Below are 57237 nucleotides of genomic sequence, written 5' to 3'. Positions count from 1 at the left end.
GTCGCACGACCCCCCGCCCCGACCCCCTCCCCGAAATCGGCCTCTATCTGTAGACGGGAGCCGGCCCCCCGGCGGGAATGATCGCCGGGGGGCCGCTCATCCCAGAGTTACTTGAGCGCGGTGTCCAGGGCGGTGGTGAGGGTGCCGGTGCCTCCGGACATCTCCCAGATCATGGCCCCGAGCAGGTTCTTGCTCCGCGGCCAGGCGGCCTTCTTGCCGATGGACCAGGTGTCGTCGAAGGTCCACCACTGCCCGCCGTTCCCGGTGAAGCAGTAGGTGGCGACCGCCTGCTCGTCGTGTCGGACGGTGCAGCCCGGCACGCTCGCCACCAGGTTGCCCGGCGCTCCGGGCGGCGCGTCCGGCGATCCGTCGCAGTTCACGTCGTTGATCCGGCAGCTCGTGGGCTCGGCGCCTAAGTCCCGCTCATGAAACCGGCAGCCCAAACCCCGGGGAGGACGCGGCCCGGCGTCACCTACGATGGGCGGTGGACCAACGGTGGACGAGCCGTGGACCAGCGGTGGACTGACGGGGTCGGGCACGGCCTGCAACAGGGCTCCGGGGGGAAACCAATGTCGATTCAGCCCTCTTTTCAGGCCTCTATTCAGGCCTCTTTTCAGGCCTCTATTCAGGCCTCTGACGTCGCTCGCGTGACCGACCGCCCGCAATGGGTGGAGATCTCGGGCGACTCGGGTGACGAGGTTTGGTGGGACGAGCCGCGGCCTCACGAGGGCGGCCGCCGCTGCGTCGTGCGGAGGACGGCGGCCGGCACCGTCGAGGACGTTCTGCCCCAGGGGTGGAACGCCAGGAACCGGGTCATCGAGTACGGCGGGCGGTCGTGGCGGGCCCACCGGGGGCGGCTCGTCTTCACCAACTGGGCCGACGGGCGCGTCTACGTCTGCTCCCCCGGCGCGGAACCGGCGCCGCTGACCCCCGAGGGCCCGGCCCGCTACGGCGACCTGGTCGTCCACGGCGACGAGGTGTGGTGCGTCCGGGAGACCGGCACCGCGCGGGACGTGCGGAGGGACATCGTCGCGGTGCCGCTCGACGGTTCCCCGCTCCGCAGCGTGATCAACTCCCACCATTTCCTGATGAATCCGCGTATATCGCCGGACGGGCGGCAGATCGCCTGGATCGGCTGGAACCATCCGGACATGCCGTGGGACGCCACCGAGCTGTGCGTCGCCCCGATCGAGGGCGGCCCCCACCGCGTCCTGCTCGGCGGCGCGTCCACCGTCCAGGCCGAGTGGCGCGACGCGGACGGCCTCTACGCTGTGACCGACCCGACCGGCTGGTGGAACATCCACCTCATCGAACTGGACGGCGTCGAACTGGACAGCGCGACCCGCGACCTGACGCCGCTGCCCCTGGAGTTCGGCGACGCCACCTGGAAGCTCGGCAGCGTCTTCTTCGCCCTGGCGGGCGAGAGGATCGTCGCGACGTACGGCACGGCCGACGAGCGGCGCCTCGGCGTGCTCGACGCCCCAGGTTCCCCGATAGACGCCCCAGGCTCTCCGATGAGGGACATCGGCGACGGCTACACGGCCTGGGCGCCCACCCTCTCCGCCGACGGCACCCACGTCGTGGGCGTAGCGGCCTCGCCGTACAAGCCGTACGAAGTGGTGCGGATCGACCTGGAGACGGGCGAGCGGGCCGTACTGTCGCCGGAGAAGCCGCTGCCGCCGGCCGAGCTGCTGCCCACGCCCGAGCCGGTGACGATCGACGGCGTCCACGCCCATCTCTACGCGCCACCCGGCGGAGGGCCCTCGCCGTACGTCGTCTTCGTGCACGGCGGCCCCACGGGGTCGGTCGCGCCGGTCCTCGACCTGGAGGCGGCCTACTTCACCAGCAGGGGCATCGGCGTGGCCAAGGTGAACTACGGCGGCTCCACCGGGTACGGCAGGGCCTACCGCGAGCGGCTCCGGCACAACTGGGGGGTCGTGGACGTCAAGGACAGCGAGACGGTCGCCCGGTGGCTCGTCGAGAGCGGGCGGGCGGAGAAGGTGGCCATCCGGGGCGGCAGCGCGGGCGGATGGACGTCGATGGCCGCGCTCGTGCGCAGCGGCGTGTTCTGCGGCGCGGTCGCGCACTACGGGATCTCCGACCCGGAGGGCTGGGCGGCCGAGACCCACGACTTCGAGTCCCGCTACCTCGACGGGCTGATCGGCCCCCTCCCCGAGACCCGGCAGCGCTACCTCGACCGCTCCCCCGAGCTGCACGCCGCCGGCGCGTCCGGCCCCGCCCTGCTCATGCACGGCCTGGAGGACAAGGTCGTGGACCCGTCGCAGTCGGAGCGGTTCGCCGCCGCGCTGGAGCGGCACGGCGGCCGCTGGGCGTATCTCACCTTCCCCGGGGAACAGCACGGATGGCGGCGCGAGGAGACCATCGTCACCGTCCTTGAGACGGAGCTGGCCTTCTACGGCCTGATCTTCGGCTTTCCGACGCCGGAAGTGCCACCACTCGCCCTGGAAGGTCTGGAAGGCAGCGCATGACGGATGCGGCGACGATCTGCTCGGAGTTGCTGAGGATCGACACCACCAACGACGGGACCGGGGACGGTCCGGGCGAACGGCGGGCCGCGGAGTACGTGGCCGGGCTGCTCGACGAGGCGGGCATCGAGCCCGTCGTCTTCGAGTCGGCGCCGCGCCGCACCAGCGTGGTGGCGCGCATCCCGGGCGACGGCGGCGACGCGCTGCTCATCCACGGCCATCTCGACGTCGTGCCCGCCGACCCCTCGGAGTGGCGCACGCATCCCTTCTCCGGAGAGATCTCCGGCGGCTGCGTGCACGGCCGCGGCGCCGTGGACATGAAGGGCACGCTGGCCATGACCCTCGCCACGACCCTGAACTGGGCCCGGCAGGGCCTGCGGCCCAAGCGCGACGTCGTGCTCGCGTTCCTCGCCGACGAGGAGGCCACCGGCGAGTACGGCGCGGGCCACGCCGTCGAGCGGCACCGCGACCTCTTCGAGGGGTGTTCTGAGGCCATCAGCGAGTCGGGCGGCTTCAGCTGGCAGGACCGCGGCGTCCGGCTCTATCCGGTCGCCGTCGGGGAGCGCGGGACGGCCTGGATGCGCCTCACCGCCAGGGGCGTCGCGCAGCACGGCTCCAAGCCCGCCGTGGACAACCCCGTCGCCGAGCTCGCCCGCGCGGTCGCCCGGCTCGCCGACTACAAGTGGCCGGTACGGCTGACGCCGGGGGTGGCGCGGCTGATCGACGAGCTGTCCCGGGCCCTCGGCACGCCCATCGACCTCGACCGGCTGGACGAGGAGATCACGCGGCTCCCCCGGGCCGGCACCCTGTTCAAGGGCGTGCTGCGCAACTCGGCCAACCCGACCATGCTGGACGCCGGCTACAAGGTCAACGTCATCCCCGGCACGGCCCAGGCCCACGTGGACGGCCGGTTTCTCCCCGGGCTCCGCGAGGAGTTCCTCGAAACCGTCGACCGGCTGCTCGGCCCCAAGGTCACCCGCGAGTTCGTGAGCTTCGAGGAGGGCGTCTCCTCCCCCGCCGACGGCCTGTTCGACGAGCTGACCGCCGCGCTGCTCGCCGAGGACCCCGCCGGGCGGCCCGTGCCGTACATCATGACGGGAGGGACCGACGCCAAGTCGTTCGCCCGCATCGGGATCAGGGGCTACGGCTTCGCGCCCCTCATGCTGCCGCCGGACCTCGACTATTTCGGCATGTTCCACGGCGTGGACGAGCGGGTCCCGGTGGAGGGCCTGGAGTTCGGCGTCCGCGTCCTCAACCGGCTGCTCCTCCCGCATCCCGCCGGTGCACGGGAAGCGGCGGATGGGTAGAACCTCCCGCGGAGGGGGGAACCCATGCACCAAGGGCTCCGCGTGGCCGTCACCGGGCATCGAGACCTGACTCCGGCGACCATTGATCTGGTCGGCTCGGCGATCCAGAGAGCGCTCGCGGAGCACGCCCCGGCCATCGTGGGGGTGTCCTGCCTGGCTCCCGGCGCGGACCAGATCTTCGCCGACGCCGTCCTCGAACTGGGCGGCGAACTGGAGGCGATCGTCCCGGCGCGCCGCTACGGATGCGTCCTGCCCGCCGATCACCGGGCAGAGTTCGTCCGGCTCCTGGGCCGGGCGCGCAACGTCGTGCGGCTGCCCTACGACACACCGACACCGGCGACGTATCAGGCGGCCAACGAGACACTTCTGTCGGGCGTGGACCTGCTGCTGGCCGTGTGGGACGGCAGGCCGGCGCAGGGCACGGGCGGCACGGCCGAGGTCGTCAGCGACGCGCGGCGGCGCTCGATCGAGGTCCGGGTCCTGTGGCCTGAGGGCGCCGCCCGGTATGGCGGGCCTTGACACCCCACCGCATCGCCTTTCCCCTCGACATGTGGAGACACTTGCCGAGGACGAGTTTCCGGCGCTGTTCCGTGCCGCCGACCGAAGCGCCGTGGCAGGCCAGCGGAGGCTCCTCGCCACGACGGGGCTCCGCCTGACGTGCCTGGTCGTCGCCGCGACGTTCGGCGCGTTCAGCCTCGACATCGCCAAGATCGACACCGCCGCCGTGCTGGCCGCGGCCGCGCTGGCGGCGGCGCTCGTCACCGAGGTCTACCTGCTGACCGCCATGCCCGACCGCCAGTGGTCGGAAGCGAGGGCGGCGGCCGAATCCGCGAAGTCGCTGACGTGGCGCTATGTCGTGGGCGGCACACCGTTCGGCCGCCGTGAGCACGACGAGCACAGCGCGGACCTGCTGCTCCTGCGGCGTTTCACCGCCATCGCCCGCGAGCTGCACAATTTCGCGCCCATCCCCCTGTCGGACGGCGACGCCCAGCTCACCTCGGCGATGCGGCGGCTTCGGGCCTCCTCCCTGGAGGAACGCAAGCGGCACTACATGTCGGGCCGCGTCGACGACCAGCGCGCGTGGTACCGGGCCAAGGCGACGGACAACGAACGGCGGGCGTCGCGATGGTCGGTGGCCCTGGCGGCGCTGGAAGCGCTCGGCCTGGTTACCGCCGTGCTGAACGGCGCCCAGGTGCTCAACCTGGACCTCCCCGGCATCGTGGGCGCGGTCGGTGCGGCCGGGATCGCCTGGATGCAGACCCGGCAGCACCGGCAACTCGCCACGACGTACTCCGTCGCCGCGCTGGAGCTCGGCGACATCATCTCGCGGGCGGAATGGCCCTCCACCGAGGAGGAGTGGGCGCGGTTCGTCGAAGAGGCCGAGGACGTCATCTCTCGAGAACACGCCGCGTGGTGGAAGGCCCACAGCTGATCGCCGCGCCGATCGGCTGATCGGGAAATCATAGTTTCTCACCCTGATACTGGACATTTATAGGCCAATAACTCACAGTAAGTATCTATGGCACAAGACGGTGCAGTCATACGATTCTCGGGAATTTCGGACGAATGCATAGAACTGTCATCAGGTGTCCCGAAACTCCACGACGTTCCCCTCCGCCTCATTGAGGTGCGCCATGCGGAAGTCGCCGCCCTGCTCCGGCGCGTGACCTCGGCAGCCGAGGACGAGACGGCGGCAAACGTGTCCGCCTTTCAGTCGTCCATCTGAAAGATGATCGTCGAGCCGCCCAGCGCAAAAAAACCTTTACGGCGTGCCGCTTACCAGCCATGAGGTCCATGGGCGACGCTAGGACAGCGGGGACCCGCACGGACCCGGCGTACGGCCCCGGAAGCCATTGAACTGTGCGGCCACAGGGCTTTCACTCTGCTTCCCGAAGGGACTACGATCACGCATTGTTACCGCACGCGGTCCGATTCTCCTTTTACCATTGGAACGAACCATGAACACTACCGAAGACACATCGGCGCAAATCGCATCTGAGGTCAGAGACCTTCAGCATGTCCCGCTTGCACAGATGAAGACGTACGGCGACGTCGAACTCGGGGCGACGCTGCGGCGGCTGATGCCCGCGTCACCCGATGTCACCCGCGTGGCGGTGGCCGCCTTCAACTCCTCCATCTGATGGAGTGGGGCGGCGCGAGCGAGATCCTGCCATTTCGCCAGTTCGTGCTCAAGGTTCACAGCCGTTGCGATCTCGCCTGCGATCATTGCTACGTCTACGAACATGCGGACCAGAGCTGGCGGGGCCGCCCCAAGATGATGTCTTCGGACACGATCATCCGGACAGCGGAACGCATCGCCGAGCATGTACGGCGACACGACCTGAAGCAGATCGTTGTGGTGATGCACGGCGGGGAACCACTGCTCGCCGGGCCGGACGTCCTCGCGGAGGTCGCCACCGAGTTGCGTGGCCGCATCAGCGAGTCATGTGACGTCGATCTGCGGATTCATACGAACGGGATACTTCTGGACGACCGGTTCTGCGACACCTTCGCCGCCCAGGGCATCACCGTAGGGGTGTCGCTGGACGGCGACCGCGTGGCGAACGACAGGCATCGCCGATACGCCAACGGGCGAAGCAGCTATCCTCAGGCCGTCCGCGCCGTGGAACGGCTGCGCCGGCGGCCGGAACTGTATGCCGGGCTGCTGTGCACCATCGACGTCGCCAATGATCCCATCGCCGTCTACGAGGCTCTGGTGGCGTTGCGGCCGCCTCGGATCGACTTCCTCCTTCCCCACGCCACCTGGGACGCCCCGCCTCCCCGGCCCTCCGCGACGGCGTACGCGGACTGGCTCATCACGATCTTCGATCGCTGGGAGGCCGACGGACGGCCGGTGGCCGTACGGCTGTTCGACTCGATCATCGCGACCACGTGGGGCGGCGCCAGCCTGACCGAGGCGATCGGCCTTGAACCGAGCACCTTGATCGTCATCGAGACCGACGGCTCCTACGAGCTGGTCGACTCGCTGAAGGTGGTCCATGACGGCGCCCCCGCCACCGGGCACCACGTCGCGAACGAGTCCCTGGACGAGGTGGCGGCTCATCCGGGAGTCCGCGCCCGGCAGGGCGGTCTGGAAAGCCTGGCCGCGGCGTGCCGGACGTGTCCGGTGGTGACCAGTTGCGGCGGCGGGCTCTACACCCACAGGTACAGGTCCGGCTCCTTCGACAATCCCAGCGTCTTCTGCGCGGATCTATTCAAGCTGATCGTCCATGTCCGGGAGGGGAAGACGGTGCGGGCGCACGCCTTGCCCTATGACGCCATCGACGCGATCGCCGGCGGCTTCGGAGAAGCGCGCGACGTCGGTCTCCTGATGGAGTCGCAACAGAGCCTGCGCCGGGCGCTGATCGTGGCCGTGCGCGCCAAAGCAGCCGGCGAGAGCGCCTGGGACCTGCTCACACGGGTCGAGGAAGACCACCCCGAACTGCTCGACGCCGTGCTGGCTCACCCTTACATACGCGTGTGGGCGATCGGCTGCCTGGAAGGCGGAGGCAGGCCGGCCTATCTCGCCAACGTGGCGGCGGCGGCCGCGGCCCGCGCGGGGCTGGACGCGCGGCTCCAGGTGGAGGTCGTGGACGGGTGCGTCCACCTGCCAACGGTCGGCACGCTGGCGCGCGTGCCGGGCGACGCCGCGGCGACTCTCGTGATCGAGAAGGGCCGGGTACGGCTCGACGGCCAGGCCGCCACGTGGCATCCGGTCCGCCATCTCACCTCCGGCGGCTTCTCGGTCCTGCTGGAGGACTCCGACCCCTACCGCGACTGCCACCAGTGGCGTCCCCTGCCCCGCCTGTCCGATGCGGAGGCGGCCCTCTGGGAGGAGTCGTTCGACCAGGCCTGGCAGTTGATCGAGCGGGACTTCCCGTCGTACGCCACCGGCCTCGGCGCGGGGTTGACCACCATCGTGCCGCTCACCGCGGCCGGCTCGGGCCGTGACGTCAGCTCGGCCGCACGGCATGCCTTCGGCGCGGTGGCCACGGCGCTCCCGCCCGACCCGGCGACCTTCGCGCTTCTCATCATTCACGAGTTCCAGCACGTGAAACTCGGAGCGGTGCTCGACATGTTCGATCTCTACGACGAGACGGATCGCCGGCTGTTTCACGCGCCTTGGCGGGAGGATCTCCGGCCGCTGGAAGGCCTGCTGCAGGGAACGTACGCCCATCTGGCCGTGACCGACTTCTGGCGCACGCGACGGCACATCGACCCCGAACCCGCGCGCAGCCATTTCGCGCACTGGAGGGTTCAGACCGCTGAGGCGATCGAGACACTCGCCGAGTCGAAGGCGCTGACGCCGTTGGGCGAGCGGTTCGTGTCCCGCATGCGCGACTCGATCGCTCCCTGGCTCGACGAGGAGATTTCGGAGGCCGCCGGCGCCGTGCGCGCAGGCGGGTGAGGCCTGTGGAGTTCACCGCCCCTTACGCCGCCTCCGAGCTCGCGCGTGACCTGCGCACGCTGGGTGTCCGCAAGGGCCAGACACTGCTGCTGCATGCCTCTCTCAGCGCCATCGGCGGCGTAAGAGGGGGCGTAAAGGGGGGCGCCGCCACTGTGGTCGCCGCTCTTCGCGATGTGCTGGGCCCGAACGGCACTCTCGTGGTGCCGGTGCATACGGCGGACAACTCCGAGACCTCCCCAGAGCACCTGAAGGCGATCCGGGGAATGACCGAAGCCGAGGTCGCCCTGTTCCGCAGGCGCATGCCCGCATTCGATCCCCTGAGAACCCCGTCGACAGGCATGGGGACAATCGCCGAATACGTGCGGACCACCGACGGAGCGGTGCGCAGCGCTCATCCGCAGACGTCCTTCGCCGCTGTCGGACCACGAGCGGCGGTCCTCATGGCCGATCACGCCCCCGAGTGCCACCTCGGGGAGAAGTCTCCGCTGGCCCGGCTGTACAAGGTGAAAGCGAGAGTCCTGCTGCTGGGCGTGGGCTACGACCGGTGCACGGCATTCCACCTCGGGGAGTATCGCTGCCCCAAGACGCCTCCGCGGCGGATTTATCGCTGCGTCGTGAATTTCGGCCACGGACCGCAATGGTGGCAGTACGAGGATGTGCACCTGACCGACCACGACTTCCCGGAGCTCGGCGACGCTTTCGAAAAGCAAGGAGCCGTCGACCTCGGCTGGGTCGGAAAAGCGGAGAGCCGGATGTTCCCGGTGAGGGCCGCCGTCAAATTCGCCGCCCGCTGGCTGGCGAAGCACCGTCATCCGTACATATCCTCCCATTCGGGCACTGACTTGACTTACGCTGCGTTCCCATAGTGAATAACTCCGGGAGAAAGGAGGCGGATGCCACTACAACCGGCTCCCAGGTCACCCGCACAGGGTCCCTATTTCTTCCTGAGCTACGCGCACATCCCCACGCACGACCCGAATAGCAGGACCGACCCGAACAGATGGGTCGTGAAGCTTTTCGAAGATCTGTGCGACCACATCATCAACATGACGAACCTGCCACAAGGGCAGGCCGGATTCATGGACGTGGACCTGCGTTCGGGTCACCATTGGCCGGACAGGCTGGCCGACGCCTTGGCGACGTGCAAGGTATTCGTTCCGCTCTACTCTCCCCGCTACTTCGAAAGCGATCAATGCGGCAAGGAGTGGGCCGCATTCCAGCAGCGCGTGAACAACCACACCGGGCCGGAAGGGCATCTTCCCGAGGCCATCGTCCCCGCCCTGTGGAGCCCCATACCCCCTGAGCGCCTGCCGGCGGTGGCGCAGTCCATCCAGTTCACGCATGACGTCCTGGGATCCCGATATCGCGACGAAGGCTTCTATGGGCTCGTCAAGATCTCAGCCATGCGGTCGCATTACCAGAGAGCCACGATGGGGCTGGCGAAGCGGATCGTCGAAGTCGCCCAGCGGACACACGTGGGATCCATGGAACCGCCGCCGAAATACGCCGACCTCCGCAGCGCGTTCGACGATTACTCCCCGCAACGCCCGCTCCGGGTGACCGTGGTGGCTCCGGATCTGACGCACCTGCCCGCCGACCGCAACCCCTACTACTACGGCCTCACTCCTGAGGAGTGGAACCCCTTCCGGCGGGGAAGCAACACCCGCCCGCTCGTGTCCCACGCGGAAGAGATCGCGACGGCGCATGGCTTCCTGCCGGAGGTGGGCTCACTCGACGACCACGCCCGGCTCCTGACCTCCCCGGAGCGCCCCGGCGAACCGTCGGTCATGCTGGTCGACCCCTGGGCCACCACCGGGCCGGACTGCCACAGGACGCTCCGGGCCTTCGACCGGCGAAACCGCCAGTCCGTGAGCGTCATCGTGCCGTGGAATCACGAGGACGAGCAGACCGTGAAGGACCGTCCGAGGCTCCAGCGCTCTGTCAACTCCGCCCTGCACAACAACCTGTCAGAACCCGGCCCGGACGTGACTTCGGTCACCGCCTTCCGCGGGGCCCTGTCCGACGCTCTGGGGAGGGCGGCGAACCACCTGTTCAAGACGGCCCCGGCCTATCCGCCGGAGGGCGAGCCGACCAGAAGACCGAGGCTGATGCAGCCGGAGGACCCAGATGACTGACGTCCAAGACGAAGGCCAGATCGTCACGTTCTACTCCTACAAGGGGGGAACCGGGCGCACCATGGCACTGGCCAACACGGCATGGGTGCTCGCCAGCAACGGTCTGCGAGTCCTGGTCGTGGACTGGGACCTGGAGTCGCCGGGGTTGCACAAGTTCTTCCATCCGTTCCTCGACAGCAGCGTTTTCAGCGCGACGCCAGGCGTGATCGACATCATCAGCAACTACATGTGGGCGGCCGTCAGACCCACGGAACGTAGTGCGGACTGGCATGTCCCCTACGCACGGGTCGTTCCGCACGCGGTGTCACTCGACTGGGAGTTTCCCGACGGCGGCACGCTCGACTTCGTGTCCGCCGGGCAGCAGAACCGCGACTACTCGTCGCTGGTGTCGACGTTCGACTGGGACAACTTCTACGAGCGGCTGGGCGGTGGCAGATTCCTCGACGCCCTCCGCGCGGACATGAAGAGGAATTACGACTACACCCTCATCGACAGCCGTACCGGCCTGAGCGACATCGCCGACATCTGCACGATCCAGATGCCCGACATCCTCGTCGACTGTTTCACGATGAGCGACCAGAGCATCGAGGGCGCCGCGAAGGTCGCACGGTACATCGACGATCGTTACCGTGAGCGCAACATCAGAATCCTGCCGGTCCCCATGCGGATCGACGACGGGGAGAAGGAGAAGCTCGACGCGGGACGGCTGCTCGCCCGCAGCAGGTTCGACCGCTTCCCCAAGGGACTGACGGCGGAAGGGCTCAAGCAGTACTGGGGCTCGGTCGAGATCCCCTACAAGCGGTTCTACGCGTTCGAGGAGACGCTGGCCACGTTCGGCGACGGCCCCGGCTCCCCCACCTCCCTGCTCGCGGCCTACGAGCGCCTTACGGGCGCCGTCACCCAAGGAAAGGTGGCCTCGTTCCCGCCCCTGGACGAGACCGTACGGACCAGATGGCTGGAGATGTTCACCCGCCGCCAGCCGCTGCAGCCCACGGACATCCTGCTGAGCTACGCGCCGGAGGACCGCATGTGGGCCGACTGGATCGGCGCGGTTCTGGAGCGTGCGGGGTGCCGGGTGATCCCCCAGGCCATCGGCGCCTCGCCGCCGGGTGACCCCGGCCAGGGGCCGAGCCGCGTGATGGTCGTCCTGTCCGCCGCGTATACCCGAGCGGTGCAGGGAGGGGAGGCGCTGGAGCGGCTCTCGGCCATGGACCCGATGGGGGACAGCCGCATGGTCACCACCATCCGGGTGTCCGAAGTGCGGCTCACCCCTCCTTTCAGCGACGTTCCGCCGGTCGACCTGGTACGGCTGAACGCGGAGCAGGCGACCGAGGCGATCCTGCGCGCGGTGGGAAGAGAGGGCGCCGACTACCCGTCGGGTCCCTCACCCATGGGAGCGCGATTCCCAGGAACCGCGCCGCCCATATGGAACGTCCAGGCGCGCAACGCCGCCTTCACGGGGCGGGGGGCCGCGCTCGAATCCTTACGGGACCAGCTCGTCGGCGGGAGCCAGGCGGTGGTCCTTCCTCAGGCGTTGTACGGCCTGGGCGGCGTGGGCAAGACCCAGATCGCCCTGGAGTACGCCCATCGCTTCATGGCCGACTACGACCTGGTGTGGTGGATCTCCGCCGAGCAGCCGGAGCTGATCAACCCGGCGCTCGCCGAGCTGGCCGGACGGCTCGGGATCCGGGTGGGCGACAGCATTCTCGAAGCCGCGGAGGCGGCCCGCGAGGCGCTGCGGCGCGGCGAGCCGTACTCACGCTGGCTGCTGATCTTCGACAACGCCGGCGATCCCGAGGAGGTGCGCGGCTTCCTTCCAGGAGGGCCCGGCCACGTGATCGTCACGTCGAGAAACCAGTCATGGTCGATGGTGGCGGCCCCGCTCGAGGTCGACGTGTTCAGCCGTGAGGAGAGCCTGGAGCACCTGCTGCGCCGAGTGCCGACTCTGAAGCCGGAGGACGCTCTGCGGGTGGCCGAGGCGCTCGGCTATCTGCCGCTCGCTGTCGAGCAGGCGGCGGCCTGGCTCGGGGAGACCGGCATGTCGGCGGCGACCTACATCGAACAGCTGGAGACCCAGACGAGCGAGATTCTCTCCACCAACCCGCCGCCGGGCTATCCCAGCCCGGTGGCGGCGACGTGGAACATCTCACTCAGCCAGCTGAAGGAGCACTCCCCCGCGGCCGTGCGGATGTTGCAGCTGTGCGCCTTCTTCGCGCCCGATCCCATCTCCATGTCGTTGCTGTACAGCGACGAGATGATGCGTTCCCTGCTGCCCCATGACAGCTCGCTGCGCGGAGAGAAGCTCATGCTCGGCCGGCTGATCCGGGAGATCAGCAAGTTCGCGCTCGCGAAGATCGACCCTGGCAGCAACACCATCCAGGTGCACCGCCTGGTCCAGGCCGTCATCAGAAGCCAGATGACGTTCGACGAGATCGAATCCACGACCCACGAGGTGCACCACATCCTGGTGGGCGCCCGCCCCCGGCAGGGAGAGGTGGACGACCCGGAGAACTGGCCGGTCTACGACCTGATCTGGCCTCACCTGCTTCCGTCGGACGCCGAACGATGCGTGGAGGAGGAGACCCGGCAGCTGCTCACCGAGCGTGTCCGCTACCTATGGAAACGCGGCGAGTTCAGCAGCGCCCTGCAGCTCGGCCAGCGACTGGCCGACTTCTGGGAAGGCGAGTTCGGCCAGAACGAGCGGCAGCGGCTGCATCTCCTCTTCAACATCGCCAACGTCCTCCGCTCCCAGGGGAGCTACCAGGAAGCGAGGGACCTCGACGAATGGGTGTGGAGCCGGCAGCGGGAGATGCTGGGCGACAGCCATCCGCACACGCTCATGACGACCGGTGGGCTGGCCGCCGACCTCCGGGCGCTCGGCGAGTTCGACCGGGCGCTGGAGATGGACAAGGAGACCTACCAGCGATGGAGGGAGCTCTACGGCGAGGACAACCCGCGCACGCTGGCGTCCGCCAACAACCTCGCGGTCTCCTATCGCCTCGTCGGCGACTGCTACAGCGCCCTCGACCTCGACCAGGACACGCTCAGCCGGCGGCTCACGGTCATCGGCCCGATCCATCCGTACACGCTCTTCTCCTCGGCCAACCTCGCCCGGGACATGCGTGAGGCGGGACAGTTCCACAGCTCGGTGGAGCTCCTGCGCGCGACGATGGAGCGCTATCGCGAGAGCCTCGGCGACAACTTTCTCGACACCCTCCGCACCGCCAAGAGCCTCGCGGTGTCGCTCCGCAAGGCGGGTGAGCAGCACGACGCCTGGCTGACGGCCCAGCAGACTCACGACCGCTACCAGCAGCTCTATCCCTCGTCTCCGGACGCGACGGCCGCGACGCTGGAGCTCGCCAGTTGCCTGTCCGCGCTGGAGGACAAGGCCGGCGCGCGGGACCTGGCCGCCGAGATCACGAGCCTCTACCGTACGACCCTGGGCGAGCACCACCCCTTCACGCTCGCCGCCGCCAACAACCTGATGACGTATCTTCGCGGCACCGGAGCACTCGCGGAGGCGTACGAGCTCGGCACGGCGACGCTGTCCGCGTTCCGAAGCTGCCTGCGCGACAGCCATCCCTTCACGTTGTCCTGCATGGTCAACGTGGCCAACTGCGCGGCGGACCTGGGACGGCTCGAGGAGGCGCAGGCGCTGGAGAGGCGGGCGCTGGAGGGCCTGCACGAGACGCTCGGGCCCGAACACCCCGACAGCCTCGCCTGCCAGGCGAACCTGGCGATCAGCCTCCGGGCGGCCGGGGACGAAGAGGAAGCGGAACGGCTGCTCGAGACGACCGTGAACGTCATGAAGGTGGTTCTCGGGGAGAATCACCCCAACGTGACGGCGGCGGCAGCGTGGCGCCGGCTGAACCGCGATCTCGAGCCTCAGCCGACCTGATCACTCACGGACGAGCCACAGAAGCACCTCGGGGAGGACACCGATCGCCCCGAAGTGGGCGACGCCGTGCTGGATCTTGACCGTGGCAGCGGGAATCCGTTCGCCCAGCCAGCGGGCATGCCCGACGGGGGAGAACACATCGTTCTCCCCGTGCCAGACCAATGTCGGCACTTCGATGACGGCTGGGTCGAATCCCCATCCGCCGCAGAACGCCAGGACGTCGTCGACCCAGCCGTCGATCGAGTCGCGCAGCCCCTCGGCGAAGTTGCGCACCAGCATCCGGCGGATGCCGTGGTCGGTGACAACACGCCGGTCCGACTCCGGGACCTGCTGGGAGAGCCCGACCACCTTGCTCGCCGGGTCCGCGCGAATCTGAGCCGCCGCCGTCGCAAGCCGCTTCGCCACCGCCCGGTGGCCCGCGAGCGCCATGGTGTACTCGACGACGTTGGAATGAGCCATCCCGTCGAACCAGTCGAGCCCTTCGGCTCCGCGCGGGGCGAGGCCGACGAGCGCCGCGACCCGGGTCGACCGCTCCGGCAGCAGGGCGGCGCACGCGAGCGCGTGCGGCGCGCCCCCGGATCTCCCGACGACCGCGAACCTCGCGATGCCCAGCGCGTCCGCGATGGCCGCCACGTCGGCGGCGACATCGGCCACCGACCTGCCCGGCAACCGGTCCGACAGCCCGTATCCGGGGCGGTCGAAACTGATCAGGCGGATGCCGAGCCGGTACAGCACCGTCGGCCTGGGCGACGGCCCGACGCGGCTTCCGGGGGTGCCATGGAGCAGGAACACCGGGTGACCGTCCGGTTCTCCCTGCTGTTGTACGGCGAGCCTTCTTCCGTCAGGTGCGACCAGAACGTCGGTCAAAACACTCTCCCCGTGACTACTCCCTACTACCTGAGGGTTCCTCCGAATCGCTCCGATGTCCATGCCTGTTTAGCCCTCAGTGTCCAGTGGCGAACAGCCTGTTCGCGACGCGTGCGTGCGGCTGTGCGTAGCTCAGGATGAATGGTCACTGAACCGCTCTAGGCGAGCCGGTGATCGACCTGGGCGGACGATCCGGCATCAGGTCCGACATTATTGGCGCATGTCGGTTCACGAGCGTTGGGAGCTTCCGCCGGGCCTGGAGTTGCTGTTCGGCGGGGGTGACGGCGGCGACGGGCGGGCGCTCGAAGTCGGCCTCCCCACCGGGTCCCTCGTGTGGCCGGATCCCGAGTACGACAAGCTGCGGACCTACCACCGGCCGTCGTTCTGGCTCAGCGACGCGCCGGTGCCCGCCGAGCTGTGGCGCCGCCTGCGGAGGGAGCACCACCGGTCGGGCCTGTGGCCGGTCCTGCTGGAGGACGGTGTGCAGCCCTGGTCGGCCGGTCAGATCGCGCCGGACTCCGTGGCAGAGATCGACTACTTCACCGCGGCGGGGTTCATGGCGGAGGCGTGGGCGGACCTGATGGACCGCGAGGCGGAGCTCGCTCCCTTCGGAGCCGAATGTCCCGGTCTGGCCGAGCCCGGCACGCCGGTCGCCGACCCCGACGTGGTGGCGGACTGGTACGCCGGTGTCGTGGCCGAGCGCAGGACCCCGCTCGGGCTGGCGGCGGTGGGCCGGGGGGCCGACGCGCTGGTCGCCATCGGCTGGCAGGGCGCGCTGCACCACAACGAATGGACCGTGCCGCTGGCCGCCGTCGTCCGGAGCTGGGAGGACAGATTCGGCGCGCGGGTGGTCGGCATGGGGTTCAACACGCTCGACCTGAGCATCGCCGCGCCTCCCGTCACCCCCGCCCACGCGCTGCGGGTCGCCGCCGAGCACTGGACGTTCTGCCCCGACAGCGTCCTGCAGGGGCCGGGCACGCTGGCCGACTACGCCGAGCAACTCGCCGGGCAGAACGCCTGGTCGTTCTGGTGGGACTGAAATGACCCCTCCTGGGGGCTATCCCTCTGGCCGAGCACAGCGGTCAGGAGGCCGGGAAAGCGGCCGTCCAGCTCGTCTCGCCGGAGGCCGACATAGCGCTGCCTGCCGCCGTGAAGGATGGCGATCGGGATGGCGATCGGGGGCGCCTCCGCACGTCGCGCTCGCGGATCGGTGCGGCTGCCGCTGAGGGGCAGCCGGTCATCTGATGAGCACGCAGGAGGGGCTGCCGACGTCGACGCCCTCGGTGGACGGCTCCGGGACGCCGTCCTTCAGGGTGAGCACGGCGACGCGGTCCGACCGCTCGTTGGCGACGTAGATCCGGTCGCCCGCCACGGCGAAGTGCCTCGGCCAGCGGCCTCCGCCGGGCACCTCGGCAACAGGGGTCAGCCCTTCCCCGTCCACGGCGAACGCCGTGACGGTGTCCGGGCCGCGGTTGCCGACGTAGACGTGACGCCCGTCGGCGGAGACGTCGATGTGGGACGGCTGGTTGGGCCCGTCGACGGCGCTGGCGGGCACGCGGCCCAGCTCCCGCCACTCGTCGTCGTACACGGCGACCGTGCCGTCCAGCTCTCCCGCGACGTACCAGTGGCCGGTAACAGGGTGGCGCACGAGGTGGCGGGGGCCGGTGCCGGGGGCCAGCCGTACGGGCCCGTCCGGGTGGGGGGTCATGCCGGGCAGGAAGCGGCGCACCTCGTCGGTGCCGAGGTCGGTGACGTACAGCACGCCGTCCGGGCCGAAGACGGCCTGATGGGCGTGCGGGCCCTCCTGCCTGCGGGCGTTGGGGCCGTGGCCCTCGTTGCGGAACAGCAGCGGGTCCGGCTCCGGAAGGCCGTCCTCGCCCAGCCGGAAGGCCGCCAGGGTGCCGTCGCCGTAGTTGGCCACGGCCAGCCACGTCCCGCCCGGGTCGACGGCCAGGTGGCAGGGGTAGGAGCCGCCGCTCGAATGCTCCGCCAGCAGCCGGGGGCCGGCCCCGGCAACGGCGCCGTCATCGCCGTCGTCAGCGCCGTCGTCAGCGCCGTCGTGGGGGGCGTCCGCGAACACCGCCACGCCGCCGTCGGGCCGTTCGAGTACGGCGTAGAGCAACGGGAGGCGGGGGTGCGCCGTGACGAACGACGGACCGGACACGGCGGTCTCCGCGACCGCGCGCAGCCGCCCGGCGGCGCCGACGCGCACGCGCGTCAGCCCCGTGCCGGATCCGCCCGTGTCGGCCGTGTACCCGCCGATGACAAGGCTTCCCGGCGTCGCTGGGCCGGGCTGGGGTCCGGGCATCGTCTCTCTCCTCGGTCGCGTCTCTCGGATCATTCGCCTGCCGGCGAAATCCGCGAGACACTCCCGAGATCACGAGCAGGCCGGTGACGGTCCGTCGCATGCTATCGGCGAGCCGCCGCCCGGCCCACGTCCGCCCCTGGCGGATTCCTAACTGCCTGCGCGAACCCCCTGCATGATCACGGCGGGGGGAGGGGGGTGGCCGGAAGGCTACTGGCCGGCCCATGCCTCCGCGAGCAGCCGGTGCGACCGGACGCGGTCGGCGTGGTCGTGGGTGATCGTGGTGACGAGCAGCTCGTCGGCGCCGGTGACGTCGCGCAGCACGCGAAGCTTCTCCACGACCGTCTCGGGCGACCCGGCGAACTGGGTGTCGATCCGGTCGGCGACGAGCACCCGGTCCTCCTCGGTCCACTCGTGCGCGGCGGCCTCCTCCGGGGAGGGGAACGGCATCGCCCCCGCGCCGGTGCGGATGCTGCGCACCCACAGCGCGTACGGCGAGGCCAGCTCGCGGGCGGTCGCGTCGTCCTCGGCCACGACGACGTCGGCCGAGACGAGCACGTGCGGCGCGGACAGCGTCTCCGACGGCTTGAACGCGGCCCGGTAGGCCTCGACGGCTTCGAGCACGTTGGCCGGGCTGACGTGGTAGTTGGCCGCGAACGGCAGCCCGCGCTCCCCCGCGACCTGCGCGCTCTGACCGCCGCTGCTGCCCAGGATCCACAGCTCCAGATCCGCGCCCTCTCCGGGCACGACGTGCGCCTGGATCCCGTCCTCCGACCGGTAAGCGCCGTTGATGAAGGCGATGATGTCGTCCACCTGGTCGGCGAAATCCGGAGACTGGGCGCCCGGCTGCTGGAGCAGCGAGCCGTACAGCTTGAGGATCGGGGATCGGGCGAGCGCGGCGAAGGAGAACTCCTCGGGGATGAGCAGCCCGTTCACGATCCTGCGGGGCTTCGGCTCGCGCTCCTTGGGCGGTTCTTGGAGGATCTCGGCACGGCGCTGCCCGGATCGGCCGAGGCCGAGATCGATGCGGCCCGGGTGGAGGGCCTCGATCGTGCCGAACTGCTCGACCACGGCGAGCGCCGTCTGGTGCCCGAGCTGGACGGCGCCCGAACCGACCCGGATCCGGCTCGTCGCCGCCGCGACCAGGGCGATGAGCACCGTGGGGGCCGAACTCGCCACGCCGGGGGTGAAGTGGTGCTCGGCCAGCCAGTAGCGGTGGTAACCGTACTCCTCGGCCTTCTGGGCGAGGTCGATGGTGTTGCGCAGGGCGTCCGCCGCGGTGCCGCCGGACGAGATCGGAGCGAGGTCGAGGATCGAGAGGGGCGTCGAGCGGGGAGTGGTCATATCTGCCTTCCAGTGGGGAACGGCCTACTGGGGATCTCCCGGCGGAGCACGGGGGCGATGTCGCTCTGGAAGAGCTCCAGGGCCGTCCGGTGCTGACTGCCTGTGAGCCCGTCGGCGTCGGCGTGCAGGTGCATGACCTCGTGGCCGAACCGCTCGTGGTAGCGGAGCACCTTGTCGATGATCTGCTGGGGGCTCCCGACCAGGATCGAGCTGCGCTCGATGGCGTCCTCGAGCGTCGGGAACACCGGGTCGAGCCCCATCTTCTTGAACAGGGCGATCCGGGCGTCGTAGATGGGCCGGTAGGTCTCGATCGCCTCCTGCGAGGTCTTCGCGGCGTAGTAGCCCGCGGTGCCCGCGCCCACGAGGGCGTCCGCGGGGTCGTGCCCGTAGAACTTCCACCGCTCGCGGTAGTACTCGATCAGCTCGGCGTAGGGCTCGATCGGGTTGGTCACGTTGGCCGAGAACAGCGGGTCTCCCCACCGGGCGGCCAGGTCCACCGAGTCCGTGCTGGTGGCGCTGCCGTGCCAGACGCGGATCGGCTGCTGGAGGGGCCGCGGCCAGGTCTCGGCGTTCTCCAGCGACGGCCGGAACCTGCCCTCCCAGGTGACCTTGTCCTCCCGCCACAGCCTGCGGAACAGCTCGTATCCCTCGCGGTTGCGGTCCCACTGGTCCTCGGCGGTCACGTGGAAGAGCTGGGCCTGGGCGGCGCCGTTCCCCTTCCCGATGATCAGCTCCAGCCGGCCGCCGGAGAGGTGGTCGAGCGTGGAGTAGTCCTCGAACGCCCGGACCGGGTCGAGCAGGCTGAGTGTCGTCACGGCGGTGAACAGGCGGATCCGCTTCGTCAGCGCGGCGACGTGGCTCAGCACCACCGGGGGCGACGACGAGATGAAGGGGCGCTCGTGCCGCTCCCCCACGCCGAAGCCGTCGAAGCCGAGCTCCTCGGCGAGAACACCGCCCGCGATCACCTCCCGGAACCGGTCGGTCGTCGAGACGCGCTCGTTGTGGACGATCAGTGTGATGAGCAGAAATTTCACGATGCGACCACCTCGGGCGGGGCATAGCGGCTGGCGGGCCGCGGCAGGCCGAGGAGACCCCTCAGGGTGTCCGCCTCATAGGCGCTCCGGAACGCTCCCCGGCTCTGGAGGGCGGGGACCAGCCCGCGCGTGACGCCCTCCAGGTCGTACGGCAGGGCGCCGGGGCGCAGCCGGTAGCCCTCGAACCCGGCCGCCCTCCACTCCAGGAGCAGGTCGGCGAGCTCCTCGGGCGTGCCGGTGAACACCAGCGCGTCGGAGTAGAGCTCCGCGCCGTCGAGCTCGTCGAGCCGCGCCTTGCGCGCCGCCGCCGCGCCGGGCTCGGCGTCGAGGAAGACGACCAGGTCGGCGAAGATCTGCAGGGGGCGGCCCTCCCTGCCGACGTACGCCTCGGCCTCCCGTACCGCGGCGACCACCGACCGCGCGTGAGCGGCGTCGTGCGGAGTCACGAAAACCACGTCGGCGGCCCGCGCGGCGAGCCGGTACGGCACGACGTCGTGGGCCAGGGCCGTGACCACGGGCTGCCCCTGTGGCGACCGCGGCGTGATCGACGGGCCCTTCACGCTGAACGACGGCCCGGTGAAGTCGATGTAGTGCAGCTTGTCCCGGTCGATGAACCGGCCGGTCGCCACGTCGCGGATCTCGGCGTCGTCCTCCCAGCTGTCCCAGAGGCGGCGGGCCACCTCCACGGCGTCGGCGGCCTCGTCGAAGAGGTCCTCGACGCGCTGAGGCAGGTTGGCCAGGTCCGCCACGTCCTCAAGGGTCAGCTCCGGGAGGTCCCTGCGCCCGATGTTGGCGGCGTCCGTGCTCCGGGCCGAGACCTGCGGACGCAAACCGGCCCGGCCGCCGCTGACGTGGTCGAGGCTCGCGATGCCGATGGCCACGTGGAACGGCTCGGTGTGGGTGGTGACGGCGGTCGGCACGAGCCCGATCCGCGAGGTCAGCGGGGCGAGCCTCGCGGCCAGCAGCACGGCGTCGAACCGTCCCCTGACCTGGTCGCCGCGCCCGTCCAGCCCGTCGATCAGCGTGGACTGGAGCCGGAACGCGTCCTCGAAGGTGACGAAGTCGAGCAGGCCGCGCTCCGCCTCGGCCACGAGGCCGGCCCAGTAACGGGCCTTGAACAGCTCCTTGCGGGCGTCGGGGAGGTCGCGCCAGGCGGCTGGATGCCATCCCGCCCCGTCGAGTGCGACGGCGATATGCAGTGCCTTCTCCCGCGCGTGCTCCTGCGCTCTCTCCTGCGCGTGCTCCGTCGGTGAACTTTCCGGCATGCGAAGCCCTTTCTCAGAGACCGAGGCTAAAGACCGAGGTGGTCGCGGAGCGTGGTCCCGGCATATTCGGTGCGGAACACGCCGCGCTCCTGAAGCAGGGGGACGACCCGGTCGACGAAGTCGTCCAGCCCTCCGGGGGTCAGGTGGGGAGCCAGGATGAACCCGTCGGCCGCGTCGGCCTGGACGAACTCGTCGATCCGCGCGGCCACCGTCTCGGGTGTCCCGATGAACGCCTGGCGGCCGGTCACCTCGATGACGAGTTCGCGGATCGACAGCTTCTTCTCCTCCGCCAGGGCCCGCCACTTGGCCGCGAGCTCCGCCCGGTCACCGAGCGGCACCCTGCCTCCCCACACCCCGTCGGACAGGTCGGGGGCGACGTCCGGCAGCGGCCCCTCGGGGTCGTACGCGGACATGTCCCGGCCCCACACCTGCTCGAGGAACGCGATCGCCGTCTGCGGGCTCACCTGCTGCCGCCGGATCCGGGCGGCGTTCTCCGCCGCCTCCTCCTCCGTGTCGCCGAGCGCGAACGTGACCGCCGGCAAGATCTTCAGCTGGTACGGCTCGCGCCCGTATCGGGCGAGCCTTCCCTTGACGTCGGCGTAGAACGCCTTGCCGGATTCGAGCGTGCTGTGGCGGCTGAAAATGACGTCCGCCGTCTTCGCGGCGAACTCCCGGCCCTCGTCGCTGTCGCCGGCCTGGATGATGACGGGCCGGCCCTGCGGGCTCCGCGGCACGTTGAAGACGCCGGACGTGCTGAAGTGGCGGCCTTCGAAACGCACGGGCCTGATCCCCTCGGTTCTCACGAACAGGTCGCCGCCGTCCTGTTCGCCGCCTGGAGGGAGGGCGTCGGCGTCCCAGGAGTCCCACAGCTCGCGGGCGAGCCGTACGAACTCCTCGGCCCGGGTGTAGCGGTCGGCGCGGTCGAGGAAGCCGCCGCGCCGGAAGTTCTCACCGGTGAAGGCGTCGGAGGTGGTCACGACGTTCCACGCGGCGCGGCCGTCGCTGAGGTGGTCGAGCGTGGCGAGCCGCCTGGCCAGCTCATACGGCTCGTTGAAGATGGCGTTGACCGTGCCGGCGAGCCCGAGCCGTTCGGTGACGGCGGCCAGGGCCGCGAGGACGGTCATGGACTCCGGCCGCCCGACGACGTCGAGGTCGTGGATGCGGCCCTTCAGCTCGCGCAGGCGCAGCCCCTCGGCGAGGAAGAAGAAGTCGAATTTCCCCCGCTCGGCCGTCTCGGCGAGGTGGCGGAAGGAGGAGAAGTCGATCTGGCTCTTGGAGCGGGGGTCCGCCCAGACGGTGGTGTTGTTGACTCCGGGGAAGTGCGCGGCGAGGTGGACCTGCTTGCGCGGCCTGCTCATCGGGACGGCTCCTTCGGGTATGCGTGCTCCAGCCGCGGCACGGCGGCCAGGAGCTCCTTCGTGTAGGCGGTCCGGGGCTCGGTGAAGACCCGGCGGACGTCGCCGGACTCCACCACCAGGCCGTCCTTCATGACGAGGACCCGGTCGCTCACGTGGTGGATGACGCCCAGGTGGTGGGAGATGAAGAGGTAGGCCACGCCGAGCGAGGCCTGGAGGTCGGCGAGCAGGTCGAGCACCTGGGCCTGGATCGACACGTCGAGAGCCGAGACGGGCTCGTCGCAGACGATCACACGTGGGCGGGGTGCGAGCGCCCTCGCGATCGCCACCCGCTGCCGCTGGCCTCCCGACAGGCGGAGCGGGCGGCGCTCCAGGATCGTCGCGTCGAGGCCGACCTGTTCGAGCAGCTCGACCGCGCGGTCCCGGCGGCGGGAGCGCGGCTCACCGCCGACGGCGAGCGCCTCGTCGAGGATTCGCCACACCGAGAACCGGGGGTCGAACGAGCTCAGCGGGTCCTGATAGATCACCTGGATGTGACGGCGCAGCTCCCTCCGCTCGGCGGCGGCCAGCCCGGCCCAGGGCCGCCCGTCGATCTCGACCTCGCCGGCGTCGGGCGTCAGGAGGCCGAGGACCAGCCGGGCGGTGGTCGTCTTGCCCGACCCCGACTCGCCGACGATCCCGAGGGTCTCCCCGGCCCGCAGCTCGAACGAGACGCCACGGACCGCCGGGCGGCCGTCGAACGCCTTCGCCAGCTCGCGGGCCCGGATCACCACCTCCCCCGGCTCCCCCGGCTCCCCCGGCTCCCTGGGATCTCTGGGCGCCGGGCCGGCGATCTTCCCGGCGTCCCCGCTCACGGACAGCCTGGTGCCCTTCGCGTGCTCCATCGGGATGGCCGCGAGCAGCGCCCTCGTGTACGGGTGGGCGGGGGCCCGCAGGACCTCCGAGGGCGGCCCCTCCTCCACGACCACGCCCTCCTTCATCACCAGGACCCGGTCCGCCAGCTCGGCGACGACGGCCAGGTCGTGGCTGATCAGGAGCAGTGCCGTACCGGACCGCTTGCGCGCGGCGAGGAGGCGGAGGATCTGCGCCTGCACGGTGACGTCGAGGGCCGTGGTCGGCTCGTCGGCGATCAGGAGCCGCGGGTGGCAGGCGATCGCCGAGGCGATCAGCGCGCGCTGGCGCAGGCCGCCGGAGAGCTGGTGGGGATACTGCCCGGCGCGCAGCTCGGGCTCGGGAACGCCCACCTCGCGGAGCAGCTCCACCACCCGCTCGGTGACCGTGCCGCGCGGCGCGGCCCGGTGGAGGCGCAGGGTCTCGCCGATCTCCCGTCCGACGGGCCGCAGGGGGTCGAGGGAGACCAGCGCGTCCTGCAGGACGTAGCCGACCTGCGTTCCGCGGACCGCGCGCCACTGCCGCTCGCCGTACCGACTGGCGTCCTGCCCCGCCACGGTGAGCGACCCGGCCCGTACGGCGGCGCCGTCCCCGGTGAGCCCGATGAGGGTCCGGGCGGTGACACTCTTGCCCGAGCCCGACTCGCCGACGATGGCGACGCACTCCCCCGGATGCACGGCGAGAGAGACGCCGCGGACGGCCCGCACCTCGCCGAAAGACACGCGCAGGTCGGCGACCTCCACGATGGGGTCTTCGGAGATGGGGGCGAGGGAGATCGGGCCGGTCACGTGAGCCTCCCTTCCACGCGGCGCTGCAGGTGCCGGCCGGCGACCGTCACGGAGAGCACGGTGAGCGTGATCGCCAGGCCGGGGAAGACGGCCATCCACCAGGCGATCGAGAAGTAGTCGCGCCCCTGGGAGAGCATCGATCCCCATTCGGGCGCGGGCGGCTGGGGGCCGAGGCCGAGGAAGCTCAGCGACGCCGCGGCGACGAGCGCCGTGCCGACCTCGATCGTGGCCACCACGAGCAGCGGCGCGAACGCGTTCGGCAGGACGTGCCGCAGGATGATCCGTCCCGGCGTGAGCCCGAGCGAGGTCGCCGCCTCGACGTAGCCGGAGCGCCGGATGACCAGCGTCTGGGCGCGGACCAGCCGGGCGTAGCTCGGCAGTGTGTACGCCGCGATGGCCAGGATGGCGTTGAACGTGCCGCGCCCGACGACGGTGATGACGAGGAGCGCCAGCAGCAGGCCGGGCAGCGCGAGCAGCACGTCGACGAACCGCATGGTGATCTCGTCCAGCAGCCGCCCGCCGAGGGCGGCGAGCAGGCCGAGCACGGTGCCCACGGCGACCGCGAGCGCGGTGGCGCCCAGCCCGGCGAGCAGGGACGGCCGCGCGCCGAACACCACGCGGGCGAACACGTCGCGCCCGTTGGCGTCGGTGCCGAGCAGGTGGGCGCCTCCCGGAGGCTGGAGCGCGGCGAGGGCGTCGGCGTCGTTCGGCGAGCCGTGGACGACGAGGCCGGGCGCCAGCGCCACGACGGCGACCACGGCGATGAAGAGCGTCGCCGCCCACACCCCGGCGCGCGGGATCCGGCGGCCCGTCCGGGGGGACGTCAGGAGGGGGACCGTCATCGGGCGCCTCGCAGCCTGGGGTCGATGACCAGGTAGAACACGTCGATCAGGATGTTGACGACGACGTAGACGGTCGCGGAGACGAGCACCACGCCCATCACCACGGGCAGGTCCTTGGAGGTGACCGCCGTCAGCGTCAGCCGTCCGATGCCCTCGCGGGAGAAGACCTCCTCGACGATGACCGCCCCGCCGAACAGCACGCCGACGAACCAGCCCGCGAGCGTCACGGTCGGCAGCAGCGCGTGCCGCAGGGCGTGCCGTACGCGCACGGCGAGGTCGGCCATGCCGCGGGAGCGGGCCGTCAGGATGAACGGCTCGTCCAGCGTGAGCTCGAGCCCCTCCCTGAGCACCTGGGTCAGCACGGCGGTGACGGGGACGGCGAGGGCGACCGCCGGAAGCGCGAGGCCGCCGGTGACGGGGAACAGCCCCAGCGTGAACGAGAAGAACGTCAGGAGCAGGATGCCGCCCCAGAAGGACGGGATGGAGACTCCGACGAGCTCCACTCCCGAGAACAGGCCCCGGATCCAGCGCGAACGCTTCGCGGTCAGCACGGCGACCGTCACCGCCACGACCGCCGCCAGCGCGAACGCGGTGACCGTGAGCTGGACCGACGCGCCGATCTGCGAGCCGATCGCCTCGGCGACCGGCTGGTGCAGCTGGTAGGACCGGCCCAGGTCGCCGCGGACGACCCGGCCCAGGTAGGTCACGTACTGGACGGACAGCGGCCGGTCGAGCCCGTATTCGGAGATGATCGCCGCCCGCACCTCGGGGGTGACGGTCGAGTTGCCGATCAGCACGTCCACGACGTCGCCGGGGGTGAGATGCAGCGCGACGAACGCGGCGGTCACCGCCCCCCAGAGGACGAGGAGCGAGGTGGCCAGCCGGACGGCGACCCGGCGGCCGGCCACCGATGCGCGTGCCGTCATCCCTGGACGACCCACGCGTCGTAGAAGGTGGGGTACGCCTGGGGCTCCCATCCGATGCCGTGCGTCTTCTTCGAGGCTCCCAGCACGTAGTTGAAGATGTAGACGGGGAAGACCACGGCCTCGTCGGTCACCTTGTGCTGCACCTTGGCGTAGAGCTCGGCGCGCTTGGCGTTGTCGGTGGTGGCCAGCGCGTCGTTCAGCCAGCCGTCGACCTCCTTGTCGGAGTAGCGGGCGGCGTTCTGGCCGAACACGGTGGGCGTGGAGATGCTGTCGATGGCGAACAGGTTCCGCAGGGCGTCGCCGTCGGCCCGCTGCCAGCTGAAGTCGACGAGGTCGTAGTCGCCCTTGATGAACGTCGTGACGAACTCGCCGATGCTGGGCGGGTTGGTGATGGCCACGTCGATCCCGAGCTTCTTCGCCTCGGCCTGCACCTGGTCGGTCAGCGTGTCGCGGCCCTCCCGGACGGTGGCCTTGAAGAACGGCCACCGCACGGTCAGCCGCTTGCCGTCCTTGGTGCGGTAGCCCTCCGAGTCCCGGGCGGTCCAGCCGGCCTCGTCGAGCAGCCGCGCGGCCTCGGCCGGGTCGTACTTCCACTGGGTCTCGGTGCCCTTGTCGTAGCCGGCCGTGCTGGGTGACACCGGGCTGGAGGCGGGCTGGTAGGTCCCGAAGTAGAGCTTGTTCACGATGGTGGCGAAGTCGATCCCGTCGCGGAACGCCTGCCGTACGCGCTTGTCCGTGAACACGCCGGAGGCAGTGTTCGGGTAGTAGTTGTAGTTGCCGCCGGGAGCCTGGCGCGTCTCGACCGTCAGCGCCGGGCTGGCCTTGACCTGCTTCACGCTGATCGGCGGGACGCTGGCGATGGCGTCGACCTGGCCACTGGTGAGCGCGCCCAGCCGGACGGCGTTCTCCGTGATGACCTTCATCTCGAGGTTGTCGAGGTAGGCCTCGCCCTGGTGCTTGGCGTTCTCCGGCGCCCAGTTGTAGCCGGGGTTGCGGTGGTAGGTGATGCCCTGCTTGGGCGTCCACGCGTCGATGACGAACGGCCCCGAGCCGACGACCTTCCCGCAGAGCGTGTCCTGTGGCTGCTTGAGCGACTGGGGCGACTCGATGCCGAAGTACGCCGTGGCGAGCGCCGCGAGGAACGGCGAGTGGGGCTTGGAGAAGTTGACCTTGGCGGTGTACTGGTCCACCACATCCGTGCCGGTGTAGGGCGTGATGAACCCCGCGGCGAGCTGCGACTTGGTCGCCGGGCTGACGATGTGGTCGAGGTTGGCCTTCACGGCCGCGGCGTCGAACGCGGTGCCGTCGCTGAACTTCACACCCTTGCGCAGCGTGAAGGTGTAGCTCTTCTGGTCGGGCGAGACCTTCCAGGAGGTCGCCAGCCACGGGTGGATGTTCCCCTCGGTGTCGAGGGAGACGAGCGAGTCGAGCGCGGGGCGGGTGAACAGGCCCGTCACGTCCTGCGGGCTCTGGTGGGGGTCGAGGCAGGTGGGCTCGGCGTTGACCGCGAAGGTCAGCTTCCCGCCCCTGGTGGGGGCGCCGCCCGGATCCTTCCGCACGGCGGGGGCGCCCCCGCAGGCGGTCAGCGCGAGCAGAGCGACTACGGGAACGATCAGACCGGCGAGAGTTCTCTGGTGCACGTTAAGCGCCCTTTCCTTTAAAACCTACTCGTACAGTAGGAATAGAAGGATTGGATGTCAACGATATTTATGTAATGGTGATCATGCATAGGTTCCGGCGGACCCGCGTTGACGTGCGCCGACGCCGGGCGTGATCATGCAGGGTTCCCATGTATGGCTACGGACCTGGCCATACGTCATTCGTGATCATGCACCCCGAGGGTGCGGAATCAGCCGAAGGCTCCCGGCAGCCGTGTTCAGCGCGGGTCGCGCAGCCGGGCCAGGTCGCTCTCCATCTTGGCCATGACGCGCTCGTACCCCTCCCAGCCGTACAGCCGGACCAGCTCGGCCTTCATCCGGAGCGTCTCCTCCTGCACCGCCTCCGGGCCTTGACGTCGTATCGCGTCGAGCGCCCGGCGCGCCTGACATTCGCGTTCATTGAGATCAGCGAGACCTTCGCGGCGGATCTCAGGAGTAGGCATAGGCCCCTGCCCTCCACGTCTGTACGAACGGTGCGTAGTCTGACGCGCCGCCGCCGTGCCAGGTTGACGGTCGTCGTGAAATCGTCCCTAGGGTGTGACCGGCGGGACGTTCCCCGGGATGTCGCCAGGGATGTCGCCAGGGATGTCCCCAGGGATGTCCACGGCGATCTCCCCGCCGAGCCGCGCCCCGCCGGTCAGGGAGAGGTTGTCCCCGCTCCAGAACCTGCCCGGGTCGTACCAGTTCGGGCGGCGCCCCCCCGGCAGCAGCCCCATGGCCTCATAGGTGACGGCGACGACCTCCGCGCAGTAGGCCGTCTCCAGAGCGGTGTCGCTCCGTCTGAGGTTGAGGAACTCCTTGAGGTTGGGCAGCCGCCCGCGCAGCCAACGGCCGGCGAGCCGGGCCGTCGATGGGAACGGCGTGCCGTCGAGGCGGGCGATCGTGCGCAGGACGGCGTCCTCCATGTCCCGGCCCGCGGGAGGTTCGAGCTGGCGCAGCCAGGCCCGCTGGCCGTACTTGGTGGCCCAGACGCGGACCGCGTCGCGCAGGTCGTGAAGCTGGACGCCGCGCTGGTGCGTGTCCGACCACAGGTCGGGCAGCGAACGGCCCAGCTCGGCGTGCCACATCAGCGGAGGCAGGTCCTCGATGACGACCGCCATGCCCACGTGGTTGACGGGGCTGTTCGTGGTGACCTGGATGGCCCGGTCGGGCACCGTGCGCCCCCGGAACACCCACACGTCGCCGGTCCGGGTGAGGTCGATGGCTTTGTCGAGACTTATCCGTATGCCAGGCACACCAGTAGCCTAAGCACATGCGGCGGTGGTGGAAGATTCTCGGTCTGGCGGCCTTCGCGGGGGTCGCGGCGACCGGCGTGGTGATCGCCCGCGCGGAGCGCAGGCGCCGGGCGTACACCCCGGAGGAGATCCGGGAGCGCCTCCGCGCCCGGCACGCCGAAGCCACCTCGGCGCCCACCCCCTGACCGGTCAGGGGGTGGCCCGGTAGGCGTCGAACCCGAGCTTGACCGCGACGGCCAGGCCGCAGACGGCGGCGGCGATCCGGAGCGTCTGCCCGGGAAGCCGGCGGGCGAGCGCCGGGCCCAGCCAGCCGCCCACGAGGAACCCCGCCGCGAGCGGCGCCGCGGCCGACCACTGCACCGGCCCGAAGAGCGCGAACCCGGCGGCGGCCACGCCGTTCGCCAGCGCGGAGACGACGTTCTTGACGGCGTTGACCCTGGCGGGGTGCTGGTCGAGCGCCGAGGCGAGCACCGCGAACATGATGATGCCGCCCGCCGCCCCGAAATATCCGAGATAGACGGCGACGCCGAACAGCGCCGCGCGCAACGTCCAGCCCTCCCGGCCTCCCAGGCTCGCATGGCCGGGCCGCGGCGGGCGGAGCAGGAGCAGCGACGCGGCGGCGATGAGCCAGGGCGCGATCAGCTCGAAGGTCCGTGACGGCGTCACGAGCAGCAGGCCCGCGCCCGCCGCGCCGCCCAGCGCGGTGACCCAGCCGAGCCGGAGCAGCAGCCTGCCCTGTCCGGCCAGCTCGGGCCTCGACCCGGCGGCCGCGCCCATGCCGGTGAACAGCAGCGCGACGGTGTTGGTGACGTTCGCGCTCAGCGGCGGCAGCCCGAACGCCAGCAGCGCCGGATACGAGACGATCGACGCCAGGCTCACGACCGTGCTCACCACCCCGGCCAGCACGCCCACCCCGGCCAGCCCCAGCACGTCGGCGATCACAGCACCGACCCAACCACACCGGTTCCCGCCTTCCGAGGGCGGGTGCGCCGTACGTTCGCAGAGGTCATGGAGGCCCGCCAGGGCGAATTCCGATTCCGCCCATTTGAGCCTTATCTGTGGCCTTCTCAGGGCTTTAGTGCGGCACCGATAAAAATGACTTTGCGGGGGTTCCACTAATGTGTCCACATTTATAGTGATCATTCAGGTTTAAGCGTGCCACGTTGCTGACCCATGAGCTCACGCGGGGGTGAGGAGACTCTTTCCCGAAACGCGAAGGCATGGCGTCTTGCCGTCACAGGAGTGGTTCTGGCCGCGCTCGGCTATGGCACCGTCGCGGGCACCGATGACCTGTTTTCCTTCGGGCCCATGGTGCAGTACGCGTTCAGCATCCCGCCCGATGGAGAGATCAAATCCGTCTTCCTCGAAGCGGACACCGCTGCGGGCAACCGGGTCGAAATACCGATCGAGCCCGAATACGTCGGCATCCGCAGAGCCGAACTGGAGGGCCAGCTCGGGCGCTACGCGAGGCAGCCCTCGCTGCTCCAGGAACTCGCGGACGCGCACGCCAGGCTCCGCCCCGCCGAGCCCCGGATCACCGCGCTCCATGTGATGATCAAAGTCATCAAGCTCAGGGACAGGCCGCGGGGTGGGCGGTGCGCTGCGTCCAGGTCGCGGTGGTCGCCACGTACTTCCTGTCCGCGTACGCCAAGATCCGCTGGGGCGGGTGGGGGTGGCCCAACGGGGCGACCTTCCAGTGGGCCGTCAGCCGCCGCGGCACCTTCCTCGGCGGGTTCTTCGCGAGCGTTCCGGGGCTGCTGTGGTTCGCCCAATGGGGCATCCTGCTGGCCGAGGTGGCGTCACCGGTCCTGCTGTTCCTGCGCGGCCGGCGGCTCTACGCGGGCGTGGCGTTCTTCCTCGGGTTCCACCTGACGACCTGGGCCGTGATCACGATCCACTTCCTGCCGCACGTGATCTGCCTGACGGCCTTCCTGCCGCTGGAACGGCTACGCCGCCGAGCGCCTGATCCCGCAGGCGGGGGTGCCGCCGGGCAGCCGCTCGCGGTTGTCGGCGACGAGGCGGTAGAGACCGTGGGCTAGCCACCGGAACGGGGGCATCCGGACGATCCAGCCCAGAAGGCTCCACGGCAGCCCGGCGTCGATGAGCAGCCTGGCCACCGCCTGCGCCCCGCCGTACACCCTGGTGGCCCCGTCGTGGCCCTCGACCCAGAGCAGTTCGTACCGCGCCCTCTCGGCCGTCGTGCCCAGCCCGGCCAGGTCGGCGAACTGCCATGGGGTGATCCGCGCGCGAGTCCGCATCCGGCGCTCGACGAAGTTCACACATGTCGTGCAGAACCCGCAGTCGCCGTCGAAAACCAGGGTTTTCATGCCCCCAAACTAGCGCGGCCGGCGGCGTGGCGCGGAGGCGAAGATCCAGCCATGTACAAGCCATTCACAAGACGATCGCTGAACGATGACGCCGACCGGCCTTCCTGCGAAAAGGGGATGGAAATGAGCACCACGAGAACCGAACTCGGCGAGCTGTCCGCCGTGGGCGCCGAACTCGACGAGAGCGCGCTGCTCGGCATTCACGGCGGCCAGCGGGTCGAGGTCTCCATGGGGACCTACATCGACCCGCCGGGCGTCTGCTGCGCCGACTGACGAAACCGGCCGCATCACACGGGGGCGCCGTTCCGGCGTCCCCGTCTCGTCTTTCGGCGGGGCTCGGCCGTTCTCCAACCGGTCGCAAGCGAGATCCAAGCGGGGCCTCGCAGGGTGAGGGGGAAAGCCCACCCGCACAGAGGCCGTACACCGGCCAGACCCAGGCCACGTAGAGGCCGCACAGGGGGAAACCCGTGTCCGCACCGCACGTTCTCGTCCTGACCGGCGACGGAGACTCGCACGCCGAGCGGGTCGGCGGCCTGCTCACCGCGCGCGGCGCGCGCGTCACGGTGTTCGACCACCGGCACTATCCGGCGAAGGCGCACGTCGAGCTGACGTACCCCCGCGGCGAGCCCGTCCGCCGTCTGCTCCGCGCCGAGACCGGCACGGTCGACCTCGGCTCGCTGACCGCCCTGTGGTGGCGCCGTCCGCTTCCGCCTGCCGCCCACCCGGAGCTGACCGACCCCGCGGTCGCGGAGCACGCCGCGCGGGAGAGCCAGGCTCTGATCTCCGACCTCTGGGAGCACCTGCCGTGCCGCAAGGTGCCCGCGGCGGAGTCAGTGTTCCGGCGGGCCGGGCGCAAGTCGTCGCAGCTGCTCCTGGCGGCCGAGCTCGGCTTCGCGATCCCGGAGACGCTGATCGCGACGCGGGCCGAGGCGCTGTGGGACTTCCACGACCGCCACGACGGCCGGATCGTCACCAAGCCGTTCGGCGCGCCGTGGGTCGAGAACCTCCGAGGCGGGGGCACGATCTCCCGGTTCTGCGAGCCGGTTTCGCCTCGCGACGTGGCCTACGCGGACGCCCTGCGGTTCTGCCCGGTCATCGTGCAGGAGTACGTCCCCAAACGGGTGGAGCTGCGCGTCACCGTCGTCGGCCGGCGGGTCTTCGCCGCCGAGATCCACTCGCAGGCGGCCAACCGGTCGCGTCTGGACTGGCGACGGTACAACACGGACGTCACACCCCACCGGGTGCACCGGCTTCCCGGCGACGTCGCCCGGCGGTGCCTGGCCATGGCGGACCGCCTCGGCCTGCTGTACGGCGCCTTCGACCTGATCCTCACTCCGGCGGGCGAGTACGTCTTCCTGGAGGTCAATCCCAACGGCCAGTGGCTCTGGATCGAGGAGCTGACCGGCCTGCCGATCAGCCAGGCCATCTGCGACCTCCTCCTGGAAGGATCCTGATCATGACCAGCGTGACGGAAGCGGCCACCGGCGCCGTGACGGACGGCGTCCTCGGCGACGCGCTGCGGTGGCTGCGCGAGCTGGACGGAACGACGCCGGACGAGGCGCGTAAGCGGCTCGACGGACTGCGCGCGGCCCATCCCGGGGGTCGGCATGCGGCTGGTGTGGCAGCGCGAGGCCGCCACCGGCGACTACCACTACGACCTGCTCCTCCCCTCCCCCGGTGGCACCGTGTCTCTGGCCTTCGCCCCTGACCGCGCGATCCCCTGGCCTCTGCGCGGCGGTCAGCGGTCGGGCGAGCAGCTCGTTCTCCGGGTCAACGGCACGGACGTGCTCATCGAGCAGGCCGTCTCCCTGCTGGACGCGCTGTGGGACGCGGGGCTGGCGATCCGCCTGGTCAACGCCTGCCTGGTGGAGGAGGCCGTCGCCGCGGCGCGGGCCGATCCGGCCGACGAGGAGCTGCAGCGCGCGATGGACGCCTTCCGCCGGGCCCGTGGTCTGCTCACCACACGGGCGACCCAGGCGTGGATGGCCGAACGCGGGATCGGCCACGCCCGGCTGGAGGAGGTCGTCGCCGCCGAGGCGGCGGTGGCGTCGCTGCGGGCCCGGGTCACGGCCGGGCGGGCCGAGGACTACTTCGCCGAGCACCGTGACGCCTTCGACCGCCTCCGGGTCGTACGGCTCCGCTACGGCGACGCCGCCGAGGCCGGGAGCGCGGCGGCCCGCCTCCGCGACGGGGAGGAGCCGATCGTCCTGGCCACGGAGGCCATGCTGGGCGGCCTGGCCACCTGCCGGATGGAGGGCAACCACAGGGAGGACCTCGTCGCCCTCCACGGCGAGCAGGCCGGGGACGCGCGGGCGGGCGCGGTCCTCGGGCCGCACAGGCTGGACGACGGGGGCTCCGCCGTGACCTGTGTGCTGGCCGTGGAGCCCGCGGCTCTGGACGAGATCACCAGGAAGGTCGTCGAGCGGCGCCTCTTCGACTCCTGGCTGCGGGACCGGCGCCGGGAGGCCCACGTGGAGTGGTTCTGGGGCAGCACGGCACGCACGGACGAGCTCACCGCCCAGCTCAAAGCCTGACACCCCCACCCCGGCGTGATCATACACGGAGTCCCGGACATGCCCCGGGAGCTGCGCGTCTCTCGCTCGTGATCTGCGCCCTACGACGTCCTTGCGGCTATCGGCGTCATAGCCGTACCGCGTGCTCCTCGGACGTCCGTGGAGTCACCATTGGGGCGGCCTTTGCGCGCGGCTCGCTAGCGTGCGTCGTACGAGACGAGGGGACGACCGCGATGCCCATGACACGACGGCCTGACAGTCCGCAGAGGACCGGCGAGGCGTGAGGCTCGAGGGGGCCCGAGTCCTGATCACCGGGGGCTCGTCGGGCATCGGGGCCGCCACCGCCCGCGCCATGGCGGGTAAGCGCGCCTGCCTCGTGTTGTCCGGGCGCGACGAGCGAAGATTGCAGGCAATCGCCTCGGAGACGGGCGGCCGGGCCGTCCCCGCCGACGTCATCACGGACGCGGCCGGGCTGGCCGAGCGTGCCGGGCCCGTGGACGTCCTCGTGAGCAACGCCGGAGAGGGCTGGGCCGGGCCGCTCACCGCGATGCCGGACGACGCCATCGAGCGGGTGATCGCCGTCAACCTGACGGCCCCGATCACGCTCGCCAAGTTGCTTCTGCCCGCCATGATCGAGCGCGGACGAGGCCACGTGGTCTTCGTCGCCTCGATCGCGGGCGCCGTCGGCGTGCCCGGTGAGGCGGTGTACTCGGCGGCCAAGGCGGGGCTTCTCGTCTTCGCCGAGAGCCTGCGCCAAGAGGCCGCCGGAATGTGCGCAGGCATAGGGGTGTCCGTCGTGCTGCCCGGCGTCGTCGACACGCCGTTCTTCGCCCGGCGCGGTGCTCCGTACGCCCGCCGTTGGCCTGCTCCGATCCCGCCCGAGCGCGTGGCCAGGGCGATCACCCGGACGGTGGAGCGCGATCAGGCGGAGGCGTTCGTGCCGGGCTGGCTGCGGCTGCCCGCCCGTCTGAGGGGCGCCGCGCCCGGACCTTTCAGGGTGCTGGCCGCGCTCAGTGGCCGCGCATCGCGCGGAGCGACTCCCTGAGCGAACCGAGAGTGGCGAAGACGGCGGTGGGCTCGTACCCGCAATGGGCCATGCAGTTGGCGCACCGGGGGTCACGGCCCCTGCCGTAGGAGCTCCAATCCGTGGTCTCGATCAGCTCCCGGTAGGTCGCGGCGTAGCCGTCCGCCATCAGGTAGCAGGGCCGCTGCCAGCCGAAGACCGAATACGACGGGATGGCCCACGCGGTGCACGGGAAGTCGACCTTTCCCTCCAGGAAGTCGAGGAACAGCGGCGAGTGGTTGAACCGCCATCGCCCGCGGTTGCCCCCGGCGAAGGCCTCGCGGAACAGCTCCCGGGTCTCTCGCACCCCGAGGAAGCAGTCCTGGTCCGGCGCCTTGTCGTAGGCGTATCCGGGGGAGATCATCATCTCGTCCACACGCAGGTCGTCGTTGAGGAAGTCGAGCACCTCGACCACCGTCCGCGCGCTGTCGGTGTTGAAGAACGTGGTGTTCGTGGTGATCCGGAAGCCCCGGCGCCGGCACTCCCGCACCGCCGCGACGGCCTCGTCGAACACGCCCTCCTTGCACACCGAGGCGTCGTGACGCTCGCGTAACCCGTCGATGTGGACGGTCCAGGCGAAGTACGGCGAGGGCGTGAACTGGTCGATCTTCCTGGGAATGAGCAGCGCGTTGGTGCACAGGAAGACGTATCTCCTACGCGCCACGAGCTCCCGGACCATCTCGCCGATCTGCGGATGCATGAGCGGCTCGCCGCCCGCGATCGACACCATGGGCGCCCCGCACTCCTCCACCGCGGCGACGGCCCGCTCGACGGACATCCGCTGTTTCAGCACGTCGGCAGGGTGCTGGATCTTGCCGCATCCCGCGCATTTCAGGTTGCAGGCGAACAGCGGCTCCAGCTCCACCAGCAGCGGGAACTTCGCGCGGCGGCGGAGTCTCTGGCGGAGGATGTACGCGCTGACGCGCAGGCTCTGCCGGATCGGCATCGGCATCAGGACCCGACCTCCTTCGGTAACGCGAAGTGGCGCGCGAGGACCGGGCCCACCCGGCGGAGAACACGGCAGGCCGCCCGTCCCTGCCGCAGGGTGGCCACGCTGAGCAGGGGAAAGGCAGGGGTGTCGACGATCACACGCACGACGGCGAACGGCAGGCCGCCCGCTGTGAACGCGAGAGGACCGCTCTCCATGTCGACCGCTCGCACTCCCCGCCCGGCGAGACGGCCGCGTTCCCTTCCCGTCACGATGTGATCGCGGGTGGCCAGCGGCCCCGTCTGGACGGTCAGCCCCGCACTCGCCAGGTCTCGGGCCAGGAGCCCCGCCGACGGGCACGGCACCACTGCGCCGCCGAAGCGGACCTCGCTCGCCACCAGGACGTCGCCGGGGTGGAGGCCGTCGTCGGCGGAGCCTCCGAAGCCGGTCACGGCCAGCGCGCCGAAGCCCGTCAGCCGCCCGGCCGCGCGGCGAGCCCGGGACGGCCCGAACCCGGTGCGGACGACCCGCACATCGGATGAGGCGGGAAGGCCGCGGCGGACGGCGAGCGTCTCGATCCTCAGCGCGGCGCAGATGACCAGGCCGCTCGGTGTCATGGCGGCCCCTCGCGGGTGAGGTAGCGGCCGAGGGCGCTGATCGGGAAGACGAGCCGGTAGAGGTGGTAGTTGATGTAGAAGTCTCCGGGGAATCCGGTCCCGGTGAAGTGGGGCTCGTCCCAGGTGCCGTCCGGACGCTGGCGGCGGACGAGCCATTCGACGCCCCTCTCGACCGCCGGGGTCCGCTCCCCCGCCGCGAGCAGTGCCATGAGCGCCCATGCGGTCTGGGACGGCGTGGACTCGCCGCGCCCGATCCAGGCGGGATCGTCATAGGAGCGCATGTCCTCTCCCCAGCCGCCGTCGCCGTTCTGATGGTTCTCCAGCCAGGTGACGGCCCGCCGTACGCACGTGGCGTCCGGGCGCACGCCCGCCGCGATGAGGGCGGGGAGCACGGCTCCAGTGCCGTACACGTGGTTGGCGCCCCAGCGGCCGAACCAGGATCCGCCCGGTTCCTGCGCCTTGAGCAGCCAGACGACGGCCCGCCGTACGACGCCGGAGTGGGCGTGTCCCTCGGCCGCCAGCGCCTCGACGACGTGGGCCGTCACATCGGCGGACGGTGGGTCGATGACGGCGCCGAAGTCGCAGAACGGCAGGCGGGTGCACAGTTCGCGGGTGTTGTCGGCGTCGAAGGCCGCGAAGCCGCCGTCTTTGGAGGCCATTCCCGTCATCCAGCGAAGCGCGCGGCCGATGACCGGCCGCACATCCGGATGGCTCACCCGGCGGAGGGCCAGGATCGTCTCGGCGGTGTCGTCGACGTCCGGATACCAGTCGTTGTCGAACTCGAACGCCCAGCCGCCCGGCGGCAGCGACGGCCGCCGCACGGCCCAGTCGCCCGGGCCCCTGATCTCCTGGCCCGCCATCCACCCGGCGGCCTGGCCCAGGGCGGCATGGTCGCCGGGGAGACCCGCGTCGAGCAGGGCGTTCATCGCGAGGGCGGTGTCCCACACCGGCGACTGGCATGCCTCCAGCCTGCGGCCCCTCTCGTCCCGGACGGTGAACCGGTCGAGCCCTTCCACGCCCCGCCGCATCACGGGATGAGCGATGTCGTAGCCGCACAGGTTGAGGGCGATCAGGGAGTACACCCATGGGGGCTGGATGCCGCCCCAGCAGCCGTCGAGCTCCTGCCTGGCCACGATCCACTCGGCGGCCCGCCTCATGGCGGCGCGCCTCAGGCTCCCGACCGGCCGCCGCTCGTAGCCGTGCAGCCCCCGGTCGAGGGCCCTGAACACCGCGTCCCAGCCCGGCACCGCGTCCCGGCCCGCCCGTTGACGGGTCCGCGCGGAACGCCCGGTGCGCAGCTCGGCGAGGCCGAACGGCAGCGGGCGGACCGGCCGCCGCGCGCTCACGATGGTGAGCGGCACGATCGTCTGCCGGGCCCAGCAGGCCCAGTCGTAGACGTTGAGCGGGAACCACGACGGCAGGAAGATCAGCTCCGGCGGGAGGACCGGCAACCTCTCCCAGGGCCACTGCCCGAACATCGCCAGCCAGATGCGGGTGAACACGCGGGCGCCCTCGATGCCGCCGGCCTGCCGTACGAAATCGGCCGCGGCGCGCATGTGCGGGGCGGAGGGGAGGTCACCGGCGAGCCGCAGCGCGACGTACGCCTCGACGGTGGTGGAGAGATCACCCGGCCCGCCGTGGAAGTTGGCCCACGTGCCGTCGTCCCGCTGCTCCGAGCGGATCCAGCGGGCCGCCTCGGCGGTGTCCTCAGGCGCGCGGATGCCCAGGAACTCGCGGAGCAGCAGGTCCTCGGCGTCCATGGTCACGTTGGTCTGCAGTTCGCCCTTCCACCACCCTTCGGGCGACTGGAGGCCCAGCAGGTGGTCGCGGGCCGCGTCCAGGGTGAGCCGTACGCCTGAGACGGGCGGGGCGGCGCGGAGCGTGGTCATGACGGCGACCCGTCGGCCTGTCCCAGGCGCAGATGGCGCCTGACCAGCCGGGCCGCGTCGAGCCCGCTGCGGACGGCCCCCTCCATCGTGTCCGGCCAGCCGGTGTCGGTCCACGCGCCGGCCAGGCAGAGCCCCGGCCAGCGGGTCGCCGCCGCCGGGCGGAGGGCGCCGCTGCCGGGCGCCTGGCGGAACGTCGCCCGCCGCTCCCTCGTGACGAAGAAGTCGGTGACGAGCGCCCGGGCCGCCTCGGGGAAGAGCCGCTCCAACTCGGGGACGAACTCCGCCCGCACCCGCGAGACCGACGTGTCGATCCACCGGTGCGCGGCGGACACGGACACGGTGAGGTACTGCCCCTCGCCCAGGCCGCCGGCGGCCGTCTTGTCGAAGACCCACTGCACCGGTGAGCCGACGACGGCGGCGAACGGCAGACGGGTGACCGGCCGGTCATAGACGACGTGCACGTTGACGATCGGGCTGGCGTCGAGGCCGCTCCACCGTGCCCGATCAGGGGCGGCCTGCTCGGGAACGAGCTTCGCGGCCTGCTCGTGAGGCGTCGCGACGATGACGGCGGACGCCTCGATCCTCGTGCCCTTCACGACGATCGCGGGCCCCGGCTCGACCGCCTCGACCCTCGCCGACAGCCGGACCCGGCCGCCGCCCTTGACGATGGCCGCCTCCGCCGCGGTGCTGTGGAGCTCGCCGAGCGGCACGGCGGGAACGCCGATGTCGGCGGCGTCCGCCCGGCCCAGCAGGGCCGTCTGGAAGACCATCGCCGCCGGTCCGAGGGCCGCCTCGTCGGCTCCCACGTTGAGGGCCGCCACGGCGAACAGCTCCCAGAGGGCCTGCCTGGCGGCGTCGCGCTGGCCGTGGGCGGCGAGCCAGCTTCCCAGGTCGATCTGGTCGAGGGCCGGGTCGGCCGGGTCGAGCCTGCGCAGCGCGAGCGAACCGCGCACCGCCCGCGCCCTGTCCGCCGGGCGAAGCAGGGAGTACGTCACGAGCGCCGGAAGAAGGTGGAGCGGCCCCGGCAACGCGGCCCGGCGCAGACGGCCCGTCCGCCCGTCGGGCGTGAGGACGGGGACGTCGAACCGGTCCTGGAGCCGCACCCGCCGGGAGCCGTCCAGACGGTCGAGCAGCCCCCGATAGGCCGTGCAGCAGCGGAGGAAGACGTGCTGGCCGTTGTCGACCGCGAGGCCGTCCCGCCGGAAGGAGTGGGCCGCGCCACCGAGCCTGGGACGAGCCTCGTACACCGTCACGGGGCACCCGGCCTCCCCCAGCGCCAAGGCGGCGGCGATGCCCGCGAGCCCGCCGCCGACGATCGCGACCGGTGCCGCCGGGGCGCTCATCGGCCCGCTCCCGCGACGGCTCGCGCGGCGACCATGGCCTTCTCCCACGAAGGGACCGACAGGCGCGCGGTCAGCACCTCGGCCGGATCCGCGGCGATCCGGGCGAGAAGGCGCTGGTAGATGCCCGCCATCACCCCGGCGCAGGCGGCGCTGCGCCGGTCGAGCATGGGCAGCAGGCGCGTCCCGGTCGTGTACCAGCCGAGCGCCCGGTCGGCCTCGAACCGGATCAGCTGGGCCAGCCGCTCCGGGGGGTCGGCGAACCGGCCCGAGGAGTCCAGGCCGAGGGTGCATCCGAACCGTTCGAGGTCCTCGGCCGGCAGGTAGGTCCGGCCGGCGAGGCGATCCTCGTACAGGTCCCGGAGAATGTTGGTGAGCTGGAGGGCCACCCCGAGGGCGTCCGCCAGCCGCGCGGCCTCGGTCTGTCCCTCTGCCGGGGCTTCCGTCCCGGCGCGGCGGGTGGGGACGCCGGTGATCCGGCTGCCGTTGGCGCGCATGCCGGGGGAGCCGTCGCTGTCGGGGCGGATGACCGTGACGGCGGTGTTCTGGACGACGGGCTCCTGGACGACGGGGTCCCGAATGCCGGCGTCCCGGCTACGGCCGGTCCCTGTGTCCCTGCTGGTGTCCCGGCTGCTGGTGTCCTGGGTGCTCGTGTCCTGGGTCCCGAAGACGCCCAGGGAGAGCCGTCCGATCGATCCGGCGACGCGGCGGCAGTAGGTCAGCAGATCGTCGAATCGCTCGTAGGCGGCCCCGTTGACGTCCGCCTCGCAGCCGTCGATCAGGTCCTCGAACGCCGTGAGCGGGATCGGATAGCGGCCGGCCGCGTCGTGCAGCGCGACCAGCACCGGGTCGCCCGAATCGGGCGGTAGGTCGCGCAGTGCCGCGCGCGCCTTCTTCAGCGAGGACAGCCGCTCGTCCGCCGGCCTGTCGCTGTCGCCGATGTCGTCGATCCGCCGGGCGAACGCGTAGACCGCGCTCAGCGCGCGCCGTTTGGGTCCCGGGAGCAGCCGGATCCCGTAGGAGAAGTTCCGCGCCCTCAGTCGGACGACCTGTTCGCAGTGCCGGTAGGCATCGGACGCGGTCACAGGTTCACCTCCCTCTCGCGAGCACGCGCAGCCACGCGCTCAGCAGTCCTGTACGGCGGGGCCGTACCGCCCGTCCGAGGACGTCGTAGCCCTCGCGTTCCAGCGCGGCGACGGTGGCGAGGCCGCCCGCGACGTAACCGGCCACGGCGATGCGGGGAAACCCGGTCAGCGACGCCGCGAGCGGCACGCCCTCGTCGAGCAGCCGCCGGGCGCGGGCGACCTGCACCGCGACGACCCGGCGCACACGGGCAGGCGTGGAACCGGAACCGCTCACCGGCCCGCCCGCCAAGCCACCCGCCGCGGCACCCGTGGGGCCGCCGCCCCCAATGCCGTCCGACAGGTCACGCTCGGCGCAACCGAAGCGACGGAGGTCCTCCCCAGGCAGGTAGACACGGCCGCGCGCGTAGTCCTCGCCGATGTCCTGGCAGTGTTCGAGGACCTGGAGGGCCGAGCAGACCCGGTCCGACAGGGCCAGCCGCAGGGGGGAGGCCGCGCCGAATATGTGCAGGACGATGTGCCCGACGGGGTTGGCGGACAGCGCGCAGTAGGCCAGCAGGTCGGCGAAGGTGCCGTAGCGGGTCACCGTCTGGTCGCACCGGTTGGCCCTGACCAGCCGGTGGAACGGCTCAGCCGGAACGGAGCAGGCCCCGACGGTCGAGGCGAGCACGCGGGTGACCGGCAGGCGCGGAGTGCGCCCGGCGTAGAGGCGGTCCAGGTCGGCCTCGACGGTGTCGAGCAGATGGGGCCGTTCCGCGGGCGCTGCCTCGTCACCGATGTCGTCGACGAACCGCGCGAAGCCGTACACCGCGAGGAGGTGGCGACGGTGCTCGCGCGGCAGCAGCCGCGACGCCACCGGGAAGTTCTCCCGGCGTGCCCTGAGCGCGACGTTGCGGACGTCGCCTCCCCCCGAAGACATGCATTCAGGGTCTCCGCCGCGAGTGACCGCAAAACACCACACCACGACCACGGGCTTTTACGCGGGTGACTCCGCGCAAGGCCTATCTCGCGCGAGTGGTCGCCCTCTCCGGGACATGTCCAGAGGGTTCTCCCCGTCAGGCGGCGCAAAGGCGGACGCGCCTTTCTGCTCCGTTTGCGGAGCGGGCCAGGAGTAAAGCCTGCCGCCCTCAGGCGCGGTCCCTCTCAAGCGGGCGCACGGCCGCCCTCGGGGAAGGAACCGGGGTGCGGTGCCCGGCCCAGGAGCCCTCTCCCGCGGAGGAACCGCCCTGGTGGAGGCCAGTTAAGCGAGGTGGCCGTGATCAGACAGTGGTCCGACCCGGAGGCCGGCGGAACGGCACCGATCCACCAGCTCCCCGAGGGCTCCGAGGGCCGACCGCCACGCGCCGGGGGCGGAGGTGTGGTCGGAGTCATGCAGCAGGACGGTCGCCCCGCCGCGCAGGCCGGGTTCGAGGGTCTTCAGCACGGAGATGGGGGTGGCCGAGCGCGTCCAGTCCTTGGCCCAGGCCGTCCAGAGGACGGGTCGCAGCCCCCAGCGACGGGCCGCGACCAGGGTCTCGGCGCTGAGCACGCCGTAGGGCGGCCGGTACCACACCGGGCGGACTCCGGTGACGGCGGTGACCAGGCCGGCCGCCCTGCCGATCTCGGCCGTCACCCGGCCCGGCCGGGTGAGGAGCGCGTTGTCGTGCCGCCAGCCGTGGACCGCCATCTCGTGACCCTCCTCGGCGATGCGGCGGCCGAGGGCGGGGCCGCGTTCCAGCATCTCGCCCAGGACGAAGAAGGTGGCCCGGCAGCGCAGCCGCGCCAGCTCGTCGAGGAACGAGGGCGTCGACTCAGGGTCGGGCCCGTCGTCGAAGGTCAGCGCGACATGGTCGGGGGCTCCAGCACCGGCGAGACCGGGCAGCCGGCGTCGTACGGCGGGCAGCCAGGTGGCGGCGGGGCCGGCGTGCAGCAGGGCCATGCCGGCGATCCCGAGCGCGAGGCGGTTCATCACCTCCAAGTGTGCGGGACGCACCCGGCGGCACCGGCGCGGGGTGGGGTGCTCATCCTGACCGCGAGCATGGGGGCCGGGCACGACGGAGTCGCGGTGGAGCTGGCCAGGCGGCTCGCCGCGGACGGCATCCCAGCCGACGTCGCCGACGTGCTGGAGTTGCTGCCGATGCGGCTCGGGCCCGCACTGCGCCGCTGGTACGGCTGGATGATGCGCTCCGCGCCCTGGCTCTACGCGCTGATCTACCGCGTCTTCTTCACAACCGGCCCGTCGCGGGGGCAGACGGGCCCGGCGTCGCCGCTGACGGTGCTGGCGGCGAAGCGGCTGCGGCGGCTGGTGCGCCGCCGCCGGCCCGCCGAGGTCGTCTCGACCTTCCACCTGGCCGCGCAGGCGGCCGGGCGCCTCCGGGAGCGTGGGAAGCTGCCCGTTCCCAGCACGGTCCTCGTCACCGACTTCGCCGTCCACCGGCTCTGGCTGCATCGGGGCAATGACAGGTATCTGTGCGCCGACCCCGCGTCGGCCCTCGCCGTGACCGCCGCGACCGGCCGCCCCGCCCACCTCCACGCGCCCGTCGTACGCCCCGAGTTCCGTACGGCACGTGCTGATCCAGAACGGGCTGATCGTCAACGGATCGTGCCGCGGATCGGCGCGGGGCCAGGCGACCGGCTGGTGCTGGTCTCGGCGGGCTCGTGGGGGGTGGGCGAGGTCGGGGAGACCGCGCGGGCCGTGGCGCGCTCGGGGCGGTATGTGCCCGTCGTCCTCTGCGGGCACAACGACGCCCTGCGCCGCGGGCTCGAAAGGGCCGGGCAGGGCATCGCCCTGGGCTGGCGGGACGACATGCCGGAGCTGCTGGCGTCGGCATACGCGCTGGTGGACAACGCGGCGGGACTGACCTGCAGGGAGGCGTTCGCGGCGGGCGTGCCCGTCGTCTGCTACCGCCCGATCCCGGGGCATGGCCGGGACGGCGCCCGCGCGATGGCGGCGGCCGGGCTGAGCGACTACGCCACGAGCGCGGCGGGGCTGCTCGCCGCCCTCGACCGGCTCGACGGGACCCCCGAGCGCGACCGGCGGATCGCCCGGGGATGGGCGCTGTTCAGCTCTGCCTCCGCCGAGTCTCTTCTCGGCTGCCGGTCTGGGTGACCTGCTGGGCCCGCACCAGGTCGGCGGTCGACCGCGACAGCAGGACGCTGCCGTAGAGGATCAGGCCGATCCCGAGGGCCTCCGGCACGACCCACGGACCCGACCGGACGTCCTCGCCGAACAGTGCGACGCCGAACAGGATGCTCGCCACGGGGTCGGTCACGGTCAGCGCGGGCTGGACGGCCACCAGCGTTCCGCTCTGGAAGGCGTTCTGCAGCAGGAAGACGCTGCACAGGCCGGCGGCCACCATGGAGTAGAAGAACCAGGAGGTCAGCACGGCGGGCGGGTCCTCGGTCAGGATGCGAATGGTCTCCTTCATGAGCGCCGCGGTGAAGGCGAACGCGAGCGCCGCGGCCACGCCCAGCAGCGCCGCCCGTGGCTCGCCTCGGCTGAGCCTGGCGGTCGCGACCACGACCGCGACCAGCCCGGCGGTCACGACGGCCGCCAGCCACCATACGTATGTCTCGGGCACCTCGTGTCCCTCTGCCGGGCCGGCCGCGATCAGGAACATCGCGAGCCCGGAGGTGAGGATGCCGACGGCCAGCCACGTCACCGGCCGGACGGGGAACCGGAACGTCCAGGCCCCGAGGACCATCGCGATGGGCAGCTCGGTGACGAGCAGCGGCTGCACCAGGGAGAGCCCGCCGAAGCCCAGCGCGGCCGCCTGGAACACGAAGCCCCCGGTGAGGGCGAGGATGCCGCCGAGCCACGACGGACGCCTGATCAGGTCCAGGATCAGGGTCAGCCGGAACGCCTCGCTCGCCGGCGCGGTGCGGGCGGCCCGTCGCTGGAGCACGGAGGCGATGGCGTTGCAGGCCGCGGCCAGCAGCGCGAGTGGCACGGCGATCATGGATGCTCGACTTCCGGGCGGTTTCCCCATACCGCCGACCACGCGTCACACCGCGGCGCGGAAGCGGTTCTCCCCCCTTCGTGCCCGCATCGGAGCCGGTCAACCCGGCGGGCCAGGCCGCCGGGGCCGCTCCGGCGGGCCGTGATATCTGGGGGGCTATACGGGGATGAAGACCCAGGACGGGGACTTCTCACCCGGCTCGTACGGCGAGTCCAGACGCTTGCCGACCACTCCGGGGAGGCCCTGTTCCTTCGCCGCCCGCCGTACGGCCTGGGCCTGGCCCGGCCAGCTCGGAGCGGTCTGCCAGCGCGGGCCGCCGATCGCCAGCTCGTCCAGCGTGGCCCGGCGACGCTCGTACGGCTCGCCCAGCAGGACCCTGCCGTCGTCGTAGACCACGTCATAGCAGACGTAGACCGGCGTTCCGCCCAGAGCGACGATCTCTCCGTCGAGGACCACCCCCCGGCTCCCGAACGACGGGGCCATCGTCCGCAGCCAGCCGTGCTTCCCGGTGACGTCCGCCCCGTCGGCGGAGCGCAGGGTGAGCCTGCCGCCCTCGACGTACGCCAGCGCGCGTGATCCTCCCCACGCGAACTCCCAGGCGTACCGGTCGACGTCACGAGGGGCCTTGGCCCGGGTCACGGGCGTCATCGGAGCGAGCGGCGCGGGGGCAGGCCGCCACGAGCCGTCCGGCGGGTCCATCCGGTGGATCATCCAGTTCCGGCCGCGTGTCTGGAACAGCACGTATCGCCCCGAGGCGCGGGAGCCGCGCAGAACCACCTTGACCTCGCGGTCGCTCCACTTCTCGGTCTCGTACCTTCCGCGGTCCCAGATCGTCATGGTGCCCCCGCCGTACTCGCCCTGTGGGATCTCGCCCTCGAACTGGGCGTACTCCATGGGGTGGTCCTCGGTGTGCACGGCGAGGTGGTTGGTGCCGGGGTCCGGGGGCAGCCCCTTCGGGATCGCCCAGGAGACGAGCACGCCGTCGCGCTCCAGCCGCAGGTCCCAGTGGAGAGACCGCGCGTGGTGCTCCTGGATCACGAACGTGTCGTCGTCGCCGTGCGGCAGCGGCCCCTCTTCCGGGATCGGCTCACGCGTGCGCCGGGGGTCGCGCTTTCCTCGGTAAGGCTCAAGTTTGTCCGCCACGCCGATGGTCCTACCCGCGTGGCGGCGGAGAGATCAGGCCCGCTTGGCGATCGCGATGATCAGCGGCTGGACCAGGCGGGCGGCCAGCGGGCCGAAGGCCGCGAGGATGAGAACGTACGCGGCCGCGACCGGCCCCAGATCGGGATGGGCTCCGGCGGTCACGGCGAGGCCCGCGATGACGATGTTGAACTCGCCGCGCGGGATCAGCGCCATGCCGGCACGCACCCGCCCCGCCCGCGCGATGCCCGCCCTCCGGGCTGCGTACGCCCCGGTGACCAGTTTGGTGACCATGCTGACCAGCGCGAGCAGCGCCGCCAGCCCGGCCACCGGACCGATCTTGGCCGGGTCGGTCTGCAGACCGAAGAAGACGAAGAACATGGCTGCGAACAGGTCCCGCATCGGGAGCAGCAGCGCCTGGGCGCCCTCGGCCAGTTTTCCCGACAGGACGATGCCCACGAGGAACGCCCCCACGGCCGCCGACACGTGCAGTTGCTGCGCCACCCCGGCGACCAGCAGCGCGAGGCCGACCATCTTCAGCACGAGCACCTCGGGATTGGGTCTGGCCATGAACACCTGGATGAGCCTCCCGCCGCGGAGCGCGACCAGCAGCACCACGCTCACCGTGGCCAGCGCGATCCCCACCGTGAGCGCGCCGCCCACGAAGCTCAGCCCCGCCAGCATGGCGGTCAGGATGGGCAGGTAGATCGCCATGGCGAGTTCCTCGAACACCAGCAGCGACAGCACGACCGGGGTCTCACGGTTGCCGATCCACCCGAGGTCGGACAGGATCCTGGCGGTGATGCTGGAGGACGTGGCATAGGTCATCCCGGCCATGGCCACGGCGGCGACCGGACCCCACCCCAGCAACAGGGCGCAGACCGCCCCGGGCGTGGCGTTGACCACCACGTCGACGATCCCCGCGCGGGAGTTGCCCTTCAGGCTGGTCACCAGCTCATCGGCGTTGTACTCCAGGCCGAGGGGCAGCATCACGAGAATGACGCCCAACTGGGCGCCGACACTGACGAACTCCTTGCTGGTCGTCAGGGGCAGGATGCCTCCGGTGCCGAACGCGAGTCCGGCGATCAGGTAGAGCGGGATGGGCGAGACGCCGACGCGCAGGGCCAGCGCCCCCAGCACACCGAGACCGAGCAGGACCGCGCCGAACTCAAGAAAGAGAATCGCCGTCTGATGCACCCGCTGGCCTAACCGTCGGACACGATGCCGGCGACGGCCCCGGTGCTATCCGGGCTGCCCACGACGACCACGACGTCGCCTGCGGCCAGCGGGAAGTCGGGAGCGGGGCTCGCGACGACCTGCCCGGCGCGGACGACCGCCACGATCGACGCCCCCGTGCGGGTGCGCACCCGCGCCTCCCCCATCGGCCGTCCGGCGTACGGCGAGCCGGGCGGGATCGGCAGCTGCAGGCTGACCAGCCCCTCGACCTCCTGGTGCAGGTCGTTGAGGCGCTGCACGATCCGGGGGGCACCGAGCAGCTCAGCCAGCGCGTCGGCCTCCGCGTCGTTCAGTTTGACAGTCTCGCGGGCGCGATCGCAGTCGCCGGGATCATAGATGACCAGGTCACGGCCGCCCGTACGGTGGGAGACCACCCCGATCCGCCGCCCGGATCGCGTGCTGAACTCATGCCGCAACCCGATCCCAGGCAGCGCCGTCTGCTCGACCTCCACCCGTCCCCCAAAGTGCGCAGACCGCCAGTTATCGCCCTTACCGTACCAATTCGGGCATTCGTGGCGGCTTGCGCTAGAGGGAGATCTTCGCCCTCTCGATGACCTCCTCCGTCGTCAGCGGGCTCTTCGGGTGGTGGCTGAGGCACAGGGGAGCCTGCGTCTTCCGCAAGGCCGCTCCCTCGACGGCCGCGTAGAACTGACCGGTGCTCAGCTTCCCGAAGTCGGTGACGGCGCTACCCTTGGCCCGCGCCATCTCCTTCGCGGCCTCGATCTGGATCGGGCTGTTCAGAAGGCCGAAGAACTGGGTCGCGGCGTTCCCCGGAATCCGGTTGTGCAGCCCCTTCGGCGCCTGCGTCGCGAAAACCAGGCCGAGGCCGTACTTCCGCGCCTGGGACGCCAGCGCCAGCGTGCTCTGCGTGCACGCGGTCATGACACCGGACGGCGCGAACGTCTGCGCCTCGTCCATCACGAACAGGCCGCCCAGCGGCCGCTCCCCGGCCGGATGTCTCTTGATCCAGGCGAACAGCGCCATCTGCAGCTGGTTGACGAAGCTCTGCCGCTGGCTGTCCGACTGCAGGCCGACGAAGCTGATCACCGACACGCGGGCCCTCTTTCCCGGCGGAGGTGTCAGCAGCAGACCGGGATCCACGGGGGTGCCACCGCCGCCGAACAGCGGGTCGTTCACCATGGCGGCGGTGAGGAGCTGGGCCAGGTCGGCCGCGATCTTCTCGGCGTTGTCGAGTCTGCTGACGCCCTCCGGCAGCGCCGACAGCAGCTCGACGAGACCCTTGAGGCTCGTTCCGCGCCCACGCCCGTAATGCCGTACGGCCTCCCGGAGCACCGCCAGCCCGAGATGGGCCTTGTGCGTGTTCGCCAGCAGCTTCACGCGGGGCGCGATGGACGCGACGGCCGCGTCCACCGCCTCGCCGAACTCGTCGGCGTCGTCCAGGACACTGCCGAAGTCGGGCAGCGGCTGAAAGCTGAGCGGGCGTCCCCCCTCGCGCCGCGGCGTCCAGACCACCACGTCGGTGTTCGCGAAGTAGTCCTCGGCCTTCGCCGCGTCTTCCGCCGTCCACTGGGCGGGCGCCTCCGGCCACCTGTCCCCCAGGCGCGCCAGGTCGTTGTTCGGGTCGAGCACGATGGCCGACACGCCTCGCAGCGCGCACTCCTCGACCAGGCGGCGGATCAGCACGGTCTTGCCGGATCCCGACCCGGCGAAGATCGCCGTGTGCTTTCTGAACGCCTCGAGGCCGACGCTCACCGTCGCCTCGTCCGCGATCGCCACGCCAACCGGAACGTACGGCCCGGCCCCGGGCGTGGCCATCACGGGAGGCGCGATCTCACCGCCTTCCCGGAGACCTCCGCCGGCCTCCGGTTTGGCCCGCTCGGCGGCGTTCTCACCGGTGCTCGGACTGCGCTCCGACCCCTGTCCGGCCGGAACGGCCAAAGCGTCGCCAAGGGCCTCAGAGAGCACCATGACCTGGCGAGCCGGCCTGCGGTCGGCGAGCCAGGCGTGCAGGTGCGGGAGGTTCTCGGCCAGAAGGACCCGGAGCGCGGAGAGGACCTTGAGATCCCCTTCCGCGATTGGGAGTGTCCTGCCGCCGGCCTGCTCGAAGGCCGCGATGGTCTCCCGCGTCTTGGCTCCGGGCGACCACGGTGTCCTCCGCAGCAGGAACAACCGTCGCTTGGGGACCTCGGCGTTCAGCCCGGCCGCCACGGAAGCGCTGCGCACGCGGTGAAGGGCGGCGATGGCGTTGCCTGAGGCTATCGCGCGGAAGCTCCAGTGCTCCTCGTCCTCGGTGGCCTCGTCCAGGCTGCGCCGGAGCCGGGCGTGCAGGGGCGGCTTCGCGCTCGGCGGCGCGTCCTGGGTGAACGCCCGTCCCGCCTCACCCTGCTCGGCGATCCAGGCGGTGAGACCGGCCGACAGCAACCCCGGCATCACCGCGTCCTCGGTCGCGGCGTCGATCGCCGCCGAGATGTCCGCCGCGTCCCTGAGCTCGGCGAACCGGGCGTCAAGGGCGGCCAGCTCATCCTCCCGGCCGACCGGTTCGGCCGGTCCGACCCGAGAAGGATCATCCGGCCCCACCGATTCAGGAGTGATGAAGCTCTCCAGCTCCGTGACCTCCCCGCTGAGGCGGCACGACCGGATATGGCTGTCAATCTTGATCAGAAGCTGCCGTGGGGTGAAACCCGGAGCGTCGTCGAGGGCGGACGGCTTCACCGGCCACGTCGGGTACGGCGGGCGGAAGCCGGCGGCCCGGAACTGCGCCCCCAGCCGTTTCTCGACGAGAGCGCGACCCGTGTCGGCATCGGGAATCGTCTTGAGATGGACGGGTTTCCGGAACCGGTCCTGGACGGTGTCGGTGGCGTACTTCTCGATCAGAACCCAGGTGGCCGGAATGCAGGACAGCACCGTCAGCGTCCGGCGCGTCATCTCCCGGAGCGCCATCAGGCCATGGGCCACCTGCTCGATTTCCAGCGCTTCCCGCCAGTCGATCTTCCCCTGGTCGCCGGTCAGGGTCGCCTTGGCGATGAGGGAATCGATCTGATCGACCGCGATGATGGACGGTCCAGTGAGGGCGAGGAGGCGGGACAGATCCCTGACGATCTCTTGCGGCGACTTCTGCCCCTGTCGTATGCCCCACTTCGCCCGCTCTCCCGGCTCCTCCTCGGGCTGGGATCCAAGGAAGCTGTCACCGATCGCCTGTGCGTTGAGATCGGTGGATGCGCACAGGACCAGTGCCCTAGCGGTGTCCTGGCCTTCCCTGCCCACACGACGGTCGAAGTGCCATAACGCCTCGATGAAGGTGTCGAGGGCTTCCACGGACAGCGGCCCGTCCCCGATCACCTCACGCCGGACCATGCGCGGCACTCCGACCGTTTGCGACAGGCGGCGCAGGAACATCTTGAGCTGGCTCTCGCCGTCCAGTTCACGCGAGAGGCCGTCGAGGAGCGACACCACGACGCTCTCCCAGAAGGTCCTGGCGTCCAGCAGACTCACCAGGAAGAAGTAGCCGCCATCCTCCTGGACCTTCTCGCGGACCCAGCCCAGCAAGTGGGTCTTCCCCGTGCCTCGCTGCCCCTGGATGACGAGGCCGATCGGGCTGGAACCGCTGCTCTCCGTCGCCTCGGCCACGCCGTCCAGTACGGCTTGCACGATGTTCAGATGAAGCGCCCGCACATGGAACAGCGACGGACGCCAGACGTCATCGGCCGCGATCACCGTGTTGAACCTGAGCGCCGCCAGAGCGCCGAGTTCGCCGGTCGCCATCATGCCCCGATCGACAGGTGGTGCTTCTGCTGGTCACCGATGACCACTGCGGCGTCGCGGTCCTTCGCCGAAAGGTCTTTCTGGTTCGACTCGGGGACGATGTTCACGTCAGGCATGTGGTTCATCCGGCTCAACTCATGATCGACCTCCGTTCTCGTGGCACCGCCGAGGAGGGGCCGAAGCTCCGTGAGGCTCACCCAGGCACCCGGCTTCTCCGCGAGCTGGGCGTAGACGGCACGGATCCGGGACTCAAGGTCGGACTCGGCGACGGACATCGCTGAACGCGCGGCGGACGGGGCGAAGGGCATGCCGACCGGCTCGGGCGATGGGGCGGAATCCGAGTCCTCCGGAGGAGCGAACAGGACATCGGCGAGCGTCTGATCGGTCCGGTCCAGAAAGCCCTGCAGACCGACGTTCAGGGCACGGATGATGGCGCCGGCCGCTCCGGTGGGCGCCGCGATCTCCGCACGAAATTCCTCGGCCGCGCGTGCCCATCCCCTGTCGGTCAGCACATGCGCGAGCGCGCGACCCTTTTTCGAACTCTCGATGAGCTTCAGGTCGTTCAGATGCTCGCGGCCCTTCGCCTTCAGTGCGAAGCCGTAACGTTTCTCGAAGTCCGGGTTGGAGACTTCTCCTGCCTCCACCATGAGCACCAGCAGAGCGGCTGTTTCGGGGAGGGACAGTTTCGGCTCAGGCATATCGTGATCCTTCGAACGTTCCAGCGCGGCGATCCTGGAGGAACCGTTCGATCTGAACGACCACCGCGTCTGTGTCGGTCATAACGTGGGCATTGGTGAAGCGCAGCACGGCGAAGCCGTCTAACTGGAGTTGCACGTCCCGTCGCCGATCGGCTTCGAAATTGCCGTGCACGCGATGCTCGGGGCCGTCGATCTCGACGACGCACCGCTCGTCCCGCCAGAGCAGGTCGACCCGGATGGGGTTGGCGAGCGGGCCGGACTGGTGGGTCTGGTTCCACGCCCGGCCATGGGCCCATTCGCGGGACGCCAAAGCCGCCTCCAGCGCCTTCTCGGCGCTGCTCGCCGGATGCGGCATGCCGGCCACCGCGGGGAACCTGATGGCCCGCGCGGCCGTCCGCGGAACGTCGAGGGGGACCGGCGCCGTCCCGGCGGCCGGCCGTACTGTGATCGCCTCGACGCGATCGACGGCGAACAGCGGGGCGCCGGTGAGCCAGACGCCCAGCTCACCCCGGTACGCCAGCCATTCGCAGCCCGAGACGAGCGCCTCCTCCTCCGCCGCGGTGAGCCCCGGAGGCACGTGGACGAGGAGCGACGCGCGCCGGCGCCGGAAGCCTGCGGCGAGCACGCGGGCCAGGCCGGCGGCGCGCACCTCCGGAGCGAACCTGGTGGGACGGCGGGCCGCACCGGCAAGGGACGTCTCGGCGAGCTGAGCCAGGAATGGGCCGAAGTGGCGGCTGCCGGACGCCAGCCGGAGCGCGAGGGCGCGGACGGCGCTCACTCCCGCTCCTCCGGCCGTGATGTCTTCCGCGCCCGGCAGCCATGCCGGATAAAGCCCGGCGGCGGCCGTTTCGAGCTGGGACAGCACCTCCGCGACCAGTGTCGCCGCCGAGGGCGCCGGCTCGGCGAAATAGGTCACTATGGCGGGAGCGTCTTCGGGAAGCGGATCAATGGACAGCGTGAGGGCGTCCGGGTCCGGGGCGTCGAGACGCACCACCCGGCCCACCGGCAGTTCTGCCCACCACCGCGCCAAGCCGCTTTCCTTTGATCGGCGGATAACTTCGACCTCGAAAGTTATCCGCGGTGACCGCGGTGATGCATGGGTTTTGCCGAATGCCCAGAAATTTCTTGATATCGCACTAAACGCCGAGGCCGTAGATCCTCAGGAGGGGCGAATTCCGGTAGTTCCCGTGGTTCCCGGGCTTCCGGCGGTTCCGGCGGTTCCGGTGGTCCGGAAGCGGGCGCGGTAGGCCGTGGGAGTCACCCGAAGCTCCCGGGCGAAGGCGCGGTGCGGCGTCTCCGTGGAGCCCAGCCCCGATTTCCGGGCGACGACGTAGAGAAGGTCGTCACCAGCGAAGCCCTCCAGTGGCCCGGTCACGTCGAGGAGTCGCACACCGTCATAAAGGCGACGACCACTTCGGACGTTTCCGGGACACCGGGCAGGCCTCTGTTCTCTCAGACGACCAGCAGGACCGAGATCGGCGTGTGCAGCGCGACCTCCCCGCTGACGCTCCCGCCGAGCAGCGCGCCGATCCTGCTGTGGTGCCGGGGGCCGAGGACCACGAGGTCACTGCCGGCCTCCCGCGCACGGTTCAGGATCACGTCGGGCACCTGGCCGCTCAACGCCTCCACGACCTCGCCCTTGGCCTGGACGCCCGCCTCGGTGAGGCGCGTCACGGCCCGGCCGACGACCGCCTGGGCGTCATCGTGCTCTTCAACCTTCACCACCGTGTCGTACACGACATGGGACTCCTCGGCGTGCAGGACGTCGACGGCCCCCCCGGTGAGCCGGGCAAGGGACTCGACCGTCTCCAGGACGCGATCGGACCGCGACGAGTTGTCGATCGCCACGAGAATGCGCTTGTACATGCCTTTTTCCTCTTCAGGTTGTGGATGTGGAAACCGGTCTCGTCCGGGGCTGCGCCTCGGCGGCAGTCAGCGGGCCGACCGACAGCCAAAGGCCCCGCGCGATGCCGCCCTCGCTGTCGGACAGCGGGCCGGACACCAGCGGCCCGATCGCCTGACCTACGGAGAAGGCGACGTGAGCAGGGCGATCCCGGCGGTCCACACACTCTGCGGCAGCATACGCCGCACGATCATCGTGGCCGCGGTGGGGCCCGCCATGAAGTCCGCGCCGAACACCGCGGCGGAGATCATCGCGGCCGCCGGACTCACAGCCCAGCCTCACCACGCATACCGGGATCATGCCGCACGAAAGATCCCCAGAGGCAGGCGGGCTGCCCCAGATCGCGTCACTCCTCGCCAGAGAACCGCTCCCACGCGGACTGGCGGGTGATCCCGAGAGCTTCCCCGATCCTGGCCCAGGTGACGCCGCGCCGGCGCAGTTCCTGCACCCACGAGCGCAGGTCAGCCTCGGCCTGGTCGATGTGCGCGGCGACGCGCGGAATGTGGCTCAGCATCTCCTCGTCAGTCAGCGACTCCCACACGGGCACGCGCGGTCCTGCGGGGCTGTTGAGGCTCCCGTCGATGATCGACGCGGACAGAGCCACGCACTCGTTGCAGATGTACACGCCAGGGCCGGCGACCAGCTTGTCGACCTCGGTGGCCGGCTTGCCGCAGAAGGAACACCGAGCGGGTTCGGCCAGGGTGTCAGCCAGTGTCACAGCGCACTCCTCAGATGTCAGGATGTCCCTGACAGCATAGGTCGTCAGGGAATCCATGACAACTCCTATGCGCCTTGCACCGCTCTGAAGCGCCTCGCCGACAACACCCCACCAGCAGGGCGATTGCCGTTACTGAGACACGCTCCTAGCGCGCTGGCCAAGCAAGGAAAGGAAGAAGGTGTGGGCCCCTTCCGCCCCGCCCTCGCCGCGTGATCATGCACATGCTCCCGCACGCACCGCCCTACCTGGCGCTTTGTGGAGCGTGATCATGCATGACGAGGGTGCGCCCGACGGGCGGACACCGCATGATCACAAACGGTGTCGGCACTGATCAGGCCGCGTACGGCGGAATCCATGCATGATCACGATCCGGCGAACCCCACGTCCCCGAGCTTCCCGGGAAACCGTCAGCACCCACCTCTACAAGATCTTCACGAAGCTCGGGATCACCTCGCGGGCGGCGCTCCGTGACGCGCTCGAAGGGCTTACTCCAGAGGAGGAGCAGGCGACGGAGCAGCCGGACGACATCAAGGAGGACTGAGCCTGATCCCTAGCGTCCCTGCCCATAAAATCCAGTCATGTGGCTTATGCCACATAAGTCGTCTTATGTCGGTATCGGCGCGGTGGCGCGCTTTACGGAGTTAGCGCAACCATGGTGAGTGCCTGGCACAACGGCCTTTCATGAGCCCCGATTGAGTGTCGCCGTTACTGGCCGCTGACCCGTCAGCAGATAGCGTCATTTGCGACAGCATGCCCCGATTCCGCTGAAGGCGCTCATATGGCATCGCAGCTCAACATCACTGTCCAGGATGGTCCTCCGGCCATGGTCGCGGTAGCCGGTGAACTCGACATCGCGACAGGCGGCCTCCTCAGGAGAGCATTCCGCGAAATCATCCGCGCGGGACGCGACACGGTCGTCGTGGACACCTCAGGCCTGCGGTTCTGTGACTCGACCGGGCTGGAGATCCTGCTTGAGGCCGACAGCGCCACCAAGAGAGCGGGCGGCGGGCTCCGGCTCGCCGGGGTTCACGGCACCCTCGACGTCATCCTCGACGCCACCCGATTGCGGCACGTCTTCGAGATTTACGAATCGCCCGCGGCGGCCTTGCTGACGGAAAACGCCCTAATGGAGGCCGCTCCCCCGCGTTAGGCCACGTCCCAGGAACACGCACCGGCGGAGGAGACCGACATCCGCGGGGACCGGCCAGCCGTACGCACTCCGATCCTCGCCGACTCCGGTCCGCGCCGCCCGATCGCGCGGGCGCGGGTGACATCGCGATTCCCGTTCACCCCATCGCGGGCGCGGGTGACATCGCACACCCCGTTGCCCCGCCGCACGCGTGGGCGACACCGCGCAGCCCGTTCGCCCGATCACGGGGGACCGGCCATCGCCGTACACGCGAAAGCCCCAGTAAAGCGGCCCTGTCCACCGCGCCTCGGGAAGGCGCCGCCGACGGCTCCCAGCTCGTGAGAGTCGACATCACATCATCCGCCTGAGTGCCGACAATTCCAAAAGTCTTGACAAAAGATTTTGTCGGTGACACCTTAGAAGCGTGGCCGAAGGCCATCGTGGTTCCGGCCGACGTCGTGGCCGGGCGCCTGACGTGCGGACACTCAGAGAAGGATCACCTAATGGGCCAGAGCACGAAGACGCAGCCGCCGCTCGCGGCACCCGGCAGCGGCGTCCCGGCTGCCGTGCGACGGTTGCGGCGGGAGTTCGACGGGCTGGTGCACCTGCCGGGCCAGGGAGACTACGACGAACTGCGGCAGTCGCTGAACCCGGCGGTCGATCCCCGCCCCGCGCTGGTCGCCGAGGCGGCCGGGCCGGCCGACGTGCGGGCCGCGCTGGTCACCGCCCGCGACTACGGCCTGCCGTTCGCGGTGCAGGCCACCGGGCACGGCACCCACGTCCCCTGCGACGGCGGGATCCTGCTGAAGACCACCCGGATGAGCACCGTGCTGATCGACCCCGACCGAAGGACCGCCCGGGTCGGGCCCGGCACCCTGTGGAGCGAGGTCATCGAGGCCGCCGCGCCGTTCGGGCTCGCGCCGCTGGCCGGGTCGTCCCCCGAGGTCGGCGTCACCGGCTACACCCTGGGCGGCGGCCTCGGCTGGCTGTCCCGCGCCCACGGGTTCGCCGCCGACAGCGTGCTGCGCGCCGAGGTGGTCACCGCCGAGGGCCACGTCATCACCGCCGGCCCCGACAGTCACCCTGACCTGTGGTGGGCGCTGCGCGGCGGCGGCGCCAACTTCGGCGTCGTCACCTCCCTGGAGTTCCGCCTCTACCCCGTCGCCCCGGTCTACGCCGGGGCCGCCTACTTCCCCACCGATCCCGGCCGCGCCGCGCACGCGCTGGCCGCCTACCGCGACTGGACCGCCACCGCACCCAGGGAGCTGAGCACCGCCCTGCTGCTGCGCCAGATGCCCGCCACCGCCGAGACCCCCGAGCCGGTGCGGGGCAGGCGGGTGCTGGTCCTGAAGGCCATGCACGCCGGCGACGCCGACCACGCGCGAAGCCTGCTCGCCCCGCTGTGGCGGGCCACCGGCCCCGCGCTGTGGGAGGACTTCGCTGTGACGAGGTTCGGACAGGCCTCCATGGGCGGCACCGCCGTCTGCCACCTAGACCTGCTGGAGGCCCTCCCCGACCCCGTGATCACCACCCTCGCCGAGGCCGGCGGGCACGCCGACGCCCCCGCCCAGACGATCGAGATCCGGCACTGGGGCGGCGCCATGGCCGAGCCCGGCCCCGACGCCGGCCCTATCGGCCACCGCTCCGCCCACCTGTCCGTCATCGTCAACACGGACGTCCCCGGCCTGCCCGAGGCGCTCCAGCCGTACGCCACCGGCGGGTCGTTCCTCAACTTCCTGACCGACCCCACCCGGACCCACACCGCCCACACCCCCGCCGACCACCGGCGGCTGCGCCAGATCAAACGCGCCTACGACCCCGCCAACTTCTTCCGCACCAACCTCAACATCGCCCCTGAGCCGAGCGCGGACCCCCGTACGCGAGGCGCGGCGATGGCGTGACCCTCCTGCCGTCCCGACAATTTGGCAGGTCTTGACGACAGATATTGTCGGTGAAAGGGTTGAAGACATGTTCGAAGTGGCGGTGATCGAGGACCCGGCTGCGGCCGAGGTCTCACTGGACCCGGTGCGGGCCCGGCTGCTGGCCGAGCTGGCCGAGCCGGCGTCGGCCACGATGCTGGCCGCTAAGGTCGGCCTGGCGCGGCAGAAGGTCAACTACCACCTCAAGACCCTAGAGCAGCACGGGCTCGTCGAGCTGGTGGAGGAGCGCCGCAAGGGCAACGTCACCGAGCGGGTGATGCGCGCCACGGCGGCGTCCTACGTGATCTCGCCGACCGCGCTCGCCGCCGT

General features: G+C 70.8%; 54 protein-coding genes and 1 pseudogene (2 of these 55 running past the window's edge). 21 read left to right on the top strand and 34 right to left on the bottom strand.

Features of this window, described 5'->3' with window-relative positions:
• On the top strand, positions 1–53 hold the end of the coding sequence (locus ABH927_RS26555) for a DUF5925 domain-containing protein (RefSeq protein ID WP_370025882.1). Its footprint begins 1057 nt before the window's first position; 53 of the gene's 1110 nt are visible here — the last part of the coding sequence; the start codon falls outside the window, past its left edge; the stop codon is at positions 51–53.
• 54 nt (positions 54–107) lie between these two features.
• On the opposite strand, the gene ABH927_RS26550 is transcribed toward ABH927_RS26555, so the two are convergent.
• Positions 108–380, bottom strand: a complete 273-nt coding sequence (locus ABH927_RS26550; RefSeq protein WP_370025880.1) for a glycosyl hydrolase family 18 protein — start codon at positions 378–380, stop codon at positions 108–110.
• Positions 381–647: 267 nt separating this feature from the next.
• Here ABH927_RS26550 and ABH927_RS26545 point away from each other — a divergent pair, with 267 nt between their 5' ends.
• From ABH927_RS26545 to fxsT, 8 genes are all read left to right on the top strand, one after another.
• Complete coding sequence (locus ABH927_RS26545; protein WP_370025878.1) at positions 648–2489, top strand: prolyl oligopeptidase family serine peptidase; 1842 nt, start codon at positions 648–650, stop codon at positions 2487–2489.
• Complete coding sequence (locus tag ABH927_RS26540) at positions 2486–3793, top strand: M20/M25/M40 family metallo-hydrolase (RefSeq protein WP_370025877.1); 1308 nt, start codon at positions 2486–2488, stop codon at positions 3791–3793. The genes ABH927_RS26545 and ABH927_RS26540 overlap by 4 nt, the downstream gene beginning before the upstream one ends.
• Positions 3794–3817: 24 nt before the next feature.
• The gene (locus ABH927_RS26535) at positions 3818–4312 is read left to right on the top strand and encodes a hypothetical protein (protein ID WP_370025875.1); all 495 of its coding nucleotides are present in this window, start codon (positions 3818–3820) and stop codon (positions 4310–4312) included.
• A 31-nt stretch (positions 4313–4343) separates the two neighbouring features.
• On the top strand, positions 4344–5225 hold the full coding sequence (locus ABH927_RS26530) for a DUF4231 domain-containing protein (protein WP_370025873.1): 882 nt from the start codon (positions 4344–4346) through the stop codon (positions 5223–5225).
• 708 nt (positions 5226–5933) lie between these two features.
• Complete coding sequence (locus tag ABH927_RS26525; protein WP_370025871.1) at positions 5934–8201, top strand: FxsB family cyclophane-forming radical SAM/SPASM peptide maturase; 2268 nt, start codon at positions 5934–5936, stop codon at positions 8199–8201.
• A 5-nt stretch (positions 8202–8206) separates the two neighbouring features.
• The gene (locus ABH927_RS26520; protein WP_370025869.1) at positions 8207–9067 is read left to right on the top strand and encodes an aminoglycoside N(3)-acetyltransferase; all 861 of its coding nucleotides are present in this window, start codon (positions 8207–8209) and stop codon (positions 9065–9067) included.
• Between the two features lie 27 nt (positions 9068–9094).
• The gene (locus ABH927_RS26515) at positions 9095–10336 is read left to right on the top strand and encodes a TIR-like protein FxsC (RefSeq protein WP_370025867.1); all 1242 of its coding nucleotides are present in this window, start codon (positions 9095–9097) and stop codon (positions 10334–10336) included.
• Positions 10329–14234, top strand: a complete 3906-nt coding sequence (fxsT, locus tag ABH927_RS26510) for an FxSxx-COOH system tetratricopeptide repeat protein (protein ID WP_370025865.1) — start codon at positions 10329–10331, stop codon at positions 14232–14234. The genes ABH927_RS26515 and fxsT overlap by 8 nt, the downstream gene beginning before the upstream one ends.
• Here fxsT and ABH927_RS26505 read toward each other — a convergent pair whose 3' ends face one another.
• Entirely contained in the window at positions 14235–15101 is an 867-nt protein-coding gene (locus tag ABH927_RS26505) for an alpha/beta fold hydrolase (protein WP_370025863.1), read from the bottom strand.
• Between the two features lie 220 nt (positions 15102–15321).
• Here ABH927_RS26505 and ABH927_RS26500 point away from each other — a divergent pair, with 220 nt between their 5' ends.
• Positions 15322–16140, top strand: coding sequence for a DUF4253 domain-containing protein (locus ABH927_RS26500; protein ID WP_370025861.1), 819 nt, complete (start codon positions 15322–15324; stop codon positions 16138–16140).
• Positions 16141–16338: 198 nt separating this feature from the next.
• Here the strand turns inward: ABH927_RS26500 and ABH927_RS26495 are convergent, their stop codons facing one another.
• The 11 genes from ABH927_RS26495 to ABH927_RS26445 all read right to left on the bottom strand — a co-directional run bounded on the left by ABH927_RS26495 (position 16339) and on the right by ABH927_RS26445 (position 28735).
• Positions 16339–17409, bottom strand: coding sequence for a lactonase family protein (locus tag ABH927_RS26495; protein ID WP_370025859.1), 1071 nt, complete (start codon positions 17407–17409; stop codon positions 16339–16341).
• A gap of 207 nt (positions 17410–17616) precedes the next feature.
• On the bottom strand, positions 17617–18750 hold the full coding sequence (locus tag ABH927_RS26490; protein ID WP_370025857.1) for an LLM class flavin-dependent oxidoreductase: 1134 nt from the start codon (positions 18748–18750) through the stop codon (positions 17617–17619).
• The gene (locus tag ABH927_RS26485) at positions 18747–19784 is read right to left on the bottom strand and encodes an LLM class flavin-dependent oxidoreductase (protein ID WP_370025855.1); all 1038 of its coding nucleotides are present in this window, start codon (positions 19782–19784) and stop codon (positions 18747–18749) included. The genes ABH927_RS26490 and ABH927_RS26485 overlap by 4 nt, the downstream gene beginning before the upstream one ends.
• On the bottom strand, positions 19781–21049 hold the full coding sequence (locus tag ABH927_RS26480) for an LLM class flavin-dependent oxidoreductase (protein ID WP_370025853.1): 1269 nt from the start codon (positions 21047–21049) through the stop codon (positions 19781–19783). The genes ABH927_RS26485 and ABH927_RS26480 overlap by 4 nt, the downstream gene beginning before the upstream one ends.
• A gap of 26 nt (positions 21050–21075) precedes the next feature.
• The gene (locus tag ABH927_RS26475; protein ID WP_370025851.1) at positions 21076–22407 is read right to left on the bottom strand and encodes an NtaA/DmoA family FMN-dependent monooxygenase; all 1332 of its coding nucleotides are present in this window, start codon (positions 22405–22407) and stop codon (positions 21076–21078) included.
• Positions 22404–24083: a dipeptide ABC transporter ATP-binding protein gene (locus ABH927_RS26470; RefSeq protein ID WP_370025849.1), complete on the bottom strand. Its 1680-nt coding sequence runs from the start codon at positions 24081–24083 to the stop codon at positions 22404–22406. Before ABH927_RS26470 ends, ABH927_RS26475 begins: the two co-directional genes overlap by 4 nt.
• Positions 24080–24925 carry an ABC transporter permease gene (locus ABH927_RS26465; RefSeq protein ID WP_370025847.1) on the bottom strand — a complete coding sequence of 282 codons (846 nt, stop codon included), beginning with the start codon at positions 24923–24925 and terminating at the stop codon, positions 24080–24082. The genes ABH927_RS26470 and ABH927_RS26465 overlap by 4 nt, the downstream gene beginning before the upstream one ends.
• Positions 24922–25851 carry an ABC transporter permease gene (locus ABH927_RS26460; RefSeq protein ID WP_370025845.1) on the bottom strand — a complete coding sequence of 310 codons (930 nt, stop codon included), beginning with the start codon at positions 25849–25851 and terminating at the stop codon, positions 24922–24924. Before ABH927_RS26460 ends, ABH927_RS26465 begins: the two co-directional genes overlap by 4 nt.
• Positions 25848–27491 carry an ABC transporter substrate-binding protein gene (locus tag ABH927_RS26455; protein WP_370025843.1) on the bottom strand — a complete coding sequence of 548 codons (1644 nt, stop codon included), beginning with the start codon at positions 27489–27491 and terminating at the stop codon, positions 25848–25850. The genes ABH927_RS26460 and ABH927_RS26455 overlap by 4 nt, the downstream gene beginning before the upstream one ends.
• Positions 27492–27727: 236 nt before the next feature.
• Positions 27728–27952: a hypothetical protein gene (locus ABH927_RS26450; protein ID WP_370025841.1), complete on the bottom strand. Its 225-nt coding sequence runs from the start codon at positions 27950–27952 to the stop codon at positions 27728–27730.
• Between the two features lie 87 nt (positions 27953–28039).
• Positions 28040–28735: a hypothetical protein gene (locus ABH927_RS26445; protein WP_370025921.1), complete on the bottom strand. Its 696-nt coding sequence runs from the start codon at positions 28733–28735 to the stop codon at positions 28040–28042.
• 26 nt (positions 28736–28761) lie between these two features.
• On the opposite strand from ABH927_RS26445, the gene ABH927_RS26440 reads away from it, so the two are divergent.
• The gene (locus ABH927_RS26440) at positions 28762–28929 is read left to right on the top strand and encodes a hypothetical protein (RefSeq protein WP_370025839.1); all 168 of its coding nucleotides are present in this window, start codon (positions 28762–28764) and stop codon (positions 28927–28929) included.
• 4 nt (positions 28930–28933) lie between these two features.
• On the opposite strand, the gene ABH927_RS26435 is transcribed toward ABH927_RS26440, so the two are convergent.
• Together ABH927_RS26435 and ABH927_RS26430 are read right to left on the bottom strand one after the other, a co-directional pair.
• Positions 28934–29686 (bottom strand): sulfite exporter TauE/SafE family protein, encoded by a 753-nt coding sequence (locus ABH927_RS26435; RefSeq protein ID WP_370025837.1) that lies wholly within the window; start codon positions 29684–29686, stop codon positions 28934–28936.
• 237 nt (positions 29687–29923) lie between these two features.
• Entirely contained in the window at positions 29924–30292 is a 369-nt protein-coding gene (locus tag ABH927_RS26430) for a hypothetical protein (RefSeq protein WP_370025835.1), read from the bottom strand.
• Positions 30293–30318: 26 nt separating this feature from the next.
• On the opposite strand from ABH927_RS26430, the pseudogene ABH927_RS26425 reads away from it, so the two are divergent.
• Positions 30319–30783: pseudogene (locus ABH927_RS26425) on the top strand (HTTM domain-containing protein); the annotation flags it as partial.
• On the opposite strand, the gene ABH927_RS26420 reads toward ABH927_RS26425, so the two are convergent.
• Positions 30691–31071, bottom strand: coding sequence for a thiol-disulfide oxidoreductase DCC family protein (locus ABH927_RS26420; RefSeq protein ID WP_370025833.1), 381 nt, complete (start codon positions 31069–31071; stop codon positions 30691–30693). The pseudogene ABH927_RS26425 and the gene ABH927_RS26420 overlap by 93 nt on opposite strands.
• 123 nt (positions 31072–31194) lie before the next feature.
• Between ABH927_RS26420 and ABH927_RS26415 the strand changes: the two genes are divergently transcribed.
• The 4 genes from ABH927_RS26415 (at position 31195) to ABH927_RS26400 (ending at position 34629) form a co-directional block, all read left to right on the top strand.
• A complete protein-coding gene (locus ABH927_RS26415; RefSeq protein ID WP_370025831.1) occupies positions 31195–31344 on the top strand; it encodes a hypothetical protein in 150 nt (49 codons plus the stop codon).
• A 194-nt stretch (positions 31345–31538) separates the two neighbouring features.
• Positions 31539–32525: an MvdC/MvdD family ATP grasp protein gene (locus tag ABH927_RS26410; protein ID WP_370025829.1), complete on the top strand. Its 987-nt coding sequence runs from the start codon at positions 31539–31541 to the stop codon at positions 32523–32525.
• A 138-nt stretch (positions 32526–32663) separates the two neighbouring features.
• On the top strand, positions 32664–33605 hold the full coding sequence (locus ABH927_RS26405; RefSeq protein ID WP_370025919.1) for a TIGR04500 family putative peptide maturation system protein: 942 nt from the start codon (positions 32664–32666) through the stop codon (positions 33603–33605).
• Positions 33606–33864: 259 nt separating this feature from the next.
• Positions 33865–34629, top strand: a complete 765-nt coding sequence (locus ABH927_RS26400) for an SDR family NAD(P)-dependent oxidoreductase (RefSeq protein ID WP_370025827.1) — start codon at positions 33865–33867, stop codon at positions 34627–34629.
• On the opposite strand, the gene hpnH is transcribed toward ABH927_RS26400, so the two are convergent.
• From hpnH to ABH927_RS26365, 7 genes are all read right to left on the bottom strand, one after another.
• Positions 34595–35599: an adenosyl-hopene transferase HpnH gene (gene hpnH / locus ABH927_RS26395; RefSeq protein WP_370025826.1), complete on the bottom strand. Its 1005-nt coding sequence runs from the start codon at positions 35597–35599 to the stop codon at positions 34595–34597. The genes ABH927_RS26400 and hpnH overlap by 35 nt on opposite strands.
• Complete coding sequence (locus ABH927_RS26390; RefSeq protein WP_370025825.1) at positions 35599–36192, bottom strand: hypothetical protein; 594 nt, start codon at positions 36190–36192, stop codon at positions 35599–35601. The genes hpnH and ABH927_RS26390 overlap by 1 nt, the downstream gene beginning before the upstream one ends.
• Positions 36189–38081 (bottom strand): squalene--hopene cyclase, encoded by a 1893-nt coding sequence (gene shc, locus ABH927_RS26385; protein WP_370025823.1) that lies wholly within the window; start codon positions 38079–38081, stop codon positions 36189–36191. The genes ABH927_RS26390 and shc overlap by 4 nt, the downstream gene beginning before the upstream one ends.
• Positions 38078–39424: a hydroxysqualene dehydroxylase HpnE gene (gene hpnE / locus ABH927_RS26380; RefSeq protein ID WP_370025821.1), complete on the bottom strand. Its 1347-nt coding sequence runs from the start codon at positions 39422–39424 to the stop codon at positions 38078–38080. Before hpnE ends, shc begins: the two co-directional genes overlap by 4 nt.
• Positions 39421–40506 carry a phytoene/squalene synthase family protein gene (locus ABH927_RS26375; RefSeq protein WP_370025819.1) on the bottom strand — a complete coding sequence of 362 codons (1086 nt, stop codon included), beginning with the start codon at positions 40504–40506 and terminating at the stop codon, positions 39421–39423. Before ABH927_RS26375 ends, hpnE begins: the two co-directional genes overlap by 4 nt.
• A 4-nt stretch (positions 40507–40510) precedes the next feature.
• Positions 40511–41422 (bottom strand): squalene synthase HpnC, encoded by a 912-nt coding sequence (gene hpnC, locus ABH927_RS26370; RefSeq protein ID WP_370025817.1) that lies wholly within the window; start codon positions 41420–41422, stop codon positions 40511–40513.
• 321 nt (positions 41423–41743) lie between these two features.
• A complete protein-coding gene (locus tag ABH927_RS26365) occupies positions 41744–42451 on the bottom strand; it encodes a polysaccharide deacetylase family protein (protein ID WP_370025815.1) in 708 nt (235 codons plus the stop codon).
• A gap of 48 nt (positions 42452–42499) precedes the next feature.
• On the opposite strand from ABH927_RS26365, the gene ABH927_RS26360 reads away from it, so the two are divergent.
• Positions 42500–43591 carry an MGDG synthase family glycosyltransferase gene (locus ABH927_RS26360; protein ID WP_370025813.1) on the top strand — a complete coding sequence of 364 codons (1092 nt, stop codon included), beginning with the start codon at positions 42500–42502 and terminating at the stop codon, positions 43589–43591.
• On the opposite strand, the gene ABH927_RS26355 is transcribed toward ABH927_RS26360, so the two are convergent.
• The 11 genes from ABH927_RS26355 to ABH927_RS26305 form a co-directional block, all read right to left on the bottom strand.
• Positions 43545–44441, bottom strand: a complete 897-nt coding sequence (locus tag ABH927_RS26355; RefSeq protein ID WP_370025811.1) for a DMT family transporter — start codon at positions 44439–44441, stop codon at positions 43545–43547. The two genes, ABH927_RS26360 and ABH927_RS26355, sit on opposite strands and share 47 nt — an antisense overlap.
• A gap of 156 nt (positions 44442–44597) precedes the next feature.
• A complete protein-coding gene (locus ABH927_RS26350; RefSeq protein WP_370025809.1) occupies positions 44598–45584 on the bottom strand; it encodes a DNA polymerase ligase N-terminal domain-containing protein in 987 nt (328 codons plus the stop codon).
• 33 nt (positions 45585–45617) lie between these two features.
• Positions 45618–46778 carry a cation:proton antiporter gene (locus tag ABH927_RS26345; RefSeq protein WP_370025807.1) on the bottom strand — a complete coding sequence of 387 codons (1161 nt, stop codon included), beginning with the start codon at positions 46776–46778 and terminating at the stop codon, positions 45618–45620.
• 8 nt (positions 46779–46786) lie between these two features.
• On the bottom strand, positions 46787–47269 hold the full coding sequence (locus ABH927_RS26340; RefSeq protein ID WP_370025805.1) for a cation:proton antiporter regulatory subunit: 483 nt from the start codon (positions 47267–47269) through the stop codon (positions 46787–46789).
• A 73-nt stretch (positions 47270–47342) separates the two neighbouring features.
• A complete protein-coding gene (locus tag ABH927_RS26335; RefSeq protein WP_370025804.1) occupies positions 47343–50543 on the bottom strand; it encodes a helicase HerA domain-containing protein in 3201 nt (1066 codons plus the stop codon).
• Positions 50540–51187, bottom strand: coding sequence for a hypothetical protein (locus ABH927_RS26330; RefSeq protein WP_370025802.1), 648 nt, complete (start codon positions 51185–51187; stop codon positions 50540–50542). Before ABH927_RS26330 ends, ABH927_RS26335 begins: the two co-directional genes overlap by 4 nt.
• Positions 51188–51230: 43 nt before the next feature.
• A complete protein-coding gene (locus ABH927_RS26325) occupies positions 51231–52268 on the bottom strand; it encodes an endonuclease domain-containing protein (protein ID WP_370025801.1) in 1038 nt (345 codons plus the stop codon).
• A 129-nt stretch (positions 52269–52397) separates the two neighbouring features.
• The gene (locus ABH927_RS26320; RefSeq protein ID WP_370025799.1) at positions 52398–52628 is read right to left on the bottom strand and encodes a hypothetical protein; all 231 of its coding nucleotides are present in this window, start codon (positions 52626–52628) and stop codon (positions 52398–52400) included.
• 62 nt (positions 52629–52690) lie between these two features.
• On the bottom strand, positions 52691–53104 hold the full coding sequence (locus ABH927_RS26315) for a universal stress protein (protein ID WP_370025797.1): 414 nt from the start codon (positions 53102–53104) through the stop codon (positions 52691–52693).
• A gap of 156 nt (positions 53105–53260) precedes the next feature.
• Entirely contained in the window at positions 53261–53410 is a 150-nt protein-coding gene (locus ABH927_RS26310; protein WP_370025796.1) for a hypothetical protein, read from the bottom strand.
• A gap of 77 nt (positions 53411–53487) precedes the next feature.
• On the bottom strand, positions 53488–53859 hold the full coding sequence (locus ABH927_RS26305) for a ClpX C4-type zinc finger protein (protein ID WP_370025794.1): 372 nt from the start codon (positions 53857–53859) through the stop codon (positions 53488–53490).
• Positions 53860–54217: 358 nt separating this feature from the next.
• On the opposite strand from ABH927_RS26305, the gene ABH927_RS26300 reads away from it, so the two are divergent.
• The 4 genes from ABH927_RS26300 to ABH927_RS26285 all read left to right on the top strand — a co-directional run.
• Complete coding sequence (locus tag ABH927_RS26300) at positions 54218–54400, top strand: hypothetical protein (protein WP_370025792.1); 183 nt, start codon at positions 54218–54220, stop codon at positions 54398–54400.
• 237 nt (positions 54401–54637) lie between these two features.
• On the top strand, positions 54638–55009 hold the full coding sequence (locus tag ABH927_RS26295) for an STAS domain-containing protein (protein ID WP_370025790.1): 372 nt from the start codon (positions 54638–54640) through the stop codon (positions 55007–55009).
• Positions 55010–55491: 482 nt separating this feature from the next.
• A complete protein-coding gene (locus ABH927_RS26290) occupies positions 55492–56889 on the top strand; it encodes an FAD-binding oxidoreductase (protein WP_370025788.1) in 1398 nt (465 codons plus the stop codon).
• 67 nt (positions 56890–56956) lie between these two features.
• A protein-coding gene (locus tag ABH927_RS26285) for an ArsR/SmtB family transcription factor (RefSeq protein ID WP_370025786.1) crosses the window boundary here: on the top strand, positions 56957–57237 show its beginning. The gene runs 370 nt beyond the window's last position; the window shows 281 of its 651 coding nt (coding positions 1–281); the start codon lies at positions 56957–56959; its stop codon lies off the right edge, out of view.

It is taken from the genome of Planotetraspora sp. GP83 (assembly GCF_041262585.1).
Classification (GTDB): domain Bacteria; phylum Actinomycetota; class Actinomycetes; order Streptosporangiales; family Streptosporangiaceae; genus JAOEGB01.
The sequence above is the reverse complement of the archived record's forward strand: the minus strand, read 5'-3'. Positions and strand labels throughout refer to the sequence as shown.

Coding starts and splice junctions, on each gene's coding strand:
- ABH927_RS26390 (WP_370025825.1), bottom strand. CDS start 36,192: ATGACACCGAGCGGCCTGGTCATCTGCGCCGCGCTGAGGATCGAGACG.
- ABH927_RS26500 (WP_370025861.1), top strand. CDS start 15,322: ATGTCGGTTCACGAGCGTTGGGAGCTTCCGCCGGGCCTGGAGTTGCTG.
- ABH927_RS26295 (WP_370025790.1), top strand. CDS start 54,638: ATGGCATCGCAGCTCAACATCACTGTCCAGGATGGTCCTCCGGCCATG.
- ABH927_RS26475 (WP_370025851.1), bottom strand. CDS start 22,407: ATGAGCAGGCCGCGCAAGCAGGTCCACCTCGCCGCGCACTTCCCCGGA.
- hpnH (WP_370025826.1), bottom strand. CDS start 35,599: ATGCCGATGCCGATCCGGCAGAGCCTGCGCGTCAGCGCGTACATCCTC.
- ABH927_RS26540 (WP_370025877.1), top strand. CDS start 2,486: ATGACGGATGCGGCGACGATCTGCTCGGAGTTGCTGAGGATCGACACC.
- ABH927_RS26365 (WP_370025815.1), bottom strand. CDS start 42,451: ATGAACCGCCTCGCGCTCGGGATCGCCGGCATGGCCCTGCTGCACGCC.
- hpnC (WP_370025817.1), bottom strand. CDS start 41,422: ATGTCTTCGGGGGGAGGCGACGTCCGCAACGTCGCGCTCAGGGCACGC.
- ABH927_RS26415 (WP_370025831.1), top strand. CDS start 31,195: ATGAGCACCACGAGAACCGAACTCGGCGAGCTGTCCGCCGTGGGCGCC.
- ABH927_RS26450 (WP_370025841.1), bottom strand. CDS start 27,952: ATGCCTACTCCTGAGATCCGCCGCGAAGGTCTCGCTGATCTCAATGAA.
- ABH927_RS26330 (WP_370025802.1), bottom strand. CDS start 51,187: ATGGTGGAGGCAGGAGAAGTCTCCAACCCGGACTTCGAGAAACGTTAC.
- ABH927_RS26460 (WP_370025845.1), bottom strand. CDS start 25,851: ATGACGGCACGCGCATCGGTGGCCGGCCGCCGGGTCGCCGTCCGGCTG.
- ABH927_RS26430 (WP_370025835.1), bottom strand. CDS start 30,292: ATGGAGCGCGGTGATCCGGGGCTCGGCGGGGCGGAGCCTGGCGTGCGC.
- hpnE (WP_370025821.1), bottom strand. CDS start 39,424: ATGAGCGCCCCGGCGGCACCGGTCGCGATCGTCGGCGGCGGGCTCGCG.
- ABH927_RS26480 (WP_370025853.1), bottom strand. CDS start 21,049: ATGCCGGAAAGTTCACCGACGGAGCACGCGCAGGAGAGAGCGCAGGAG.
- ABH927_RS26490 (WP_370025857.1), bottom strand. CDS start 18,750: ATGACCACTCCCCGCTCGACGCCCCTCTCGATCCTCGACCTCGCTCCG.
- ABH927_RS26465 (WP_370025847.1), bottom strand. CDS start 24,925: ATGACGGTCCCCCTCCTGACGTCCCCCCGGACGGGCCGCCGGATCCCG.
- ABH927_RS26300 (WP_370025792.1), top strand. CDS start 54,218: ATGATCACGATCCGGCGAACCCCACGTCCCCGAGCTTCCCGGGAAACC.
- ABH927_RS26355 (WP_370025811.1), bottom strand. CDS start 44,441: ATGATCGCCGTGCCACTCGCGCTGCTGGCCGCGGCCTGCAACGCCATC.
- shc (WP_370025823.1), bottom strand. CDS start 38,081: ATGACCACGCTCCGCGCCGCCCCGCCCGTCTCAGGCGTACGGCTCACC.
- ABH927_RS26315 (WP_370025797.1), bottom strand. CDS start 53,104: ATGTACAAGCGCATTCTCGTGGCGATCGACAACTCGTCGCGGTCCGAT.
- ABH927_RS26495 (WP_370025859.1), bottom strand. CDS start 17,409: ATGCCCGGACCCCAGCCCGGCCCAGCGACGCCGGGAAGCCTTGTCATC.
- ABH927_RS26420 (WP_370025833.1), bottom strand. CDS start 31,071: ATGAAAACCCTGGTTTTCGACGGCGACTGCGGGTTCTGCACGACATGT.
- fxsT (WP_370025865.1), top strand. CDS start 10,329: ATGACTGACGTCCAAGACGAAGGCCAGATCGTCACGTTCTACTCCTAC.
- ABH927_RS26525 (WP_370025871.1), top strand. CDS start 5,934: ATGGAGTGGGGCGGCGCGAGCGAGATCCTGCCATTTCGCCAGTTCGTG.
- ABH927_RS26440 (WP_370025839.1), top strand. CDS start 28,762: ATGCGGCGGTGGTGGAAGATTCTCGGTCTGGCGGCCTTCGCGGGGGTC.
- ABH927_RS26290 (WP_370025788.1), top strand. CDS start 55,492: ATGGGCCAGAGCACGAAGACGCAGCCGCCGCTCGCGGCACCCGGCAGC.
- ABH927_RS26515 (WP_370025867.1), top strand. CDS start 9,095: ATGCCACTACAACCGGCTCCCAGGTCACCCGCACAGGGTCCCTATTTC.
- ABH927_RS26335 (WP_370025804.1), bottom strand. CDS start 50,543: ATGATGGCGACCGGCGAACTCGGCGCTCTGGCGGCGCTCAGGTTCAAC.
- ABH927_RS26535 (WP_370025875.1), top strand. CDS start 3,818: ATGCACCAAGGGCTCCGCGTGGCCGTCACCGGGCATCGAGACCTGACT.